The organism is Sinorhizobium meliloti (assembly GCF_017876815.1).
Classification (GTDB): Bacteria; Pseudomonadota; Alphaproteobacteria; order Rhizobiales; family Rhizobiaceae; genus Sinorhizobium; species Sinorhizobium meliloti.
Window position 1 is genome coordinate 2,338,607 of record NZ_JAGIOS010000001.1, and the last position, 55,668, is coordinate 2,394,274.

59 protein-coding genes and 1 pseudogene (2 of these 60 only partly in view) are annotated in these 55,668 nt (G+C 62.6%); 33 read left to right on the plus strand and 27 right to left on the minus strand.

Annotated features, from left to right (window positions below; genetic code table 11):
* On the minus strand, positions 1–284 hold the 5' end (the start) of the coding sequence (locus JOH52_RS11020; RefSeq protein ID WP_010969941.1) for an NAD(P)-dependent oxidoreductase. 1,078 nt of this gene lie to the left of the window's left edge; 284 of the gene's 1,362 nt are visible here — the first part of the coding sequence; it begins with the start codon at positions 282–284; its stop codon lies beyond the left edge, outside the window.
* 199 nt (positions 285–483) lie between these two features.
* On the opposite strand from JOH52_RS11020, the gene JOH52_RS11025 reads away from it, so the two are divergent.
* From JOH52_RS11025 to JOH52_RS11065, 9 genes and pseudogenes are all read left to right on the plus strand, one after another.
* On the plus strand, positions 484–1,437 hold the full coding sequence (locus JOH52_RS11025; protein WP_003525579.1) for a sugar-binding transcriptional regulator: 954 nt from the start codon (positions 484–486) through the stop codon (positions 1,435–1,437).
* Between the two features lie 193 nt (positions 1,438–1,630).
* Entirely contained in the window at positions 1,631–2,941 is a 1,311-nt protein-coding gene (locus JOH52_RS11030; protein WP_003525578.1) for an ABC transporter substrate-binding protein, read from the plus strand.
* Positions 2,942–3,130: 189 nt separating this feature from the next.
* Positions 3,131–4,003, plus strand: coding sequence for a carbohydrate ABC transporter permease (locus tag JOH52_RS11035; RefSeq protein ID WP_003525576.1), 873 nt, complete (start codon positions 3,131–3,133; stop codon positions 4,001–4,003).
* A 5-nt stretch (positions 4,004–4,008) separates the two neighbouring features.
* Positions 4,009–4,839 carry a carbohydrate ABC transporter permease gene (locus tag JOH52_RS11040; RefSeq protein WP_010969939.1) on the plus strand — a complete coding sequence of 277 codons (831 nt, stop codon included), beginning with the start codon at positions 4,009–4,011 and terminating at the stop codon, positions 4,837–4,839.
* A gap of 30 nt (positions 4,840–4,869) precedes the next feature.
* A pseudogene (locus JOH52_RS11045) lies at positions 4,870–5,870 on the plus strand (ABC transporter ATP-binding protein).
* Complete coding sequence (locus JOH52_RS11050) at positions 5,867–6,640, plus strand: L-iditol 2-dehydrogenase (RefSeq protein ID WP_003525570.1); 774 nt, start codon at positions 5,867–5,869, stop codon at positions 6,638–6,640. The pseudogene JOH52_RS11045 and the gene JOH52_RS11050 overlap by 4 nt, the downstream one beginning before the upstream one ends.
* 26 nt (positions 6,641–6,666) lie before the next feature.
* On the plus strand, positions 6,667–8,151 hold the full coding sequence (locus tag JOH52_RS11055; protein ID WP_010969938.1) for a mannitol dehydrogenase family protein: 1,485 nt from the start codon (positions 6,667–6,669) through the stop codon (positions 8,149–8,151).
* Positions 8,148–8,822, plus strand: coding sequence for an HAD family hydrolase (locus tag JOH52_RS11060; RefSeq protein WP_003525568.1), 675 nt, complete (start codon positions 8,148–8,150; stop codon positions 8,820–8,822). Before JOH52_RS11055 ends, JOH52_RS11060 begins: the two co-directional genes overlap by 4 nt.
* An 83-nt stretch (positions 8,823–8,905) precedes the next feature.
* Positions 8,906–10,489 (plus strand): FGGY-family carbohydrate kinase, encoded by a 1,584-nt coding sequence (locus tag JOH52_RS11065; RefSeq protein WP_010969937.1) that lies wholly within the window; start codon positions 8,906–8,908, stop codon positions 10,487–10,489.
* Positions 10,490–10,871: 382 nt separating this feature from the next.
* On the opposite strand, the gene rsiB1 is transcribed toward JOH52_RS11065, so the two are convergent.
* A complete protein-coding gene (rsiB1, locus tag JOH52_RS11070; RefSeq protein WP_003525566.1) occupies positions 10,872–11,666 on the minus strand; it encodes a PhyR-type response regulator RsiB1 in 795 nt (264 codons plus the stop codon).
* A gap of 160 nt (positions 11,667–11,826) precedes the next feature.
* Here rsiB1 and rsiA1 point away from each other — a divergent pair, with 160 nt between their 5' ends.
* The 3 genes from rsiA1 (at position 11,827) to JOH52_RS11085 (ending at position 14,355) form a co-directional block, all read left to right on the plus strand.
* Positions 11,827–11,994 (plus strand): anti-sigma factor RsiA1, encoded by a 168-nt coding sequence (gene rsiA1, locus JOH52_RS11075; protein ID WP_003525565.1) that lies wholly within the window; start codon positions 11,827–11,829, stop codon positions 11,992–11,994.
* Positions 11,995–12,001: 7 nt separating this feature from the next.
* The gene (locus JOH52_RS11080; protein WP_003525557.1) at positions 12,002–12,556 is read left to right on the plus strand and encodes an RNA polymerase sigma factor; all 555 of its coding nucleotides are present in this window, start codon (positions 12,002–12,004) and stop codon (positions 12,554–12,556) included.
* 293 nt (positions 12,557–12,849) lie between these two features.
* Entirely contained in the window at positions 12,850–14,355 is a 1,506-nt protein-coding gene (locus JOH52_RS11085; protein ID WP_010969936.1) for a sensor histidine kinase, read from the plus strand.
* 165 nt (positions 14,356–14,520) lie between these two features.
* On the opposite strand, the gene JOH52_RS11090 is transcribed toward JOH52_RS11085, so the two are convergent.
* The 7 genes from JOH52_RS11090 to hemP all read right to left on the minus strand — a co-directional run bounded on the left by JOH52_RS11090 (position 14,521) and on the right by hemP (position 19,733).
* Positions 14,521–14,952, minus strand: a complete 432-nt coding sequence (locus JOH52_RS11090; RefSeq protein ID WP_003536372.1) for a hypothetical protein — start codon at positions 14,950–14,952, stop codon at positions 14,521–14,523.
* A gap of 47 nt (positions 14,953–14,999) precedes the next feature.
* On the minus strand, positions 15,000–15,362 hold the full coding sequence (locus tag JOH52_RS11095) for an ElaB/YgaM/YqjD family protein (protein WP_003536371.1): 363 nt from the start codon (positions 15,360–15,362) through the stop codon (positions 15,000–15,002).
* Between the two features lie 206 nt (positions 15,363–15,568).
* A complete protein-coding gene (locus tag JOH52_RS11100) occupies positions 15,569–16,357 on the minus strand; it encodes a heme ABC transporter ATP-binding protein (RefSeq protein WP_010969935.1) in 789 nt (262 codons plus the stop codon).
* Between the two features lie 8 nt (positions 16,358–16,365).
* Positions 16,366–17,484, minus strand: coding sequence for a FecCD family ABC transporter permease (locus JOH52_RS11105; RefSeq protein ID WP_013844765.1), 1,119 nt, complete (start codon positions 17,482–17,484; stop codon positions 16,366–16,368).
* Positions 17,471–18,421, minus strand: a complete 951-nt coding sequence (locus JOH52_RS11110) for a heme/hemin ABC transporter substrate-binding protein (protein WP_010969934.1) — start codon at positions 18,419–18,421, stop codon at positions 17,471–17,473. Before JOH52_RS11110 ends, JOH52_RS11105 begins: the two co-directional genes overlap by 14 nt.
* A gap of 57 nt (positions 18,422–18,478) precedes the next feature.
* Positions 18,479–19,540 (minus strand): hemin-degrading factor, encoded by a 1,062-nt coding sequence (locus tag JOH52_RS11115; protein ID WP_013844763.1) that lies wholly within the window; start codon positions 19,538–19,540, stop codon positions 18,479–18,481.
* 10 nt (positions 19,541–19,550) lie between these two features.
* Entirely contained in the window at positions 19,551–19,733 is a 183-nt protein-coding gene (hemP, locus tag JOH52_RS11120; protein ID WP_014529843.1) for a hemin uptake protein HemP, read from the minus strand.
* 187 nt (positions 19,734–19,920) lie between these two features.
* On the opposite strand from hemP, the gene JOH52_RS11125 reads away from it, so the two are divergent.
* From JOH52_RS11125 to hmuQ, 5 genes are all read left to right on the plus strand, one after another.
* Positions 19,921–20,355, plus strand: a complete 435-nt coding sequence (locus JOH52_RS11125) for a hypothetical protein (protein WP_010969931.1) — start codon at positions 19,921–19,923, stop codon at positions 20,353–20,355.
* 40 nt (positions 20,356–20,395) lie between these two features.
* A complete protein-coding gene (locus JOH52_RS11130) occupies positions 20,396–21,322 on the plus strand; it encodes an energy transducer TonB family protein (RefSeq protein WP_014529842.1) in 927 nt (308 codons plus the stop codon).
* Between the two features lie 207 nt (positions 21,323–21,529).
* Entirely contained in the window at positions 21,530–21,943 is a 414-nt protein-coding gene (locus JOH52_RS11135; protein WP_003536357.1) for a DUF2325 domain-containing protein, read from the plus strand.
* 52 nt (positions 21,944–21,995) lie between these two features.
* Positions 21,996–22,262: a hypothetical protein gene (locus JOH52_RS11140; RefSeq protein ID WP_010969929.1), complete on the plus strand. Its 267-nt coding sequence runs from the start codon at positions 21,996–21,998 to the stop codon at positions 22,260–22,262.
* A gap of 12 nt (positions 22,263–22,274) precedes the next feature.
* Positions 22,275–22,589 (plus strand): heme-degrading protein HmuQ, encoded by a 315-nt coding sequence (gene hmuQ, locus JOH52_RS11145; protein WP_003536354.1) that lies wholly within the window; start codon positions 22,275–22,277, stop codon positions 22,587–22,589.
* Positions 22,590–22,871: 282 nt separating this feature from the next.
* On the opposite strand, the gene istB is transcribed toward hmuQ, so the two are convergent.
* From istB to JOH52_RS11180, 7 genes are all read right to left on the minus strand, one after another.
* Complete coding sequence (istB, locus tag JOH52_RS11150; protein ID WP_014529841.1) at positions 22,872–23,609, minus strand: IS21-like element helper ATPase IstB; 738 nt, start codon at positions 23,607–23,609, stop codon at positions 22,872–22,874.
* 12 nt (positions 23,610–23,621) lie between these two features.
* Positions 23,622–25,151 carry an IS21 family transposase gene (gene istA, locus JOH52_RS11155; protein WP_209566046.1) on the minus strand — a complete coding sequence of 510 codons (1,530 nt, stop codon included), beginning with the start codon at positions 25,149–25,151 and terminating at the stop codon, positions 23,622–23,624.
* A 115-nt stretch (positions 25,152–25,266) separates the two neighbouring features.
* Positions 25,267–25,521 (minus strand): type II toxin-antitoxin system Phd/YefM family antitoxin, encoded by a 255-nt coding sequence (locus JOH52_RS11160; protein WP_014529839.1) that lies wholly within the window; start codon positions 25,519–25,521, stop codon positions 25,267–25,269.
* Between the two features lie 122 nt (positions 25,522–25,643).
* Positions 25,644–26,018: a DUF423 domain-containing protein gene (locus JOH52_RS11165; RefSeq protein WP_010969927.1), complete on the minus strand. Its 375-nt coding sequence runs from the start codon at positions 26,016–26,018 to the stop codon at positions 25,644–25,646.
* A 5-nt stretch (positions 26,019–26,023) separates the two neighbouring features.
* Positions 26,024–26,416, minus strand: coding sequence for a globin domain-containing protein (locus tag JOH52_RS11170; protein ID WP_003536349.1), 393 nt, complete (start codon positions 26,414–26,416; stop codon positions 26,024–26,026).
* 127 nt (positions 26,417–26,543) lie between these two features.
* A complete protein-coding gene (locus JOH52_RS11175) occupies positions 26,544–26,948 on the minus strand; it encodes a type II toxin-antitoxin system VapC family toxin (protein WP_010969926.1) in 405 nt (134 codons plus the stop codon).
* Complete coding sequence (locus JOH52_RS11180) at positions 26,945–27,217, minus strand: AbrB/MazE/SpoVT family DNA-binding domain-containing protein (protein WP_003536345.1); 273 nt, start codon at positions 27,215–27,217, stop codon at positions 26,945–26,947. Before JOH52_RS11180 ends, JOH52_RS11175 begins: the two co-directional genes overlap by 4 nt.
* Positions 27,218–27,353: 136 nt before the next feature.
* Here JOH52_RS11180 and JOH52_RS11185 point away from each other — a divergent pair, with 136 nt between their 5' ends.
* From JOH52_RS11185 to JOH52_RS11220, 8 genes are all read left to right on the plus strand, one after another.
* Complete coding sequence (locus JOH52_RS11185) at positions 27,354–27,914, plus strand: TetR/AcrR family transcriptional regulator (RefSeq protein ID WP_010969925.1); 561 nt, start codon at positions 27,354–27,356, stop codon at positions 27,912–27,914.
* 47 nt (positions 27,915–27,961) lie between these two features.
* Positions 27,962–28,303, plus strand: coding sequence for a DMT family transporter (locus JOH52_RS11190; RefSeq protein WP_003536339.1), 342 nt, complete (start codon positions 27,962–27,964; stop codon positions 28,301–28,303).
* Between the two features lie 179 nt (positions 28,304–28,482).
* On the plus strand, positions 28,483–29,538 hold the full coding sequence (locus tag JOH52_RS11195) for a dipeptidase (protein ID WP_014529838.1): 1,056 nt from the start codon (positions 28,483–28,485) through the stop codon (positions 29,536–29,538).
* A gap of 47 nt (positions 29,539–29,585) precedes the next feature.
* The gene (locus JOH52_RS11200; RefSeq protein WP_003536336.1) at positions 29,586–31,226 is read left to right on the plus strand and encodes an ABC transporter substrate-binding protein; all 1,641 of its coding nucleotides are present in this window, start codon (positions 29,586–29,588) and stop codon (positions 31,224–31,226) included.
* Positions 31,227–31,249: 23 nt separating this feature from the next.
* Positions 31,250–32,311: an ABC transporter permease gene (locus JOH52_RS11205; RefSeq protein WP_014529837.1), complete on the plus strand. Its 1,062-nt coding sequence runs from the start codon at positions 31,250–31,252 to the stop codon at positions 32,309–32,311.
* The gene (locus JOH52_RS11210; protein ID WP_010969922.1) at positions 32,308–33,240 is read left to right on the plus strand and encodes an ABC transporter permease; all 933 of its coding nucleotides are present in this window, start codon (positions 32,308–32,310) and stop codon (positions 33,238–33,240) included. The genes JOH52_RS11205 and JOH52_RS11210 overlap by 4 nt, the downstream gene beginning before the upstream one ends.
* Positions 33,237–34,070: an ABC transporter ATP-binding protein gene (locus JOH52_RS11215; RefSeq protein WP_010969921.1), complete on the plus strand. Its 834-nt coding sequence runs from the start codon at positions 33,237–33,239 to the stop codon at positions 34,068–34,070. Before JOH52_RS11210 ends, JOH52_RS11215 begins: the two co-directional genes overlap by 4 nt.
* Positions 34,067–34,834 (plus strand): ABC transporter ATP-binding protein, encoded by a 768-nt coding sequence (locus JOH52_RS11220; RefSeq protein ID WP_003536332.1) that lies wholly within the window; start codon positions 34,067–34,069, stop codon positions 34,832–34,834. Before JOH52_RS11215 ends, JOH52_RS11220 begins: the two co-directional genes overlap by 4 nt.
* Before the next feature lie 325 nt (positions 34,835–35,159).
* Here JOH52_RS11220 and JOH52_RS11225 read toward each other — a convergent pair whose 3' ends face one another.
* The gene (locus JOH52_RS11225; RefSeq protein ID WP_010969920.1) at positions 35,160–36,077 is read right to left on the minus strand and encodes a sugar kinase; all 918 of its coding nucleotides are present in this window, start codon (positions 36,075–36,077) and stop codon (positions 35,160–35,162) included.
* 134 nt (positions 36,078–36,211) lie between these two features.
* Between JOH52_RS11225 and bglA the strand changes: the two genes are divergently transcribed.
* Positions 36,212–37,855 (plus strand): beta-galactosidase BglA, encoded by a 1,644-nt coding sequence (gene bglA / locus JOH52_RS11230; protein WP_013844761.1) that lies wholly within the window; start codon positions 36,212–36,214, stop codon positions 37,853–37,855.
* A 62-nt stretch (positions 37,856–37,917) separates the two neighbouring features.
* Here bglA and JOH52_RS11235 read toward each other — a convergent pair.
* The 5 genes from JOH52_RS11235 to JOH52_RS11255 all read right to left on the minus strand — a co-directional run bounded on the left by JOH52_RS11235 (position 37,918) and on the right by JOH52_RS11255 (position 43,320).
* A protein-coding gene (locus JOH52_RS11235) for an IS630-like element ISRm2011-2 family transposase (RefSeq protein ID WP_011970797.1) occupies positions 37,918–38,864 on the minus strand; the annotation gives its coding sequence in 2 pieces (ribosomal slippage) (positions 37,918–38,525 and positions 38,525–38,864; 948 coding nt in all).
* Between the two features lie 229 nt (positions 38,865–39,093).
* Positions 39,094–40,791, minus strand: coding sequence for an adenine deaminase (gene ade, locus JOH52_RS11240; protein ID WP_013844760.1), 1,698 nt, complete (start codon positions 40,789–40,791; stop codon positions 39,094–39,096).
* A gap of 87 nt (positions 40,792–40,878) precedes the next feature.
* Positions 40,879–42,207: an omega-aminotransferase AptA gene (gene aptA / locus JOH52_RS11245; protein WP_010969917.1), complete on the minus strand. Its 1,329-nt coding sequence runs from the start codon at positions 42,205–42,207 to the stop codon at positions 40,879–40,881.
* A gap of 89 nt (positions 42,208–42,296) precedes the next feature.
* Entirely contained in the window at positions 42,297–42,830 is a 534-nt protein-coding gene (locus JOH52_RS11250; protein WP_010969916.1) for an ATP-binding protein, read from the minus strand.
* Positions 42,831–42,975: 145 nt separating this feature from the next.
* Positions 42,976–43,320 (minus strand): ArsR/SmtB family transcription factor, encoded by a 345-nt coding sequence (locus JOH52_RS11255; protein WP_013844758.1) that lies wholly within the window; start codon positions 43,318–43,320, stop codon positions 42,976–42,978.
* A gap of 152 nt (positions 43,321–43,472) precedes the next feature.
* Between JOH52_RS11255 and JOH52_RS11260 the strand changes: the two genes are divergently transcribed.
* Positions 43,473–44,419, plus strand: a protein-coding gene (locus JOH52_RS11260) for an IS630-like element ISRm2011-2 family transposase (protein ID WP_011970797.1) whose coding sequence is annotated in 2 segments (ribosomal slippage) — positions 43,473–43,812 and positions 43,812–44,419 — 948 coding nt in all. Because the reading frame shifts where the segments join, the coding sequence is not laid out codon by codon here.
* Positions 44,420–44,493: 74 nt separating this feature from the next.
* On the opposite strand, the gene JOH52_RS11265 is transcribed toward JOH52_RS11260, so the two are convergent.
* The 4 genes from JOH52_RS11265 to JOH52_RS11280 form a co-directional block, all read right to left on the minus strand.
* Entirely contained in the window at positions 44,494–45,237 is a 744-nt protein-coding gene (locus tag JOH52_RS11265; protein WP_013844757.1) for a HugZ family pyridoxamine 5'-phosphate oxidase, read from the minus strand.
* Positions 45,238–45,270: 33 nt separating this feature from the next.
* Positions 45,271–46,320, minus strand: coding sequence for a choline ABC transporter ATP-binding protein (gene choV, locus JOH52_RS11270; protein ID WP_010969913.1), 1,050 nt, complete (start codon positions 46,318–46,320; stop codon positions 45,271–45,273).
* Complete coding sequence (gene choW / locus JOH52_RS11275; protein WP_013844756.1) at positions 46,317–47,162, minus strand: choline ABC transporter permease subunit; 846 nt, start codon at positions 47,160–47,162, stop codon at positions 46,317–46,319. Before choW ends, choV begins: the two co-directional genes overlap by 4 nt.
* Positions 47,163–47,318: 156 nt before the next feature.
* Positions 47,319–48,275 carry a choline ABC transporter substrate-binding protein gene (locus JOH52_RS11280; RefSeq protein WP_010969911.1) on the minus strand — a complete coding sequence of 319 codons (957 nt, stop codon included), beginning with the start codon at positions 48,273–48,275 and terminating at the stop codon, positions 47,319–47,321.
* A 286-nt stretch (positions 48,276–48,561) separates the two neighbouring features.
* Between JOH52_RS11280 and JOH52_RS11285 the strand changes: the two genes are divergently transcribed.
* The 5 genes from JOH52_RS11285 (at position 48,562) to JOH52_RS11305 (ending at position 54,045) form a co-directional block, all read left to right on the plus strand.
* On the plus strand, positions 48,562–49,149 hold the full coding sequence (locus JOH52_RS11285) for a thymidine kinase (protein WP_010969910.1): 588 nt from the start codon (positions 48,562–48,564) through the stop codon (positions 49,147–49,149).
* Between the two features lie 160 nt (positions 49,150–49,309).
* A complete protein-coding gene (locus JOH52_RS11290) occupies positions 49,310–50,398 on the plus strand; it encodes a hypothetical protein (protein ID WP_003535848.1) in 1,089 nt (362 codons plus the stop codon).
* A 61-nt stretch (positions 50,399–50,459) separates the two neighbouring features.
* Entirely contained in the window at positions 50,460–51,608 is a 1,149-nt protein-coding gene (locus JOH52_RS11295; protein ID WP_014529834.1) for a hypothetical protein, read from the plus strand.
* 3 nt (positions 51,609–51,611) lie between these two features.
* Positions 51,612–53,528: an AAA family ATPase gene (locus JOH52_RS11300; protein WP_010969907.1), complete on the plus strand. Its 1,917-nt coding sequence runs from the start codon at positions 51,612–51,614 to the stop codon at positions 53,526–53,528.
* Between the two features lie 112 nt (positions 53,529–53,640).
* On the plus strand, positions 53,641–54,045 hold the full coding sequence (locus tag JOH52_RS11305; protein WP_010969906.1) for an endonuclease domain-containing protein: 405 nt from the start codon (positions 53,641–53,643) through the stop codon (positions 54,043–54,045).
* 177 nt (positions 54,046–54,222) lie between these two features.
* Here the strand turns inward: JOH52_RS11305 and JOH52_RS11310 are convergent, their stop codons facing one another.
* Positions 54,223–55,386: an IS4-like element ISRm16 family transposase gene (locus JOH52_RS11310; RefSeq protein WP_003537933.1), complete on the minus strand. Its 1,164-nt coding sequence runs from the start codon at positions 55,384–55,386 to the stop codon at positions 54,223–54,225.
* Positions 55,387–55,569: 183 nt separating this feature from the next.
* On the opposite strand from JOH52_RS11310, the gene JOH52_RS11315 reads away from it, so the two are divergent.
* A protein-coding gene (locus tag JOH52_RS11315; RefSeq protein WP_010969905.1) for a DUF6638 family protein crosses the window boundary here: on the plus strand, positions 55,570–55,668 show its start. It continues 1,191 nt past the right edge of the window; the window shows 99 of its 1,290 coding nt (coding positions 1–99); its start codon is at positions 55,570–55,572; its stop codon lies beyond the right edge, outside the window.

Below are 55,668 nucleotides of genomic sequence, written 5' to 3' on the forward strand. Positions count from 1 at the left end.
TCGGTGGGACAGACGCGGGCGCACATGCCGCCCAGTATGTTCTGGTCGAAGATCGTCTTCGCCGAGCCGATCGGATTGCCCGTCGCGATCTGGCGAATGAAGAGCGGGATGTCGATGGAGGTCGGACAGGCGGTCATGCAGGGCGCGTCATGACAGAAATAACAGCGGTCGGCGGCGACCAGCGCCTCGTGCCTGTCGAGCGACGGATGAAGGTCGGAGAAATTGGCTTCGTACTCGGCAAGCGGCAGCCGCCCGCCGAGAATCCCAGATTGCGTCGTTCCCATTTTTGGCTCCCAATGTTTTCTCAGGATGAGGGAACGGTAACATGCTTTATTTTTTTATCAAACGGTAAAATTTCCTTCCAAACCGGCGTAAAAGCCTGGAAAACCGGACCTTGCCCGCGGCAAGGTGCGGCGCACATCTCCCCCCGTTTGACAGCGCATGGAAAATAGTGGCAGCAAATCAAGGGGAAGGGAGCAGTCGATGGCACGCAAGGCGGAAAGCAGCAACAGGCTGGACGACGCAGCCCGCGCAGGCTGGCTCTATTATGTCGCCGGCCGTACGCAGGACGAGATTGCGTCGGTGATGGGAATTTCCCGGCAATCGGCACAACGCCTCGTGTCGCTTGCCATGGCCGAGCGGCTGATCAAGGTGCGCCTGGACCATCCGATCGCCGCCTGCCTCGAAATGGCGGCGCGTCTCAAGGAGAAATACGATCTCAAGCATGTCGACGTCGTCCCGAGCGATCCAGGTTCCGACTCGACCACCGTGGGCATCGCCGAGGCCGGGGCGGCGGAAATCGAGCGCTGGCTGAAATCGGCCGAGCCCGTGGTGCTGGCGATCGGCACGGGCCGGACGCTGAAGGCGACCATCGACCAGCTGCCATCGATGGAATGCCCGCAGCACCGTATCGTTTCGCTCACCGGCAATATCCGGCTCGACGGGTCGGCCGCCTATTACAACGTCATCTTCAGCATGGCGGACACGATCAAGGCGCGGCATTTTCCCATGCCCTTGCCGGTTCTCGTCTCCTCGCCGGAAGAGCGGGAAGTCCTGCACAAGCAGAGCCTGGTGCAGATCGCCCTGGAACTCGGCGCCGAGGCGGACGCTGCCTTCGTGGGCGTCGGCGAACTTGGGCCCGACGCGCCGCTTTGCGAAGACGGGTTCCTGGCGCGCGATGAAATGGCACGGCTGATGGCGGCGGGCGCTGCCGGCGAAATCTGCGGTTGGATGTTCGACCACGAAGGCGTGCTCCTGCCCGACAGCATCAATGAGCGCGTCGCCTCGGTTCCGCTGCCGCCGCGTGACCGCGCGTCGGTTATCGGCATCGCCAAGGGCAGGCGCAAACACGAGGCGCTGCGCGCCGCACTCAAGGGCAGGATCATCAACGGTCTCGTCACCGATGAGGCTACGGCCGACTATCTGCTCCGGGTCTAGATCGCGCAGCCGGTCGCGGGACCGCGGCATCGACGCGCTTCTCCCGAAATCCCCGTAAAAAATGCGAAGCTAAAACATCTTCTTAGCCGCTCCCGCGCATCGCGGCGACAAATGCGGATTGACATTTCAGCTCAATCGGTGAGTAATTGCTCACGAGCAAGGCAAATGCTCAATTTCTTCTGGGAGGAAGTCGATGAATTTGAGAACTTTCCTGCTGGGCACGTGCTCGGCAGTTGCTCTGGCGGGTCTGGCCCAAGCGGAGACCCTGACCATTGCCACCGTGAACAACGGCGACATGATCCGGATGCAGAAGCTGACGGACGATTTCACGTCGAAAAATCCGGACATCCAGCTTGAGTGGGTCACTCTCGAGGAAAACGTGCTACGCCAGCGCGTCACGACCGACATCGCGACCAAGGGCGGTCAGTACGACATCATGACGATCGGCACCTATGAGGTGCCGATCTGGGCGAAGCAGGGCTGGCTCCTGCCGCTCGACGACCTCGGTCCCGAATACGACGTCGACGACCTTCTGCCGGCGATCCGCAGCGGCCTGACCATCGACGGCAAGCTCTATGCAGCACCGTTCTACGGCGAGAGCTCGATGGTCATGTACCGCAAGGACCTGTTCGAGAAGGCCGGGCTTACCATGCCCGATGCGCCGACCTGGGATTTCATCGCCGATGCGGCCCGCAAGATCACCGACAAGGGCAACGAGATCTACGGTATCTGCCTGCGCGGCAAGGCCGGCTGGGGCGAGAACATGGCTTTCCTGACGGCCACCGCAAACGCCTTCGGCGCCCGCTGGTTCGACGAGAACTGGAAGCCGCAGTTCGATCAGCCGGAATGGAAGAACGCACTCGACTTCTACGTCAAGCTGATGAATGACGCAGGCCCGCCCGGCGCCTCGTCCAACGGCTTCAACGAGAACCTGTCGCTGTTCCAGACCGGCAAGTGCGGCATGTGGATCGACGCGACCGTCGCCGCCTCCTTCGTGACCAATCCGAAGGAGTCGACCGTCGCCGACAAGGTCGGTTTCGCGCTCGCTCCAGACACCGGCCTCGGCAAGCGCGGCAACTGGCTCTGGGCCTGGAACCTCGCCATTCCGGCAGGATCGCAGAAGGCCGAGTCGGCGCAGAAGTTCATCGCCTGGGCGACGGGCAAGGATTATCTGAAGCTCGTTGCCGAGAAGGAAGGCTGGGCGAACGTTCCTCCCGGTACCCGCACCTCGCTCTATGAGAATCCGGAGTACCAGAAGGCGGCGCCCTTCGCGAAGATGACCCTGGACTCGATCAATGCCGCCGACCCCAAGAACCCGGCGGTGAAGCCGGTGCCCTATGTCGGCGTCCAGTTCGTGGCGATCCCGGAATTCCAGGGCCTCGGCACGGCGGTCGGGCAGGTGTTCTCGGCGGCCCTGGCCGGTCAGATGAGCGTGGATCAGGCGCTTGCCAGCGCGCAGCAGCTGTCGACCCGCGAAATGACCAAGGCCGGCTACATCAAGTGAGCTCCCAAGGAGCCGGAGCGTCTGCTGGAAACAGTGAACGCTCCGGCTACCTCCAGAGCGGGACGGGGAAAGGGGCAAACCCGCCTTCGATCCGCGTTCCGCTCTGACTTTTCCAATTCATGGCGCGCGTTCGGATGGCGATACGCTTGCCGTTTTGAAGAACCGCGTCGACTTCACACGGGGGACGCCATGGCGACCTTGCACACCCGCTCCGCCGCGCGACTGATGATCGCGCCCTCGGTGCTCCTGCTCCTGGCCTGGATGATCGTGCCGCTGGCCATGACGATCTATTTCTCGCTGCTGCGCTACAACCTGCTGATGCCGGGAATGGAGGAGTTCGCGGGGCTTACGAATTACACCTATTTCCTCACCGACCCGGCCTTCTTCCAGGCGATATTCAACACGCTCGCCATCGTTCTCGGCGTGCTCTTCATCACCGTGGTCGGCGGCATCGGGCTGGCGCTTCTTCTCGACCAGCCGATGTTCGGGCAGGGGATCGTGCGCATCCTGGTGATCGCGCCCTTCCTCATCATGCCGACTGTGGCGGCGCTGGTGTGGAAGAACATGTTCATGAATCCCGTGAACGGGCTTTTCGCCTGGCTTGCCAAGCTTCTCGGATTGCAGCCCTTCGATTTTCTTGCCAATGCGCCGCTTCTCTCGATCATTCTGATCGTCGCCTGGCAATGGCTGCCTTTCGCCACGCTCATCCTGCTGACGGCGCTGCAGTCGCTCGACGAGGAGCAGAAGGAAGCCGCACAGATGGACGGCGCAGGCGCGGTAAGCCGCTTCATCTATCTCGTCCTGCCGCATCTCTCACGGGCGATCACGGTGGTCATCCTGATCCAGACGATCTTCCTGCTGTCGGTCTTCGCCGAGATCCTCGTCACCACCAATGGCGGTCCGGGTACGCAGAGCACGAATCTCACATTCCTCGTCTACGCCCAAGCCCTTCTGCAGTTCGATGTGGGCGGCGCCTCGGCGGGCGGAATCATCGCGGTCATCCTCGCCAACATCGTCGCATTCTTCCTGATGCGCATGATCGGCAAGACGCTGGAGGCTTGAGACCCATGGCACGCAACGTCTCTACCGGGCGCAAGCTCATCACGACCGTGGTGGCCTGGACGATCGGAATCCTGATCTTCTTTCCGATCCTCTGGACCTTCCTGACGAGCTTCAAGACGGAAGCCCAGGCGATCGCCTCTCCGCCGGTCTTCCTCTTCTTCGACTGGACCACCGAGAACTATTCCGAGGTGCAGAGCCGGTCGGATTACCTGAAGCACTTCATGAATTCGGTGGTCGTTTCCTTCGGCTCGACCCTGCTCGGCCTGTTGATCGCGATCCCGTCGGCCTGGGCGATGGCGTTCTCGCCGACGAAGCGCACCAAGGATGTGCTGATGTGGATGCTCTCCACCAAGATGATGCCGCCGGTCGGCGTGCTGGTGCCGATGTATCTGATATTCCGCAACTGGGGACTGCTCGACACGCGCACAGGGCTCGTGATCGTACTGACGCTGATCAACCTGCCGATCATCATCTGGATGCTCTACACCTATTTCAAGGAAATCCCCGGCGAGATCCTCGAAGCGGCGCGCATGGACGGCGCCTCGCTCACCAAGGAGATCATCTATGTGCTGACGCCGATGGCGATCCCCGGCATCGCCTCGACGCTGCTGCTCAACATCATCCTTGCCTGGAACGAAGCGTTCTGGACCTTGAATCTGAGCGCCGCGAAAGCCGCGCCGCTCACCGCGTTCATCGCCTCATATTCGAGCCCGGAGGGTCTCTTCTACGCCAAGCTGTCTGCGGCCTCCACGATGGCGATCGCACCCATCCTCATTCTCGGCTGGTTCTCGCAAAAACAGCTCGTGCGCGGCCTCACTTTCGGCGCAGTCAAATAAGGCCGACGCGGTTCAAATAAGGGTAAGACCATGGGAAGCATCACTCTCAAGAACGTATCGAAGGTCTTCGGCGCCCACGCCGTCATCCCCTCGATAGACCTCGATATCACCGACGGCGAGTTTGTCGTCTTCGTCGGCCCCTCGGGCTGCGGCAAGTCCACGCTTCTGAGGCTGATCGCCGGACTGGAGGACGTCAGCGATGGCGAGATCGTCATCGACGGCCGGAACGCCACCGAGCTGCCGCCGGCAAGGCGCGGGCTTTCGATGGTGTTCCAGTCCTACGCGCTCTATCCGCATATGAGCGTGCGCTCCAACATCGCCTTTCCGCTGAAGATGGCGGGTGAGGACAAGGCCTCGATCGACAAGAAGGTCGAGGACGCGGCGCGCGTCCTGAACCTCACCGACTATCTCGACCGCAAGCCCCGCCAGCTTTCCGGCGGCCAGCGCCAGCGCGTCGCGATCGGCCGGGCGATCGTTCGCCAGCCGGAAGCCTTCCTTTTCGACGAGCCGCTGTCTAACCTCGACGCCGCGCTGCGGGTCAACATGCGACTGGAGATCAGCCAGCTTCACCAGCAACTGAAGACGACGATGGTCTACGTGACGCACGACCAGGTGGAGGCCATGACCATGGCCGACAAGATCGTCGTGCTCAACCGCGGCGCATCGAGCAGGTGGGCTCGCCCCTCGACCTCTACCGCAGGCCGGACAATCTCTTCGTCGCCGGTTTCATCGGGTCGCCGAAGATGAATTTCGTCACCGGTGCGCCGGCCGCGGCCCATCAGGCCCACACGATCGGCATCCGCCCGGAGCATATTGCCCTTTCGAAGGATCAGGGCACATGGCGGGGCACGGTGGGAGTGGCCGAGCATCTCGGCTCGGACACCTTCCTGCACGTGAACGCCGACGGCATCGGTACTTTGACGGCGCGCGTCGGCGGCGACTTCGCGGTGACCCATGGCGATCAGGTCTACCTGACGCCCGATGCTGAGCGCCTCCACAGGTTCGATGAAAAGGGACTGGCAATTCGATGAAACGTCTTGAAGGAAAGAGCGCGCTGATCACCGGATCGGCGCGGGGTATCGGCCGCGCTTTTGCCGAAGCCTACGTCCGCGAGGGCGCCACGGTCGCCATCGCCGACATCGATATCGAGCGGGCGAGACAGGCGGCGGCGGAGATCGGGCCTGCGGCCTATGCGGTCCAAATGGATGTGACCCGGCAGGACTCCATCGACGCCGCGATCGCCGCGACTGTCGAACATGCCGGCGGGCTAGACATCCTCGTCAACAATGCCGCGCTCTTCGACCTCGCGCCGATCGTCGAGATCACCCGCGAGAGCTACGAAAAACTGTTCGCGATCAATGTCGCCGGCACGCTCTTCACGTTGCAGGCGGCCGCCAGGCAGATGATCGCGCAGGGCAGGGGCGGCAAGATCATCAACATGGCGAGCCAGGCGGGCAGGCGCGGGGAAGCTCTGGTGGCGATCTATTGCGCCACGAAGGCTGCAGTCATCAGCCTCACCCAGTCGGCCGGTCTCGATCTCATCAAGCACCGCATCAACGTCAACGCCATCGCTCCCGGCGTCGTCGACGGTGAGCACTGGGACGGCGTCGACGCGCTTTTCGCCAGATACGAGAACCGTCCGCGCGGCGAGAAGAAGCGTTTGGTGGGCGAGGCCGTTCCCTTCGGGCGCATGGGTACCGCAGAGGACCTGACCGGCATGGCGATCTTCCTCGCCTCGGCGGAAAGCGACTACATCGTCTCGCAGACCTATAACGTCGATGGCGGCAACTGGATGAGCTGAGGCTCGTTCGCGAAAGGATTGAAAGGATGGCGACCAAATTCTCCCTTGCCACGCTCGACGCGGTCAAAGCCACGGCCGGCGTCCCGAACTACGGCCGGCATGACCTTCGGGCCGGCATCGTGCACTTCGGCGTCGGCAATTTCCACCGCGCGCATCAGGCGGTCTATCTCGATGACCTTTTCAACCTGGGACGCGATCGCGATTGGGCGATCATCGGCGCGGGTGTCCTGCCATCGGACAAGGTCATGCGCGACAAGCTCGAAGCGCAGGATTTCCTGACGACGGTGGTCGAGCAGGACAACAACCGCACGGGCGCGCATGTCACCGGCGCCATGATCGCCTACCTCGAGCCCGGCGACACGCCCGCGATCGTGGCGCAGCTCGCGAGCCCGCTCATCCGCATCGTCTCCCTGACGATCACCGAAGGCGGCTATTTCATCGATCCGGCATCCGGCGTCTTCGACCCGGCGCATCCGGCGATCGTCGAGGATGCGCGCGATCCGGCGGCTCCAAAAACCGTCTTCGGCCTCATCCTGGCAGGGCTCGCCGAACGCCGCGCCAAGGGTATTCCGCCGTTCACGATCATGTCCTGCGACAATATTCCTGGAAACGGGGAGGTCACCCACGCTGCCGTTTCCGGTCTGGCGCGCCTTTCCGATCCAGGCTTTGCGGACTGGATCGATGCCAATGTCGCCTTTCCGAACGGCATGGTCGATCGCATCACGCCGGCGACCGGTGCCCGCGAGATCGGCATCGTCGCCTCGCAATACGGAATCGACGATGCCTGGCCGGTCTTTTGCGAGGAATTCAAGCAATGGGTGCTGGAAGACCGCTTCCCGCAAGGCCGCCCGGCGCTGGAAGAGGTGGGCGTTCAGTTCGTGCCCGACGTGGCGCCGTACGAGCACATGAAGATCCGTATCCTCAACGGCGGCCATGCGGCGATCGCCTATCCGGCGGCACTGCTCGACATCCATTTCGTTCATGAGGCGATGGAGGAGCCGTTGATCCGCGCCTTCCTGTCAAAGCTGGAGCACGACGAGATCATCCCGGTGATACCGCCCGTTCCGGACACGGATCTGAAGGATTATTACAAGCTCATCGAGACGCGTTTCTCCAATCCGAAGATCGGCGACACGGTCGCGCGGCTGGCGCAGGACGGCTCCAACCGACAGCCGAAATTCATCCTGCCGTCGACGGCCGACCGCCTGCGCCGCGGCGAAGACGTCGTCGGGTTGTCGCTCGTTTCGGCGCTGTGGTGCCGCTATTTCGCCGGCAAGTCGGACAGCGGCAAGGAGATCGTTTTCAACGACGCCAACGCCGACCGGCTGCATGCCGCCGCGGTTGCAGCGAAGGACGATCCAATGGCGTTCCTTGCGCTTTCCGACATCTTCGGCGATGTCGCGCAATCCGATCTCTTCCGCCGCCGTTTCGCTCACGCGTTGAAAGTGCTTTGGGAAAAGGGTACGCGTGCCACGCTCCAGCTTTATCTGGACGGAAACCTCGGGGAATGACGATGGTGGGGCACGCCTCCAGGCTGGTGATTTTCGATTGTGACGGCGTATTGGTGGACAGCGAACCGATTTCGCTCGGGGTCCTCGTCGACGCGCTCGCGGCTGCCGGCGTTTCGATGACGGCGGAGGAGGCGAGCGAGCGCTTCCTCGGCCGCAGCTTGAAGACCATGTCGACGATCCTGCACGAAGAACACGGACTTGCGACCGACGAGGTATTTCTCGAAGGCATGCGGACCCGGCTCTATGCACGGTTTCGCGAGGAACTGAGGCCGATCGCCCGCATACGCGAGGCGGTGGAAGGCCTGGGCACCGCCCATTGCGTGGCTTCGTCGAGCCAGCCGGAGCGCATCCGCCTCTCGCTGACCGTGACGGGGCTCATCGATCTCTTCGAGCCGAACATCTTCAGCGCCAGCATGGTGGCGCGCGGCAAGCCGGCGCCCGACCTTTTCCTGCATGCAAGCGCGGAGATGGGCTATCACCCGTCCGATTGCATCGTCATCGAGGACAGCCCGGCCGGCATCGAGGCGGCAAAGTCCGCCGGCATGCGCGTCTTCGCCTTCGCGGGGGGCAGCCACGCACGAAACGACCGCCACCGGCGGACGCTCGCCAGCCTCGAACCCGACGTGCTGTTTGACGACATGGGCGAATTGATACAGTTTGTCCGGCAATAGGGAGAGCAGGACGGGGCGGTTTTGCGGCCGCGTCGTCCCGCTCGGCGAAAATCCATCATTTTTCGGGACGGGGGCATCCATTGATGCGCAATTATGTCGTGGCGGTCGATATCGGAACCGGCAGCGCCCGCGCCGGCGTCTTCGATCGGCGAGGTAAGCTCCTGGCGCGGGCCGATCGGACGATTGCAATGAACCGTCCGGAGGAAAACCACGCCGAGCACGATTCAGAGGACATCTGGGCTGCGGTCTGCGGTGCCGTCAGATCGGCGCGCGAGAAGGCCGCTGTGCCGGCCGAGAGCATCGCGGCGATCGGCTTCGACGCCACCTGTTCGCTCGTCGTGCGCGATCGCGACGGCGCGCCGCTTTCGGTCAACCGTCAGGGGGAGGCACGCTGGGACACCATCGTCTGGCTAGACCACCGGGCGTTGGCGGAAGCCGATTTCTGTACGGCGACCAAGCATCCCGTTCTCGATCATTCCGGACGGGTGATGTCGCCCGAAATGGAAATGCCGAAGCTGATGTGGCTGAAGCGCAACCTTCCGCAGCAATGGGAACGGGCGGGGTATTTCTTCGACCTCGCGGACTACATGTCCTGGCGGTCGACCGGAAGTACGGCCCGCTCGCGCTGTACGCTGACGGCAAAATGGAACTATCTCGCCCACGAGAGACGCGGCTGGCAGCAGGATTACCTGGAGCAGATCGGTCTTGAGGACCTCCTCGAACGTGGTGGATTGCCCGAAGAGACGCTGCCGGTGGAGCGCGCCGTCGGTCGCCTGAGCGCGAGCGCGGCGGAGGAGCTCGGGCTCGACACCGGATGCCAGGTCGCGCCGGGGCTGATCGATGCCTATGCCGGGGCGCTCGGCGTGCTCGGCGGCTTCGCGGACGCGCCGGCGAAGCTGGAGCGCCAGCTGGCACTGATCGGCGGAACTTCGAGCTGCATCGTCGCCTTTTCCAAGGACATGAAGCCGGGTTTCGGCATGTGGGGGCCCTATTTCGAGGCGGTCTTGCCCGGGCTCTGGCTCATCGAAGGCGGTCAGTCGGCGACCGGAGCGCTGCTCGATCATATCGTGCGGCTGCACGGAGGCGGACTACCGCCGACGACCGAAACGCATGCGAAGATCATCGAGCGCGTGCAGGAAATGCGCGCGGTTCATGGCGCCGACTTTGCCCAGCGCCTTCACGTGCTCCCGGATTTCCACGGCAACCGGTCGCCGCTTGCCGATCCGCATGCACTCGGCGTCATCAGCGGGCTGCCGCTCGACTCCTCCTTCGATGCGCTGTGCCGGCTCTATTGGCGGACCTGCGTCGCGATCGCGCTCGGGATTCGCCACATCCTCGAGATGATGAAAGAAGCGGGCTACGAACTCGACACGCTGCACGTGACCGGCGGGCATGTGCGCAACCCCCTGCTGATGGAGCTTTATTGCGACGTCACCGGCTGCCGGGTCGTCGCACCCCAGGCGCCCGACGCCGTTCTCCTCGGCACGGCAATGACGGCGGCCGTCGCCGGCGAGCTCTATCCGGACCTTGCCAGCGCCGGACCGGCGATGTCGTCGGCTGGAACGGAACGGCTCCCCGACCCGGCGCTGCGCCGCATCTACGACCGGGATTATCGGCGCTTCCTCGCGCTCTATCGCCATCGCGAAGAACTGGAGGCGATGGAGTGAACTGAGATGCGGGAAGGTGCAGATTTTCATCTGCAGATCTTGACGATTATCCGCGGAACCTTTTTTCGCCTCGTGCATTATGGCGATAACCGGACGGTGACGCACATCGCCCCCAATGTGACGTCGGAGGCATACCGCCGGTTGCCAACTCACATCCCCCCTCAGTGAGTTGCCAAAGCTCAGCCAGTGCCCTTCCCTCGGCACTGGCTGTTTTGCTTCGGGGTATGATCGCCGAGCGTGTTTGGGTTGTTGACGGTGGTTACCATCGAACCTCATTCCTGTGACAAGCACAGGGATGAGGGTGAAAGCGACAGGTGCAGGGTATAGGGGAAGCTTGCGAGGCGATCCAGGGCCGATCGGCTCTGGATCGCGCGCTTCGAATTCAGGCGGCTGCCTTTGTCGTCTCGTTGAAGAACAGCGCCTGGCTGATCAGGGCCTTCACCATTTCCGGATTGAAAGGCTTGGTGACGAGGAACGTGGGCTCGGGACGTTCACCTGTCAGGAGACGCTCCGGGAAGGCGGTGATGAAAATCACCGGAACGGCGGCCGTCTTCAGGATTTCGTTGACGGCATCGATTCCCGAGCTGCCGTCCGCGAGCTGAATGTCTGCGAGCACCATGTTCGGCTTCGTCGTCTCGTAGAGGGCGATCGCTTCGTCCTTGGTGCGTGCGATCCCGGTCACGCTGTGGCCGAGGCTTTCGACCATTTGCTCGATGTCGATCGCGATCAGCGGCTCGTCCTCGATGATCATGATCTCGGTTGCAACCTGACGGGAAATTTCCTGGGATGCGCGGTCGAGAAGTGCGGCCAGCTTGGCGGCGTCTACATCGAGTACTTCGGCGGCTTCCTGTGGCGTGAACGCTTCGACCGATACGAGCAGGAACGCCTGGCGTGCGAGCGGCGAGACCGCCGCGAGGTTGACGGATGCGCGCTGTTCCCAGGCAAAGGGCGATACCGGCTCCGGCACGAGGACGGAAGACGAGCCGAACATGGATGTGAAGAGACGGAACAACGCTACCCTGTCGCTGCTTGCTTCCGGAAAGATCGACGTGTCCGCGATAAGTGCCTCGAGCACGGCCGCGACATAGGCATCTCCAGAGGTCTGCGACCCGGTCAGGGCACGTGAATAGCGGCGCAGATAAGGAAGAAATGGAGCAATACGGGTGGACAATGTCATTCAGGGACTCCCTCGATCCATGGCGAAATATCGTTGCGGAAACGTTTCTCCGAAAAAATGGTTCCGCTTCGGAACATTTCATTTTTCCGAGGCGTTATGGTGCAGGCGAACTTTCAAGGGCGAAATTGCAACAATGAGATATACGACAGGGGCAGGGCGGATGATCGGTAAAAGTCCGTCCTCCGACGATCCGAATGCGCAGATTGCGGTGAAGCTGAAGGCCCTCTACCAGTCGGTGCAGGAGGAAGCGATACCGGCACGCTTTCTCGATCTACTGGAAAAGCTGGAAGCTGCGGAACAGCAATCGGCTCTGCAGGGCAAGGAGTAAGCGCCGGATGTCATCCGAAAACCAAGAGTTCAAGCGTGAGATGCTTGCCGCGCTGCCGAGCCTGCGCGCCTTTGCGATGTCGCTGATCGGGCGGCACGACCGGGCGGACGATCTCGTGCAGGACACGATCATGAAGGCCTGGGCCAAGCAGGATCATTTCGAGATCGGTACCAACATGAAGGCCTGGCTTTTCACGATCCTGCGCAACGAGCTTTACAGTCAGATGCGCAAGCGTGGGCGCGAGGTGCAGGACAGCGACGGCCACTTGACGGAAACGCTTGCACATCACCCGGAACAATACGGCTCGCTCGATCTGCAGGATTTCCGCCGGGCGCTCGAACAGTTGCCGCCCGATCAACGCGAAGCGATCATCCTTGTGGGGGCCTCGGGCTTCTCCTACGAGGAGGCCGCCACGATCTGCGGTTGTGCGCTCGGAACGATCAAGAGCCGCGTCAACAGGGCGCGTCAGCGGCTGCAGGAAATTCTACAGGTCAGGGGAGAAAACGACTACGGGCCTGACGAGACCTCCGCACCCATCACCTCGCGTGCCTTCGTTTCGTGATTCGATCCTGCAGCGCGGTCGTATCGGACGCGCAAGGGCCGCGGTAGCACCTCGATTTGTTGCATGTCCTTGAATCGGTAACGATTCAAGGACATATGCAGTAGAGCGGTGCCGGATAGCGGTGGCTCGGGAGCGGAAGCGGGCATTCCGAGGGCTGCGTTCGATCGACGGAGCGCGGTCGCCATATTGCTCCAATTTGCTGTATGTTTTCATCCTTGGATCGGCTCCGGTCGAAGGAAACATTCAGCGGAGCCGAATTTCAGGTGCCTGCGCGAGTTTGGAGTTCAGGCCGGATGCGTGAAAAGACAGAGGCGATGCTTCCAGCGGTAGCGCAGGTGCTCGACGCGCCGGAGCGGCTCGGTGTCCTTCAGGCTGCCGTGCCGGACATGTCGGTCCCCGACGAGGATTTCGACGGGCTGGCGCGGCTTGCCGCGAGCCTTTTCGACGCGCCTATCGCTCTCGTCAGCCTGGTCGATCGCGAATGGCAATGGTTCAAGGCATGCATCGGAACGACGGAAACGCGGTCGCACGTTCGCGAGTCCTTCTGCGTTCATACGATTGCGGCAGGCGATGGCGGCCCCTTCCTCGTGCTTGATGCCTCCCGCCATCCGGCGTTCCGCCACCGCCGGGCGGTCGGCAGTCCGCCATTCGTGCGCTTTTATGCGGGCGCGCCGATTGTTCTGGACGGTCAGGCGATAGGAACCGTCGCGGTTCTCGATGTCGAGCCCCGGTCCGAGGTCTCGGCCAAACGGCAAAGCGAGCTGCAGCGCATCGCAGGTGTCGCCGCCTCGCTGTTCAAGCTGAAGGACGAGGCGCGCCGCCGTGCGCTCAAGGAGGCCGCGCTTTCCCGCGAGGAGCAGCGGCTCGCCATGGCGCTCGACGCGGCCAATGTCGGCAGCTGGCTCTGGGACATTCGCGCGGGTACGGTCTCCGGCAATGGCGCGATGATGCGCATGTTCGGCCTTCCGCCGGAGCGCACCGTCGGCGCCAAGGCGATCTTCTCCGCCATTCATCCCGAGGATCGCATCCCGACCTTCTCGAAGCTCCGTCAGGCGATGGCTGCCAACGAGGAATATGACGGCATGTTTCGCATCGGCACGAACGGGCGATGGCTTCTCGGCCGCGGCCGCGTGCACGACCGGGACAGCAAGGGCGCGCCCCTGAGCTTTCTCGGCATGACGATCGACGTCTCGGACCAGCAGGCGTCGGTAAACCGTACGCGGCTGTTGCTGAAGGAGCTCAACCACCGGGTCAAGAACACGCTTGCAATGCTCCAGTCGCTCGCCCGCCAGACGCTCCGGCAAACGAGTGACCCGGCCGAGTTCATGACCGCCTTTGCCGGCCGGCTTCAGGCGATTTCCGAGGCGCACGGGCTCCTTTCCGACTACGAATGGGGCACGATCCACCTTTCGGAACTAATTTCGAAACAGTTGCTGCCCTATGTCAGCGACTATTCCCAACAGGTCGAGCTGCACAAGGACGAGATCCTGCTGGGTCCCGACCAGGCCGTCGGGCTTGGACTGGTGCTGCACGAATTGGCGACGAACGCCGTAAAATACGGCGCGCTCTCGGTGCCGACGGGGAAGATCGTGCTGACCGCGCGCCGCGTGGTCGAGGACGGCGAGTCCGTGCTGCATCTGACCTGGACCGAAGTGGGCGGACCGCCCATTCGCGAGCCGCGTCGCCGCGGTTTCGGCTCGATCCTGATCGAGCGCAGCCTGGACAAGATCATCGGGAGCTCGGTGAAAGTCGAATATCTGCCTGCGGGGGTCACGGCGTTGATCCGGCTGCCGCTTTGATGATTTGCCCCTCATCCGCCTGCCGGCACCTTCTCCCCGCAAGCGGGGCGAAGGGGACTCGCGGCACGGTTCGCCCCTCGGTTATCAAGGAGGATGGTGAGCCCGAGGCTTGTCCCTTCTCCCCGCTTGCGGGGAGAAGGTCGCGGCAGCGGGATGAGGGGCCACCTATCGATCGTCGCTGCGCTTGCGGCCCCGGCTCAGTCCGAGCAGCGCGGCAACGGCAATCCCGGTCGCCGCGCCCAGCAGCGGCTGCTTGCGCAGGATGCTTGTCACTGCGACGAGCGCAAGATTCGTCCGCATCGCCGAACGGCGCCGGCGTTCGTCGGCAAGCCGGCGGTCGCGGGCGTTCAGCCCGGCCATGACGCCGATGACGACCAGGGCGGTCACCACCAGGGCGGCGGTTACCGTCAGCGCTGCGGCGACCGGCGAATAGCGCGCCGAGAGAAGCAGGGCGATTGCGATCAGGGCGAAGACGTAGGCGCTGCCGAGAAGCACGGCGATGATGGCCCAGAGGACCGCATTGCGCTTATAGCGCGACGCCGCAGCGGCGGCGTCGAATGCAAGCAGGGCCGACAGGACAGTCCCGAGTGTCCCCATAAGGTAGCTCCCCTTCATACTCGGTCAACGCGACGCCTGACAGGGCCTCATCGGCGCAGCAAAGCGGCTGCGATGAGGCCGATTACGGCTGCGGTGCCGAGCGTCGCAAGAGGATGCTCGCGTATCGTCCGACGGACCTCCCTTTCCGTATCCGCATAGCGGCCGCGCAAGTCGGAAAGCATCTGCTCGCCGCTCTCCATCAGGGCGTGCAGGTCGGTTTCGGCCTGGTCACGGGCGCCGCGCGCCTTGGCCTTTGCGTCACGCGAAGCCGCAGCGCCGCGGTCGGCAATCAGCGCCATGAGCTGCGCGATGTCTTCGCGTATTTCGTTCAGCTGATCCTCTACCGACGGGTCGATCGCGCTGCCGTTGCGCTTGCGGCTGCCCGAGCCTGAGAACATGCCTGTCGCCATTGTCTTCTCCCTCGCTGCTGTGCCGGCGCGAAACGGCCGGCATGTGATCGGTTCATGCGAATTGGCCGGCGAAGGCACACTCCCCGGCTCTTTTGTGCGCCCGATAGGACACGCGGCGGCGCGATGTACACGCCGGCATTGTAGATCAACGCATGAGGGAGGAATTTGTTTCGGTAAATCCTGACGTTGCCGCGGTGAGCCCAGCTTTACATCGTGGCGGACTGCGGCAATACGAACGGGATATCGTGTGCCGGAGCGACGCTCACCCGCATTCGGCAGCCGAAGACCGCTTCCATGGTCTCGTCGGTCAGCACGTCTTTCGGTGCTCCACGCGCCCGGATGCGGCCGGCTTTCATCATCACGATCTGATCGGCAAACATCGATGTAAGGTTGAGATCGTGCATGACCGCGACGACACCGCCGCCGTCGGCGCAGAATTGGCGCGCAAGCCGCATGATCGTGAGCTGGTGGCGGATGTCGAGGCTCGATACCGGCTCATCGAGCAGGAGATAGCGTGGTTCACCGGCCGCGACCGGGGCCGAGATCTGGCAGAGGACGCGCGCGAGCTGGACCCGCTGCTGTTCGCCGCCCGATAGCTCCTGGTAGAAGCGCCCCGAAAATCCGGCAAGATCGACGGCTTCGAGCGCCTGGTCGGCAATCCGGCCGTGGGCGGAAGCCTCGCCGCCGTTGGCCATGAGGCCGAGGCGCACGATCTCCCGAACGGTGAACGGAAAGGAAATGACGGTCGACTGCGGCAGCACGCCGCGCTTGAGCGCAAGCTCCCACGGTTTCAGGCTTGCGATGTCGCGACCGTTGATGGTGACCTTGCCGGCCGAAGGCGTGAGCTCGCCCGAGATCGCTTTCAAGGTCGTGGTCTTTCCCGATCCGTTCGGGCCGACGATTGCAGTCATTGCACCGGGGGCGGCATCGAGGGAGATGCCGTGCAGCACCTGTCTTCCGGCGAGGCGGACGGAAATATCGGATGCTCTGATCATGGCCGCAATCAAAGTCCCATGTTCGACCGGCCCCTGAGCAGCACCCAGAGAAAGAAGGGCGCACCCACGAAGGCGGTGATGATGCCGATCGGCAGTTCGGCCGGCGACACGATCGTGCGGGCGAGCATGTCGGCGAAGATCAGCAGCGTGCCGCCAAGCAGGGCTGAGGCCGGCAGCAGGTAGCGATGATCCGGGCCGATGACCAGCCGCAGGAGATGCGGAACGACGATGCCGACGAAGCCGATGCCGCCGCTGACGGCCACCGACGCGCCGGTGGCGCCGGCGACGCTGAAGACGGCAATGTTTTTCAACCGCTGGACCGGGACGCCCATGTGATAGGCAGCGGCTTCGCCGAGCGTGATGGCGTTGAGCCCGCGCGCCAGGAAAGGGACGACTGCAAGAGACACCAGGATGATCGGTCCGGCGGCGGCGATCTTGGTCCAGTTGGCGCCGGCGAGCGATCCGAGGCCCCAGAAAGTGAGATCGCGCAGTTGCTTGTCGTCCGCGATGAAGACGAGTACGCCCGTCACTGCACCGGCAAGGGCGCCCAGCGCAATGCCCGCCAGCAGCATCGTCGCGACCGACGTCTGGCCGCCGCGGGTCGCGATCCGGTAGAGCAGCAGCGTGGTGGCAAGGCCGCCGAGGAAGGCGCCGAAGGGGAGGGCATAGAAGCCGAAAACTGCGAAGAGCGGGCCAAAGGCAACGTCACCGAGCACGATCAAAAGCACCGCGCCGAGGCTTGCGCCGGAGGAAACGCCAACGAGGCCGGGATCGGCCAGCGGGTTGCGGAAGAGGCCCTGCATCACCACGCCGGAAACGGCAAGCGACGCGCCGACGAGCATTCCGAGCACGGCGCGCGGCAGGCGAATATCGAGGATGATGATGCGGTCGCGTGCGCTCATGGCCTGATCGGTCTCGCCGGAGAGCCAGCGAAAGATACTGGAAAGCGATGCATCCGCCGCGCCGGTCGTTATCGACGTCATGAACGTCGCCGCCGCAAGCACCGCCAGCACTGCGATCAGGCAACGCGCCAGGCCCGCCCGGTCTCCGCTGCGCCAGTCGCGGACGATCCGGGCGGCAAGTGCCGGCCTGCGCATCGCGCCTTCCATGGCCTCACTGCGAGGCATTGGTCTTCTTTCCGTAGATTGCGGCGTTCAGTTCGCGGATGGCACCTGCCGTGCGGGGGCCGAAGCCGAGCAGATGCAGCCCATCCATGCGGATCAGTGCCTTGTTCTTCGCAGCCGGGGTCAGGCTGAGCGCCGGAAGGGCGAAGAGTTCGTCGGGGCCTGCAGCGTGGCTCCCGCCGCGATTCATCATCAGGACTACATCGGGCTTGGCCTCGATGATCGCCTCCTCAGTCAGCGCCTTGTAGCCGGGCAGGGTGCCGACGGCGTTGACCCCGCCGGCAAGCTCGATGATACCGGCGGCGGCGGTGCCGGTACCGGAGGCGAGAACCCTGCCGCCCTGGGTGCTCAGAATGAAGAGGACACGCTTGCGCTCGCCTTGCGGGCGAGCGGCACTGTCGGCCATGGCGGCGGCGAGATCCTTCTCCACGGATTGCGCGAGCGTTTCGGCCTTTTCCTTCACGCCGAGGAAAGCGCCGACCGCGCGGATCTTATTGACGATGCCGTCCTTGTCATAGGTCTCGGGGACGCTGGTGAAGGGAATGTTCGCCTCTTTGAGCACAGCGAGCGCTTCCGGCGGGCCGCTGCCCTCGACGGCGACGATTGCCGTCGGATTGACTGCGAGGACGCCTTCGGGCGCCAATTGCCGCATGTAGCCGACATCAGGCAGCTTGGTTGCCGCCTCCGGGTAAATGCTGGTGGAATCGCGCCCGACGAGGCGGTTCTCCTCGCCGAGCGCATAGATGATTTCAGTAATCGCGCCGCCCACCGAGACGACGCGGGAGGTGTCCGGCTGCTCGAGCACCTCGGCCATCGCCGGGCGCAGGAAAGGCGGGGCTCCCGGCGCAAACGAGGGCAGCACGAAGGGCGCCGACAGCGCGAAGGCCGCGAGGGCCATTTCCCAACGCCGAAGACGGCGGATAGCGAAGCCGTTCATCATCACTTCCTTTGAATCTATGCGTGTCGTCCCAAACCGCCGCCCGGTTGGGCGGCACCATCAGGCCGCGACGACGGCTTCCAGACGGGGCAGCTCCTCGACCAGGCTGCGCCATTCGGCCCTCTCCGAGGAACCTTCCTTCCGCTTCCCGAAAAACTGGATGATCATCTCGCCCTTGGCGTCGAGCCCTTCGAGGGAGGTCACGTGTCCGTCCGCGGTCGGCTTGCGCACGGCCCAGAGCTCGGCGATGTGGTCGGTGCGCAGATGCAGATGGAAGGTTTCGTCCATCACGTTCAGCCACGGCCCCATCGTGCCGATCTTGACGACCGGACCGGAATGAATCTGGATGACGCCGCCATTGCCGACGAAGCACATGATCGGCAGCGCCGTCTCTGCAGCACTGCGCATCATCATCTCGATGCAGGCCGTGTCGAGCCGCCAGGCGAAGTCGTCGCCGATCGCGTGCAGGGCCCGGCGCCGTCCGATATTGAGCTTGCGCAACATGCCGGGGAACTGATGCGTGTCCGTGAGCTTCGACCAGCGGTCGCGCAGCTCTGCCGTATCGACTGCGGCATCGACCGCATCGTCGGTTGCGGGCGCGCCGGCATCGGCGATGAAGTCCTGCGACTGGTCGTCCAGGCGAAGATCTTCGACCATCTTATCATAGGCGGCGAGGTTCGACTGGGGACGCAGATGAACCTTGTGGACGGCATGACCCCACTTGTCGAAGAACTGCAGGCTGCGGCGAACCTCCCCTTTCGCATCCGTCTTGGTCACGGCGAAACCATGTGCCCAGGCGCCCGGAAAGATGCGCAGGTCGATTTCGGAGCCAAGCACCAGAGCCGCGGCGTGTCCTTGCTTGATGTTCTCGTAGACGCCGACCTTTTCGTGGACGGCGCTTTCGTTGCGGGTAAGCGCAAGGACTTCGCCCAACTCCTCGACGCGCTCGAGGAAGCGGCCGGCGCTGCTTTCGATCCGGACCGCGGTGAGGCCGCATTCGGCAGCGACGAGCGCTGCCTCCGAAATGCCGAGCTTCGCGGCGATGTCGCGTTCGCGCAGTTTCGGATTCTCGGCGCGATAGGCCCGGATTTCGGACGGGGTGGGGCGAATGCTCTCAGTCATCGTCATCTCGCTACTTGTTCAGAATCAGCTTGCCCTGGCGGGTGATCTTCATCCGGTAAATCGCCCCGTCGTGGGAAATGAGAATCTCGTTGTGGCCGCGGAAAAGGTCGTGGCTCTCGACGATCGGTTGCGGCCGGTTCAGCGGCGCCACGGTTTGCGGGGATCGTGGATTATCGGTGTCGTTCGGTGTCACGGTCTTGCCAATTCGCGAGTTGGAGACGAGACGAGCGCGTCATCCATTGGTCCCGCCCATTCCATTTAGTATCTTGACTTCATTACTCATATTTCTTTAAGGACGCAATACCGGAATGTTGCGGTCAACTTAAAAGCAACGCGTGCGGGGACCCAATGGACCGACGCGGACAGCGAGTGGTGTCAGGATGACTTATTTTTCCCGTTTTGCCTTTGCGGCCTGCGTAGCTCTCGTCACGGCAGGGGCAGCCCGAGCGCAGGATGCCGCCGCGCCGGCCGGCCTTTCGATCGAGCTCAACGAGATCGCGCCGTCGGAAAAAGGATGCAAGTTGACCTTCGTCGCCGGTAACGCGCTTGCTCACTCGCTTTCGAAGGTTTCGTTCGAATTCGTGCTCTTCGATCAGAAAGGCCTGGTCGAGCGCATGGCCGTGCTCGATTTCAGGGATCTCCCCGCGGGCAAGACGAAAGTCAGGCAGTTCGATCTGCCGGGTACGAAATGCGAGGCGGTGAAGAGCCTGCTGATCAACGATGCACCGACCTGCGTCGGCGAAGGCGTCGACAAGAGCGCCTGCATGACCGACCTGAAGACCGGCTCGAAATCGGCCGTGGAACTCAAGGGCTGAGGTTCGCGTCCTCGAAATTGCCGGCGGAAGGCAAGACAGAATGAAACACATGGCGAAATGGGCGGCGGCGATCGGCCTTTCCCTGCTGGCGCATGCCGGCGGGGCGACGTTGCTTGCGCCCGAAGAGGAAAAGGAGCTGGCGCTCATCGCCGGCGGCTCCACCGTGGAAGTGTCGCTGCTCGGCAATGCTTTCGAAGATACCGTCCAGGCGGGGGACCCATCCGAAGTGGTGGAGCCGGCGGAAGAGACGCCCGAGGAACTGAAGCCGACCGAAAGCGAACCGACGGAAGAGGTGGTCGAAGCCGTGGAGCCGGTGCCGACCGAGCCTGTCTCCCAGGAGCCGTCCGAGATGACGCCGACGGAAGCGGACGTCATCCTTCCCGCGGAAGAAATGCCGGCGAGCCAGGTCGAAGAATCAGACGTGATCGCAAGCATCGCTCCGGTCGAGACCGTCATTCCGCAGGAGAGACCGGACCCTGAGGAAGTCCTGAAGCCCGAAGTCGAGAAGGTTGAGCCGAAGAAGGAGCCGGCGAAGAAAAAGAAGGTCGTCCGGAAAAAGGCAGGTGAGGGCGGCACTCAGGCGAAATCGCAGAAAAAGGGCAAGGCCGACGGCGCAGAGACTGCCACGGCGGCTGCCGCCACGGGAGAAAGCCGGGGCGCCTCGCGGGAAATCGGCAATGCCGCGGTGTCGAACTATCCCGGCAAGGTCAGAAGAAAGCTGACCCGCGCTATTCGCTACCCGGCCGAGGCCAGACGGCAAGGCCTGCGTGGAGTTGCCCATGTCAGCTTTACCGTAACGTCCGGTGGTGGGGTGGCAAGGGTCGGCATAACGAAGAGCGCCGGTTCGCCCGTCCTTGATCAAGCCGCGTTGGAAACCGTGCGCCGGGCAGCACCCTTCCCAGCCATTCCCGCCGGGGCGGGGCGCGACAGATGGGAATTCAACATTCCGGTGGCCTTCACCCGGTGAAATCAGGCTGCGGAATCTGCTTCCGCGAGCAAGGAATATGCCGCGGGAGACAGACGCGAAAAATATGATTAAATCACTCATGTTTGTACTTTACTCTCTCTATCAAGTTTTATAGGTTGCCTCCGTCACGCAACCGATCGGTGTGTGCCAAATCTGATTGGCGATGGACCGCAATGCCGGCGTCGCGGAGCAAGACGGAGACGACGGATGGGTGGCAAGCGGCACCAGAATTCAGGCAAGGGCGGCAAGGGCAGGGCGAAAGACGCGGCGAGCGCGCCGCAACCGAATGCCGGCAAGGTAACGCTCGAGGGCCGCAGCTTCCTCTATGTCGGCGGCCGCGACTGCCAGGTCGCGCATCTTCGCCAGATCGCCAGTTCCTACGGTGCGGAACTCATCCACCATGACGGCGGTTTACGAGAGGCGGTATCGCGCATCGATCGTGTCCTGCCCTCGGTCGACTGCGTCTTCTGCCCGATCGACTGCATCAGCCACGATGCGTGTCTTCGCGTGAAGACGGGCTGCAAGAAGTGGGGCAAGGCCTTCGTGCCGCTGCGCAACGGCTCGAAGTCGAGCCTCGAGCGGGCGCTTCAGGATCTGACCGGAAACGGCAGCGAGAATTGAACCTTATACGAGCGGTCAGACGGCATTCCTGCCGGCCGCATGGAGCTTTCAAATGCATGACGAGCGTCCCGATCAGATGACGATGATCGGTCTCCACAAACTCGCTTCTCAATTCGGTGACGGACTGGTCCCCGAGCTCTACGAGCTTCTCACGCGCCGGGCACGGATGCTGGAGGAAAACGACAACGTGACCGAGTTTCCCACCTGGCAAGCGCGCCCGCCGGCGAGGGATCCTCTCGGCCTTGCGCCGCCGAGCGAGGGAGCTATCCTGCCGTTTCCGCGAATGATCGCGCAGCCCGTCTCGCAAAAGAAGGCCTAGGAGAGTTAACGCATGTACTTCGCCATGAACCGTTTCCGTGTCGCAGCCGGTCAGGAGGAGGCCTTCGAGGCGGTCTGGAAGGCGCGCGACTCTTCTCTCTCGGAGATGCCGGGCTTCATCGAATTCCATCTGCTGCGCGGCGACAGCGTGCCGGAGGAAGGCTACACGCCCTTCATTTCGAAATCGGCCTGGGAGAACAGGGACGCCTTCATCGCCTGGACAAAGTCCGACAATTTCCGCGCGGCGCACCGAAGCGCCGGCGAAAACAAGGCAATGTATCTCGGTCCGCCGAAGTTCGAGGGCTTTACCGTCGTCGAGGGTGCCTGATCTCAGGCCTGTTGAGATTCTTCTATCGAAGGACTGCAGTCTCTCCGCTTCCTCATCTCTGTGCTTGTCACAGAGATGAGGAAGCGCCGCGGCTGCGGCGCGGGGAATGTTTTTTCAGTCCAAGGACTTGGTCTGGCTGGATCCCTGTGACGAGCATGCCGATTCCGATGAAGCCGCCCCTTTGTTCCGAGATGATTGCGCCCCCGGTTTCCGGGATGATCTCGCCCCCTGTTTAGTGGGGTCTGCAGGCGATGATTGTTGTCAGTTCATTCAGGCGAGGTGTCAAGCTTTGCGCGGTAGATTTCGGCGCAGACTATCGCCGCTCAATTCGATGCGGTGGGCATTGTGGACCAACCTGTCGAGTATGGCATCGGCGTAGGTTGGGTCGCCAATGACGCCGTGCCATGCGGACACGGGAAGTTGGCTGGTAATGATCGTTGATTTGCGTCCATAGCGATCTTCGAGGATTTCCAGCAGGTCGTGGCGGGCCTGTTCGTTGAGCGGCTCGAGCCCCCAATCATCCAGTATCAGGAGCTGAACATGGCCCAAGGTTCGTTGCAGGCGGGCGTAGCGGCCATCACCACGCGCGAGCGCAAGCTGGGCAAACAGCCTTGGGACACGCTGATAGAGAACTGAGCGATCGTCTCGGCAAGCCTTGTGGCCGAGAGCGCAAGCCAACCAACTCTTTCCGACACCCGAGGGGCCGCAAATGGCCAGATTGTCATGGGCGTTGATCCAGTCGCCACCGAGCAGCTTCATGAAGAGAGCACGGTCGAGGCGGCGGTCGGCGCGATAGTCGACATCTTCTGGGGTGGCCTGGTGGCGAAGCTTGGCAAACCTGAGGCGTGCCGCAAGCTTCCGATCGTAACGGGAGCTCCATTCCCGTTCGAGCAGCAGTCCGAGCCATTCGGCGTGCGAGAGATGTTCGGCTTCGCCGTTGGCAACAAGTTCGCCAAAGGCCTTTGCCATGCCGGCCAGGCCCATGGCATTCAATTTATCCAGTGTTGGATGGGCAAGCATCTTTCGTTCTCCTTAGTGGTAATAGCGAGGTCCGCGGATGTTGGCGTGATGGATCGGTTCATGCGGCGCCGCTCCATTTGAGGCAGCCGTCCGGTCAAGGTGATTGTCGAGGATGGATCGCACCGAGCCATAGGTTCGTGCGCCAATCTCCAACGCACGGCCGCAAGCGGCATTGACCCTGTCGCGGCCGAAGCTCTTGTTGAGGCGGATGATGCCGAGGCAAGCTCGAAAGCCCTGCTCGGGATGAGGCCTGTCGGCAAGAATGCGCTCGCACAACAGCGCAACATCCGGCCCCATCGCAGAGGCTTCGCGTTGAATCCGTTCAATCGTCCAGTCGGCAAAGCGGCGATGCGCAGAGGGCATATGATCGGGGATCGTCGTGTGCTTGCCGTTGCCGCTGGAGCGCCGGTGAGCGGCAATTCGCTCGCCCTTGTGGAAGATCTCGATCGTATTGGCGGTGATACGAGCCTCGACCTGCTCGCGGGCAAAGCGATAGGGAACGGAATAATAGTGCCGCTCGATCTCGACGTGATAATCCAGCCCGGCGCGCCGGATACGCCATTCGGCAAAGACATAACGTTCGACAGGCAGCGGTCGCAAAGCCGGACGATCAAGCTCCTCGAACAATTGGCGGCGCGTGGCGCCGACACGGCGCAGAACGCGCTTATCATTGAGATCATGGAGCAATTGGCCAATCGCCGCATTGACCTCGGCCAAACTATAGAAGATGCGATGGCGCAGCCGGCCCAATAGCCAGCGTTCGACGATACGAACCGCAGCTTCCACTTTCGCCTTGTCCCGCGGGCGTCGCGGCCGCGTCGGCAAGACGGCGCTGCCATAATGGGCCGCCATCCCGCAATACGTCCGGTTGACCTGGGGATCGAAGTGGCAGGCCTTGATGATCGCTACCTTGGCATTGTCGGGAACCAGCAAGGCTGGCGCACCGCCAAAGTACTCCAGCGCCAGGATATGGCATTCAATCCAGTCGGGAAGCGTCTCGCTCCAACGTGCCTGCGCATATGAAAGGCTGGATGCTCCCAGAACCGCCACGAACAGGTGCGCCTGCCGTGTCTTGCCGGACAGCCGATCAACGACAACCGTGACCGTGTCGCCGGCGTAGTCGACGAACAGCTTGTCGCCGGCCGCGTGATCCTGCCGCATCGTCACAGGCAACTTCATCGCCCAGCCGCGGTAGAGGTCACAGAAGCGACTGTAACGATAGCCCTCCGGATAACGGCTGATGTATTCGTCCCAAAGGATCTGCAGCGTCATATGCTTGCGCTTCAGCTCGCGGTGGACCTGCGTCCAGTCCGGCTCAGGGCTCCGACGATGACCCGTCTTCGTCCCGCCTGCCTTGTAAAGCGCCGCTTCCAGGACTGCATCGCTGATGTCGTCACCCAACGGCCACGATAGCTCCGCAATGGCCGCACGCCGAAGCGTCTCGCGCACCGTCGATGGCGCAGCTCCAACCCGAACCGCGATCGACTTGTGGCCAAGTCCTTGTTCGAAGCGATATCTCAATATCTCGCGGACACGCCGCATCTCCAGTCTCTCCGCAGGCATCCCGTTCCTTCCTCGTCACGTCGAAGGAAGAAACTTCACACCAGCAGAACACCCACGCCAGATGCTTTCCGATGGGGGCGGCATCATCTCGGAATCAGGGGGCGGATTGCCTCGGAATTTGCAACGAGCACAGAAATCGGCCCGCTTTCACCGAGCCGCGAAAATCCAACCCTTTGTTTTGCCAACGTTCAAGTGCAGCCGTCAGCCCGATCGTGAACTTGTTTTGCGGAAGGGCAACGACCCGGGCAACAGGGACTGTTCCCTTGGCGATGACGACTTCTTCGCCCGCCTTCGCCGCCTCGATAAGTTTGGACAGGTTCGTTTTGGGGTTACGGATGGTAACCTGCATAGGAACCTCAATCAGCTAACCGGCCTACACATAGAGCATTTTTCGCCCGGGAATCCAGCCTCACTGCCTTCGAAGGCACCTAGCCTTTGAAGCTGCGCAGCTTTCCGAAAATACCCTACGTCTCACGCGTCCTCATCACGCTTCCGAGGCAGGAATGCCCCGATCGCGACGGCAAGCCAGCCGGCCATCATCGTCAGGCCCCCGAGCGGCGCTGACATTGGAAAGAGGCCGTGGCCCGAGAAATGGCGCATGGTAAGGTCTCCGGCGAAGAGTGCCGTGCCTGCCGCCAGCAGCAAGGCAGCGAGGGCGGCGGTGCGGAAGTGCGCGCATCCGGCATGAAGCGCGACCAGCGCCGGTGCGTGGGCGAGGCACATGGCCGATGCGCCGCCGAGAAGACGCGGATCGCCATGCGAAGCGGCGGCGGCACTCGCGACGCCGAAGAGGCCCATGAGGCCGGCGACGAAAAGCATGGTCGAGCGCAGTCCGCTGTTCGGCATCCAAGCTATTCCTTGTTCTGCATATGATGGGCGAGCCGGGTGATCGGCTCCAGAATGATCTCCCTCAGCTTCGGGTGGGAGACGGTTTCTTCGAGTGCGCGGGTGAAGCAGAAAAGCCATTCGTCGCGCTCGGCAGGCCCGATCCCGGCAATGAAGTGCCGGCGGCGCAGCATGGGATGGCCGCGTTTCTGCACATAGATCGGCGGTCCCCCGAGCCAGCCGGTCAGATATTCGTAGAACTTCTCCTCGCTGCCGGTCAGGTCCGGCGGGTGGACCGCGCGGCAGCGCGCAGCCTCCGGCAGGCTGTCCATCAGTTCGTAGAAGCGCTGCGTCAGAGCACGCACGGTGGCATCGCCACCGATCGCCTCGTAAAGCGTCGTCGTTTGCGGTTCCGTCATGGTCACAATCCTCGCCGGGATTGGTACAGCGCTCGACCCGGGCGGGCAATGGCTCGCCATTCCTTCGCTTGCGGCTTTTCGGCGCGGCAGACCTGCACGTTAGGAGGAGGCGTGGAAAACGTGTCGCCTATCGCTCAAGCCAGTTTTCCAGACTAAGGCCACGAACGCGGCTGAACTCACGGATATTGTCCGTCACCAGCGTCAGGTCCAGCGCATATGCATGCGCGGCAATCAACAGATCGTTGGAGCCGATGGTCTGCCCCAGAGACTCCAATTCCGCACGAATGCTGCCATATCGGGTGTCGGCCGGAATATCCAATGGCAGCACCGGGACGATTTCCAGCAAGCTTTCGACCTTGGCGAGCAACTTCGCCGATCCCTTTTTTGCGCAACCATACCGCAACTCGGACGCGACGACGATGCTGGTGTAAATCTCCTTCGGGCCGATCCGTTCGATGCGTTGCGCAGCCGGTCCGAACGGATTGTGAATGACGTCGCTGATGATGTTCGTATCGAGAAGATAGCCGTTCAAAAGATTTTCTCCGGCCGGGCGGGTATATCCTCAACATCCGGGAACCGGTCTTCAGGTCCGAGGGGAGCTTCCTTCTTCCACTCCGCGAGAAGCTCCACGATATCGGCTGGCCTGGCTATCGGTTCGATAATGAGTCTCGTTCCTTCGCGACGGATCAACACACGGTCTCCAGGCAACTCGAACTCCGCAGGAATACGGACTGCCTGGCTGCGGTTATTGCGGAACAGCTTTACTTCTTTAGGTCGCGATGACGGCAACGGGACGGGCATGGCATTCGTCTCCTTTGTATATGCCTAAATGTATATGCCGAACCATGTCAGATCAAGTATGATCTGCCTCGGCGCGACAAACATCGCCCTGAAGAAAGTGACTTGACAAACCGTCCAGACGGTATGTTTATGGGCCATGACAAGCGCCCCCTCCAGGAAGAAGCAACCGCAACGCGTCCGCCGGCAATTGCTGGAGGTTGCGGCACGCCTGTCGCTGGAGCAGGGCGTCGCCGCGGTGACCCTCGACGCCGTATCGCAGGCGGCGGGTGTCAGCAAAGGCGGGCTGCTGCACCATTTCCCCAACAAGCTGGCTCTCCTCGACGCCCTCTTCGATGACCTCGTCGCGCGTTTCGACAGCGCCCTCGACGAAGCGATGGCTGGAGATGACGTCGAGAAGGGACGCTTTACGCGGGCCTATCTCGGCGTCTGTTTCGCGCTCGACGCGGAGGCGGAGGCGCAAGGCTGGCAGATGCTGACCATTGCGCTCCTGGCCGAGCCGCATCTCAAGGAGCGTTGGCGCGAATGGGTGGCGCGCCGGTCCGCGCAATTCGCCGCGACGGACAGTTCGCCAAGTTGCCTGCTCGCCCGCTTCGCCGCCGATGGTGTCTGGCTGTCGGATCTGATGCGCAGCCATGACATCGAAGCACCGACCCGGGCGATCCTGCTTCAGAAGCTCAACGCGCTTTCGCTGGAATAGAGGGCCAGACCGGTGCCGCTTTCCCATACTTCGATCGGAGACGTTCCTTGAATCCCGCCACGCTTTACACCGTTCTGGTGATCGCCATCGTCTTCGAAGTGCTCGGCACTTCCGCCATGCAGGCGGCGCAGCACTTCACGCGGCTGACCCCCACCGTGCTCATGGTTTTGTGTTACGCAGTCGCCTTCTTCTTCCTCTCCTATGCGCTGCGCTACATCCCGGTCGGCATCGCCTATGCGCTCTGGAGCGGCCTCGGGATCGTGCTGATCTCGATCGCCGGCTACGTGGTTTTCGGTCAGAAGCTCGATCTGCCGGCCATTCTCGGGCTGGCGCTCATCATCGCCGGCGTGCTCGTACTCAACCTCTTCTCGAAGTCCACGTTCCATTGAGCGCGTGAAGATCGCGGCCGGCTTCCTGCAAGTTTTCGCTACAGCCTATCCACTGAAATTCCCGGATATTCATTGAAATGCGCGATCCGTTTCAATAGCATCGCGCTTCGTCTCCGTCCGGACGCGAGGTGGCGATGTCCCATCCCGATCCCCTTGATATAACGAAGGAAAATTTGGGAATGCAGGCGGTTTTCGACGGCCATAACGATGTGCTTTTGCGCCTTTGGCAACATGCACGCGGCGGTGCCGACCCAGTGGCGGAGTTTTCGGAGGGGACCGACAAGGGCCATATCGATGCGGCGCGCGCCAAGGCAGGCGGTCTCGCAGGCGGCCTCTGTGCGATTTACGTCCCATCCGGCGATCTGGTGCTCAAGACGCCGGATGAGAATGGCCATTACGCGACGGCCATGGCGGCGCCGCTCGACCACTTGCCTTCGCTCGCGACCGCCATGGAGCTTGCCGACATCGCGTTCAAGCTCGACCGCGCCGGCGCCTGGCGGCTTTGCCGCTCGGTTGAAGAGATACGTGCGGCGATGGCCGACGAGGTGTTTGCCGCCGTCCTGCATATGGAGGGCTGCGAGGCTATCGGGCCCGACCTCGCGGCGCTCGAGACCTTCCATGCCGCCGGACTTCGCTCGCTCGGCCCCGTATGGAGCCGTCACAACGTATTCGGCCATGGCGTTCCCTTCGCCTATCCGATGTCGCCCGATACGGGGCCCGGCCTTACCGAAGCCGGCTTCGAACTCGTGCGCGCCTGCAACCGGCTCGGCATTCTGATCGACCTCGCGCACATCACGGAAAAGGGTTTCTGGGACGTGGCGAGGACGACCGACCAGCCGCTCGTCGCCAGCCACTCCAATGTTCATGCGCTGACGCCAGTCGCCCGCAACCTGACCGACAGGCAGCTCGACGCCATCCGCGAGAGCCGCGGGCTCGTCGGCCTCAACTATGCGACGACGATGCTGCGCCCCGATGGGCAGGAGAACGCGGCGACGCCGCTTTCCGACATGGTCCGCCACGTCGACTATCTGGTCGAGCGTATGGGTATCGACTGCGTGGCGCTCGGATCCGATTTCGACGGCGCAACCATCCCCGAGGAAATCGCCGACGCGGCGGGAAATCAGAAGCTCGTTGCCGCGCTGGAAGACGCCGGATATGGTGACGCCGAACTGGCAAAAATATGCCGGGAGAACTGGCTGAGAGTTCTGGGTCAGGCGTGGCACGAGCCTGCCTGATCATCATGAAGAAAAGCCCGAGAAGGGTTAAAAGAGGGAAGCGCAACATGATGCATAAGCTCAACGGACGTTTTCGAGTTCTTGCCGCCTCGGCGGCACTCGCCATGGCGATGGGTGCGGCCCAGCCGGCCTTCGCGGAAACGCCGAAGGATACGCTGGTCGAGGGCTTCGCGTTCGACGACATCATCACCATGGATCCGGGCGAAGCTTTCGAGCTCTCGACCGCCGAGATGACCAGCAATACCTACAGCCTGCTCGTCCGGCTCGATCTCAACGACACGTCCAAGGTCGTCGGCGATCTCGCCGAAAGCTGGACGGTCTCCGATGACGGCCTGACCTATACGTTCAAGCTCAAATCCGGCATGAAATTCGCCTCCGGCAATCCGATCACCGCCGAGGACGTCGCCTATTCGTTCGAACGCGCCGTCAAGCTCGACAAGAGCCCGGCCTTCATTCTCACGCAGTTCGGCCTCACCGGCGACAATGTCACGGAAAAGGCGAAGGCCGCCGACGCGGAGACCTTCGTCTTCACGGTCGACCAGCCCTATGCGCCGAGCTTCGTGTTGAACTGTCTGACGGCGACGGTTGCTTCGGTCGTGGACAAGAAGCTCGTGCTCGAGCACGTGAAATCCGTGACGCCGAGCGACGAGTACAAATACGACAACGATTTCGGCAATGAATGGCTGAAGACCGGTTATGCCGGGTCTGGCCCGTTCAAGCTGCGCGAATGGCGCGCAAACGAGGTCGTGGTGCTGGAGCGGAACGAAAACTTCTACGGCGAACCGGCGAAACTCGCCCGCGTCATCTACCGCCACATGAAGGAGAGCTCGGGCCAGCGGCTCGCGCTCGAAGCCGGCGACATCGATGTGGCGCGAAACCTCGAACCCGGCGATTACGAGGCTGTCGGCAAGAATGCCGATCTGGCGACGGCGAGCGCTCCGAAGGGGACGGTCTACTATATCAGTCTCAATCAGAAGAACGAGACGCTGGCAAAACCCGAGGTACAGCAGGCGTTCAAGTATCTGGTCGACTATGACGCGATCGGCGCGACGCTGATCAAGGGCATCGGCGAGATCCACCAGAGCTTCCTGCCGAAGGGCGTGCTCGGTGCTCTCAACGAGAACCCCTACACCTTCGACGTCGCCAAGGCGAAGGAACTGCTGGCGAAGGCCGGCTATCCCGACGGCTTCACGGTCACGATGGACGTGCGCAACACCCAGCCGGTGACCGGCGTTGCCGAATCCTTCCAGCAGACGCTGGCGCAGGCGGGCGTGAAGCTCGAAATCATTCCGGGTGACGGCAAGCAGACGCTGACCAAGTACCGCGCGCGCAACCACGATATGTATATCGGCCAGTGGGGCATGGATTATTTCGATCCGCACTCGAATGCCGATACATTCACCAACAATCCGGACAATTCCGACGAAGGCACGAACAAGACGCTTGCATGGCGCAACGCCTGGGACGTTCCGGAACTCAGCAAGAAGACCAAGGACGCGCTCCTCGAACGCGACAGCGCCAAGCGCGCCGATATCTACAAGGAGCTGCAGAAGACGGTTCTGGAGAATAGTCCGTTCGTCTTCATCTTCCAGCAGACGGAGGTCGCCGGGCTTCGCGGCAACCTCCAGGGCTTCAAGCTCGGACCGAGCTTCGACACCAACTACGTCTGGAACGTATCCAAGGAATAGTCGAAAGGACCGTTCCCTTGAGCATGAGCGGAATTGAACCCATGAGCGGGCGCCGGCGCGCCCGTTCCCGGAAGGCGTTTGTCGCGGTACTGCAGTTTCTCGTCGTCGTGGCAACCACCTATCTCGGCCTTCTCGCCGTCACCTTCTTCATCGGCCGCGTCATCCCGATCGATCCGGTGCTTGCCGTTCTCGGCGATCGGGCGCCGAATCACGTCGTGGAACGCACGCGCGAGGCGATGGGGCTCAACCTGCCGCTTTACCAGCAGTTCTTCATCTACTGCCGGCAAGCATTCACCGGCGACTTCGGGACTTCGGTGCTGACCACCAATCCGGTCATGGCGGATATCCGCCGCGTCTTTCCGGCGACCATGGAACTCGCGACGCTCGGAACGCTGATCGGTGCATTCATCGGCGTGCCGCTCGGCGTTCTCGCCGCCGTCAAGCGCGGCAGCATCGCCGACCAGGTGGTTCGCGTGATCGGCCTCGTCGGCTATTCCGTGCCGATCTTCTGGCTGGCACTGCTCGCGCTGCTCGTCTTCTATGCGCGGCTGCAATGGGTCGCCTATCCCGGCCGCATCGATATCGTCTACGAATACAGCTTCACGCCGGTTACCGGTTTCTACCTCCTGGACTCGGCCTGGCAGGGTCAATGGGATGTCTTCCGCGACGTCTTCCGGCACATCATCCTGCCGGCTTCGCTGCTCGGCTATTTCTCGCTCGCCTATATCAGCCGCATGACCCGCAGCTTCATGCTGAACGAGCTGCAGCAGGAATATATCGTTGCGGCGCGCGCCAAGGGGCTTTCTGAGGCGCGGATCATATGGACGCACGCGCTGCGCAATGCGGCGGTGCCGCTGGTGACGGTGATCGCGCTCTCCTATGCCGGCCTGCTCGAAGGGTCGGTCCTGACGGAGACCGTATTCGCCTGGCCGGGGCTCGGCCTCTACATCACCAATTCGCTGCAGAATGCCGACATGAATGCCGTTCTCGGCGGCACGATCATCATCGGATCGGTCTTCATCGCCATCAATCTCCTGTCCGATCTTCTCTACCGGACGCTTGACCCGAGGACGGGTGCCCGATGAGCCTTGCCACCGAAACACGCCCGATGACGCGCCGCGAGTGGCTGCTTTCAGATCGTCCGCAGTCGCGGACCCAGGCTCGGCTCGGCCGCGCCTATATGACCTGGCGGCGTTTCTCCGCCAACCGGCTTGCGGTGCTCGGCCTTTGCATTCTGCTGGCGCTCGTATTCGTTGCGATCTTTGCCGATGCGCTCGCGCCTCACTCTCCGGTCATCGGAAACCTTGCCGGGGCGCGGCTTCTGCCGCCCGGCAGCGAAGGCTACCTGCTCGGCACGGACGACCAGGGCCGCGACATCCTGTCCCGGCTGATACACGGTTCGCGGCTGACGCTCCTCGTCGTCCTTCTCGTCGCAATCATCGCGGCACCCGTCGGCCTGATCGTCGGCGCCGTCGCCGGCTATGCCGGCGGATGGGTCGACGCGGTCCTCATGCGCATCACCGACATCTTCCTCGCCTTTCCGAAGCTCGTGCTGGCGCTCGCCTTCGTCGCGGCGCTTGGCCCGGGGATCGAAAATGCGGTGATCGCAATCGCCATCACCTCCTGGCCGCCCTATGCGCGCATCGCCCGCGCCGAAACGCTGACGGTGCGCAATTCCGATTACATCGCCGCGGTGCGGTTGATGGGCGCGTCGCCGCTGCGCATCGTCTTCCGCCATGTCATGCCCATGTGCATGTCGTCGCTGATCGTCCGCGTTACGCTCGACATGGCCGGCATCATCCTGACTGCGGCTGGCCTCGGCTTCCTCGGTCTCGGCGCCCAGCCGCCGCTGCCGGAATGGGGCGCCATGATCGCCTCCGGCCGGCGCTTCATCCTCGACCAGTGGTGGGTGGCGACCATGCCCGGCATCGCCATTCTGATCGTCAGCCTCGGCTTCAACCTGCTCGGCGACGGGCTGCGCGATGCGCTCGATCCGCGGGAGAGCGGCCAATGAGCCCGCTTCTGACCGTCGAGGACCTCCGGGTCCGGTTCCCGACGCGCACCGGTGTAGTGGAGGCGGTGCGCGGCGTTTCCTTTACTCTCGGGCGCGAGCGCCTCGGCATCGTCGGCGAAAGCGGCTCCGGCAAGTCGCAGACGGGCCGCGCCATCATGGGGCTGACGCCGCCGCATGCGGAGGTGACGGCGAAACGGCTTGCCTTCGAAGGAATCGACCTTCTTTCGGCCTCCCCGAAACTCCGGCGGGACCTGCGCGGCAAGCGCATCGCCATGATCCTGCAGGATCCGAAATATTCGCTGAACCCGGTGATGAGCATCGGACGGCAGATCGTCGAGACCTTGCGGCGGCACGAGAAGGTCGGCCGCGCGGAAGCGCGGGAGCGGGCGCTCGACATGCTCGCGGCCGTGCAGATCCGCGATGCTTCCCGCGTCTTCGACCTCTATCCGCACGAGGTCTCGGGCGGGATGGGGCAGCGGGCGATGATCGCGATGATGCTGGTTGCCGGGCCGGAACTCCTGATCGCGGACGAGCCGACCTCGGCGCTCGACGTGACGGTTCAGCTCGAAGTCCTCGCGATCCTCGACAAACTGGTGGCGGAACGCGGCATGGGGCTGATCTTCGTGTCGCACGACCTGCGCCTCGTCTCGTCTTTCTGCGACCGCGTTCTGGTGATGTATGCGGGCAGGATCGTCGAGGAGATCGCCGCGTCGGAACTCGGCAATGCCAAGCATCCCTATACACGAGGGCTCCTGAACTGCATGCCGGTGATCGGGGCGGATCGCCATCCATTGCCGGTTCTCGACCGCAAACCGGAGTGGGCGCTATGACCGAGGCCGTATCCGTCGAAAATCTGAGCGTCGTCTTCGACGAGTTCAAGGCGCTCGATGCCGTCAGCGTGGATGTCGCAAAGGGCGAGTCCTTCGGCCTGGTCGGCGAATCCGGCTCGGGCAAGTCCACCCTTTTGCGCGCCGTCGCCGGGCTCACCGCCGCAAGCGAGGGGACGATCCGCGTTTCGGGCCGCGAGGTTCGTGGCACGCGTCGCGACAAGGCCTTTTATCGGGCGGTGCAGATGGTGTTCCAGGATCCTTACGGTTCGCTGCATCCGCGCCAGACGGTCGACCGGCAACTGATGGAGCCTCTGGCGATCCACGGCATCGGAGACGGCGAGCGCCGCATCCTGAAGGCCCTGGACGAGGTGGGCCTCGGTTCCAGCTTCCGCTTCCGCTATCCGCACCAGCTCTCCGGCGGCCAGCGCCAGCGCATCGCGATCGCACGTGCGCTTATCCTGGAGCCCTCGATCCTGCTCCTCGACGAGCCGACCTCCGCGCTCGACGCGTCCGTGCAGGCGGAAGTGCTGAACCTTCTCGAAGAGGTGCGGCGCGACCGCGGCCTGACCTTCATCATGGTGAGCCACGACCTCGGCGTCGTCACGCACATGTGCGAGCGGCTGGCCGTGATGCAGAACGGCCGCGTGGTGGAGCGGCTGAGTTCGGCTGACCTGGTGGCCGGCCGCATTGCCGAGGAATATACGCGCAATCTCATGGTCGCGAGCAAGGGGTTCAGGCGGGAAGCGGTGGCACAAAGCGCGTAGGGAATGGACCCTCTGTTCAACCGGGTTGATACTCGACATTTTAGACCGGGATGATGGTCGACAGATTCTGGGTAGCCGCGGTCTGAACCCCCCGTTGCCCCTCACCCTAACCCTCTCCCCGCGCGCGGGGAGAGGGGACACGGTTGCGCGTCTGCGTCAGCCTCGACGAACAAAAGCGAACTCGTCCCCTCGCCCCGCTTGCGGGGAGAGGGTTAGGGTGAGGGGCAGACCGAGGGGCAGGGCCTTACTTCGGGACAATCTGCCCTGCGGGGGAGATGCGCGGCAGGGCAGAGGGGATATTGCTGATACCCACCCGGATCCCGCTCTAACCCCGCGGCAGCTTGTCCCGTCCGATCAGCGCGCCATGATGGCCGATCACGGCGGCCGCAATACGGGCGGCGAAGGCGGCGGCATCAGCCGGACTGTCGCCGCTGGCAAGACGGGCGAGGAAGGAGCCGTTGAAGCTGTCGCCGGCGCTGGTCGTGTCGACGACGGCGGAAACCTGCGAGGCGGGAACGTGAACGCGTTCCTTGCCGGCAAAGCAGAGCGTGACGCCGTTTTTACCATCCTTGACCGCAACGTTTTCGGCGCCGAGCGCCCGATAGCGCTCGATGGTCGCTTCCACGGATGCATCGCCGAAATGCGTGGCCTCGTCGTCGAAGCTCGGCATCACCATCGTTGCCGCCCGGCCACCGGCTTCGATCGTCGCGCGCATCCGAGCGGCGTCGTCCCAAAGGCGCGGCCGGATGTTCGGGTCGAAGACGACCTGCCGTCCGCCCGCCTTTGCCCGCCGAAGCTCCGCAAGCAATGTTTCTGCCGCGTCCGGCGACAGGATCGCCAGGGTGATTCCCGAGAAGAACACCACATTGGCCGCCTCGATCGCCGCCCGGAGCCGATCGGGATCGTCGGCGAGCAGTTTGGCAGCGGAGGTCGAGCGCCAATAGGAGAAGCTGCGCTCGCCGTCCTTGAGGTGGATCATATAGAGGCCGGGCGTCCGGCCTTCGATCCTGCGGATGTGCGCCGTGCCGACGCCGGTGCTCTCGATGAAGGCCAGCAGCTCGTCCGAAACGGTGTCGGTCCCGACGGCCGTGAAATAATCGACCGTCCAGTCCGCCGGCAGGAAGAGCCGGGCGTAGTAGGCGGTATTGAAGGTGTCACCGGCATAGCCCTTGCGCAGCATGTCACGCTCCGCCTGCATGAGCTCCACCATGCATTCGCCGATCGAAAGCAGTTTCCCCGTCATTCAGTCCTCCCTTTCCGCTGATCCGAATTAAGCGCATGTCACTGCGCGAGCAAGCGAATGTTGACGGCGGCGTTTACTCGAAGAAGCGGTGAAGATAAATCTGGCATTGCTAAATCAATCATGGAGAATTGCGCATGCCGGCGGCATCGGGATCTGACGAAAACTGGTGGCGCGGAGCGGTGATCTATCAGGTCTATCCGCGATCCTTCCAGGACACGGACGGCGACGGAATGGGCGACCTTCGCGGCGTCACCCGCCGGCTTCCCCATATCGCCTCGCTCGGGGTCGATGCCATCTGGCTTTCGCCCTTCTTCACCTCGCCCCAGGCGGATATGGGCTATGACGTTTCGGATTATTGCGACGTCGATCCCATGTTCGGCACGCTCGCCGATTTCGACGAGATGCTGGCGGAAGCCCATCGGCTGGGGCTCAAGGTGATCATCGACCAAGTGATCTCGCATACATCCGACCGGCATCCCTGGTTCGTCGAAAGCCGCTCGAGCAGGACCAATGCCAAGGCGGATTGGTATGTGTGGGCCGACCCGAAGCCGGACGGAACGGCGCCGAACAACTGGCTTTCGATCTTCGGCGGTCCGGGCTGGGAATGGGACGGGGTGCGCCGGCAGTACTACCTGCACAATTTCCTCTCCTCGCAGCCGGACCTCAACTTCCACAACCCGGAGGTTCAGGAGGCGGTGCTCGCGACGGTCCGCTTCTGGCTCGACCGCGGCGTCGACGGTTTCAGGCTCGATACGGCGAATTTCTATTTCCACGACCGGCTTCTGCGGGACAACCCGCCGCTGGTGCCGGATCCGGACGCGACGAGCCGCGATGCGCCGGAGGTCAATCCGTACGGAATGCAGGACCACCTATATGACAAGACGCAGCCGGAAAACCTCGATTTCCTGCGCCGGTTTCGGGCGGTGCTCGATGAATATGGCGGCCGCGCGACAGTGGGGGAGGTCGGGGACGGGTCACGCTCGCTGCAGACGGTTGCCGCCTATACGAGCGGCGGCGACAAGCTGCATATGTGCTATACCTTCGACCTGCTCGGACCGGAATTCACCGCGCGCCACTTCCGCCGCTGCGTCGAGAATTTCCAGTCGACGGTGACGGACGGCTGGGTCTGCTGGGCCTTTTCCAATCACGACGTGATGCGTCATGTCAGCCGCTTCGCGCTGCGCGAGGCCGACCGGGAGCGCGTGGCGAAGCTTGCGATTTCGCTGCTTGCCAGCCTGCGGGGCACCATCTGCCTTTATCAGGGAGAGGAGCTCGGCCTGCCGGAGGCGGAGCTTGCCTTCGAAGAATTGCGCGACCCATACGGCATCCGCTTCTGGCCGGCCTTCGCCGGACGTGACGGGTGCCGGACGCCGATGGTCTGGGAAAGAGAACTGTCGAATGCCGGCTTTTCCGCCGGAACCCCCTGGCTGCCGGTTCGCGATGGGCACCGGATGCTGGCGGTGGACGCGCAGGAGGGCGTGGAAGGGGCGGTGCTCGAGCACTATCGCCAGACCCTTGGGTTCCGTCGGGCGCAGTCCGCGCTGGTCGACGGAGACATGGTCTTCCTGGGCACCAACCAGGACCTTCTGGTCTTCACGCGGGAAAAGGACGATGAGCGGCTGCTGTTCGTCTTCAATCTGACCCAGGAGCCGCAGACGTTTCACCTCCCGACGACGCTCGTCGCCGAGCCGCATCCGATGCCCGGTTTTGCACCGGTTTTCGCTGACAATGCGATAAAGCTCGCCGCGCTCGACGTTTTCTGCGGGAGGTTGCGTTAGAGCACTTCCAGGAAAAGTGTGTAACGGTTTTCCGTCGGGAAGTGCGTTAGAGCGGTATGTATTTAAGCCCGTTCATATCCCGCCTCTTTGAAGTAGGCTGCGCATTCCTGTGGGGTGACGGCTTGGAGAATGTGGCGCAGTTCGTCATGGATTGCGTCGCGTGATCTGGCCTGTGCCTCACGCAACCAGTGCTTGATTTTGGCGAAGAGCTTTTCGATCGGATTGAGATCGGGGGAATATTTCGGCAGAAAGAACAGGCGGGCGCCGGCCTTACGGATGGCGGCGCGGATCTCCTGACCCTTATGGGAGCCGAGATTGTCCAGGATGACGATGTCGCCGGCTTTGAGTTCCGGCACCAGAACTTGCTGGACATAGATGCGGAAGCGTTCGCCATTGATCGGGCCATCGAGGATAAAGGGAGCGCTGACGCGGTCGGCCCTGAGTGCGGCGACAAAGGTCATGGTGTTCCAATGGCCGAAGGGGGCGTAGCCCACCAGTCGTTCGCCGCGAGGCGCCCAGCCCCGCAGCGGCGCCATGTTCGTCTTCGTCCAGGTCTCATCGATGAAAACGAGGCGGGCGGGATCAATTCCGGGGCAGTGCTTCAGCCATCGTGCCCGGTGGCGGGCGACGTCGGGCCGCTCCCGTTCGCTGGCGACCAGCGTCTTTTTTTATAACTCAACCCCTCTTCGTGCACGAAGGTCCAGACGGCGCGATAATCCACCTTCAGGCCGCGCTCGCTCAACTCGGCGACAAGTCCGTGCAGCGTGAAGTCGCGCTCGCGGCAGCGGCAAAGCAGCCAAGCCCGGTGCGGACCGGAAAGCTTGCGGGGCTTGTGCCCACCCATCTGGCCGGGTGCGGCGCTGCCCGTCTCGCGAAACCGCCGCACCCAATCGATCGCGGTGCTGATGCCGATGCCGAAGCGCTTGGCCGCTGCCCGGCACGATAGGCCCTCGCCCGTCACCGCATCGACAACGCGTTCCCGAAGATCATTCGAAAAAGGTCTCGCCATAAAGGCCGGCCTCCTTCACCGGCCTGAATGGTGAATCTGATTTGCGCAGAAAAAGGAATCCCCTTTCCGATTCCGCCTAAATGCATCCCGCTCTAGATCAAACGGTTAGAGCATTTCAGTTTTTCCATGAAACAGTGAAGTGCTCTAGTGGAGTTGAGGTGCCGCTGCGACAGTGAATGCGGCACCCCCTCTGGCCAGAGGGGGCTTTCCGGATGCCGCGCCTCGACCGTCACCCGATCAGCATGAACCTGTCTACATCCACCAGCCCGCGGTCCGAGATCTTCAAATGCGGGATCACCGGCAGCGGCAGAAAGGCGAGTTGCAGGAAGGGCTCTTCCAGCGTGGCGCCCAGGGCGAAGGCGGCCTGGCGCAGATGGTGCAGGGTGTCTCGCACGCGCTCGTAAGGTTCGAGGCTCATCAGGCCGGCGACGGGCAGGGCGATCTCGCCGGTGACCTTGCCGTCATGGACGACGACGAAGCCGCCTTTGATCTCGCCGAGACGATTGACGGCAAGTGCCATGTCGTCGTCATTGACGCCGACGACGCAGATATTATGGCTGTCATGCCCGACGGTGGACGCGATCGCACCCTTCTTCAGGCCGAAGCCCTGGACGAAGCCATTGGCATGATTGCCGTTGACGCCGTGGCGCTCGATCACGGCAACCTTGATGATGTCCCGGTCTAGATCGACGCCGGTCCGGTTGCCTTCGGCGGGCAGGCGATACCGGCGGTGTTCGGTGATGATCTTGCCGGGCAGGACGCCGAGCACCGAAGTCTCGCCTTCGTTGTAGGGGAGGCCGAAGTCCGCGGCCTTGACTTCGCGTGCCTTGACGCTGTCGAGCCCCACCGGTTCGACCGGCTTGCGCCCGGCGAAGAGTGCATCCGTAACGCGCCGCCCGGCGGAAAGGACGAGTTCGGCCTTGCAGTTTTCCAGGCTGTCTACGATGACGAGGTCGGCGCGCCAGCCAGGTGCTACGAGGCCGCGATCGCGCAGGCCGAAGGCGCGCGCGGCGGAAATCGAAGCGGCGCGATAGATGGCGAGCGGCTCGACGCCGGCGCTTATAGCCGTGCGGATCATGTGGTCGAGATGGCCCTGCTCGGCGATATCGAGCGGATTGCGGTCGTCGGTGCAGAGAGCCAGATAGGGCGACAGCCGCTCGGTGAGGATCGGCATGAGGGCCTGCAAGTCCTTGGACACGGAGCCTTCGCGCACGAGGATGTGCATGCCCTTGCGTATCTTTTCGAGCGCTTCCTCCGCGCTCGTGCATTCGTGATCGGTGCGGATCCCCGCCGCGAGATAGCCGTTCAGTTCCTTGCCGCGGAGCAGAGGAGCATGGCCGTCGATATGCCCGTCCTGGAAAGCATCGAGCTTGGCGAGGCAAACCGGATCCTTGTTGACCACACCCGGGAAGTTCATGAATTCGGCAAGGCCGATTACCTTCGGGTGGTGACGGAAGGGCGTGAGGCGCCCGACCGGCAGGTCGGCACCGGACGTCTCCAGGTGGGTCGCCGGCACGCAGGAGGAGAGCTGGACGCGGATGTCCATGACCGTCTCCATCGCCGAATCCAGGAAATACTGGATGCCTTCGGTGCCGAGCACATTGGCGATCTCGTGCGGATCGCAGACAACAGTGGTGATACCGAGCGGCAGCACGCAACGGTCGAACTCGTGCGGGGTAACGAGCGACGATTCGATGTGGAGGTGCGTGTCGATGAAGCCGGGAACGACGATGCGGCCGGTAACGTCGATCTCCTCGCGGCCCTCATAGTCGCCGCAGGTACCGACGATGCGCTCGCCCGAGATGGCGATGTCGGAGGCGACGAGCTCGCCGGTGACGAGATCGAAGAACCGCCCGCCCTTGAGCACGATGTCTGCCGGTTCACGGCCGACGCCCTGATCGATGAGACGCTCCAGCGCTTCGGACATGTGTGCACCTCGCCCTTGATGTTGATTCACGACAATAACCCTCTCCCCGGATCCGGGGAAAGGGCTTCGCAGCTGGTGAGGAACGCGTCAGATGTTGTTCTTCAGCACGTCGCGCAGCTTGTCGAAAAGCTCGTCGATCTGTCGCTTTTCGATGATCAGCGGCGGCGACAATGCAATGATGTCGCCCGTGGTGCGGATCAGGAGGCCTTTCTCATAGGCCTTCAAGAAGGCCGAGAAGGCGCGCTTCGTCGGCTCCCCTGCGATCGGCTCGAGCTCGACCGCGCCGATCAGTCCGATATTGCGGATGTCGATGACATGCGGGCAGTCCTTCAGCGAGTGCAGCGCCTCCTCCCAATAGGGGGCAAGCTCGGCGGCGCGCGTCAGCAGGCCTTCTTCCCTGTAGGTGTCCAGCGTTCCGAGTGCCGCTGCCGAGGCGATCGGATTGCCCGAATAGGTGTAGCCGTGGAAGAACTCGATAAGGTGTTCCGGCCCGGTCATGAAGGCATCGTGGATTTCCGATGTCACGAAGACCGCGCCCATCGGAATGACGCCGTTGGTAAGCCCCTTGGCCGTGGTGATGATGTCGGGCTTCACGTCGAAATATTGAGCGGCGAAGGGCGTGCCGAGACGGCCATAGCCGGTGATCACCTCGTCGAAGATCAACAGGATGCCGTGCTTGGTGCAGATTTCGCGCAGCTTCTGGAGATAGCCCTTCGGCGGGATGAGAACACCGGTCGAGCCGGCGACGGGCTCGACGATGACTGCTGCGACCGTCGAGGCGTCATGCAGGGTGACGATGCGCTCGAGTTCGGCTGCGAGATCGGCGCCGTGCTCGGGCTCGCCGCGGCTAAAGGCGTTCTTGGCCGGCAGGTGCGTGTGTGGAAGGTGGTCGACGCCCGTCAACAGCGTGCCGAACATCTTGCGGTTGGCGACGATGCCGCCGACCGAGATGCCGCCGAAGTTGACGCCGTGATAGCCGCGTTCGCGGCCGATGAGCCGGAAGCGCGAGCCATTGCCCTTGGCGCGGTGGTAGGCGAGAGCGACCTTCAAGGCGGTATCGACCGACTCCGACCCTGAGTTGGTGTAGAGAACGTGGTTCATGCCCTCGGGCGCGATATCGACCAGCCGATTTGCGAGCTCGAAGGCTTTCGGATGGCCGAGCTGGAAGGCCGGCGCGTAGTCGAGTTCGCCCGCCTGTTCGCGAATCGCCTCGGTGATTTTCGGCCGACAGTGGCCTGCATTGACGCACCAGAGCCCCGCGGTCCCATCGAGAACCGTCCGCCCGTCATGGGTGGTGTAATACATGTCCTTGGCGCCGACGAACAGCCGCGGCTCCTTCTTGAACTGCCGGTTCGCCGTGAACGGCATCCAGAAGGCGCTGAGATCGTTGGGCGTGGTGTTCAGGCGGTTGGACATGTGTTTCCTCCTCGTCGAGTCCCGGCAATCCGGATTTGCCAGGCCGGATTCTTTACCCGCTGGTCAAACTATCAGCCCGCCGATGGGCGTCAAGCCAGGCGAAACGATCCGCTTTTCACGGCCTGGATCACGGCACTCAGCGTGTCCTCCCGGGTGTGTCCTTCGGTCGGGAGAACATGCCGTTCAAGGGGGCCGAGCGATGAGAGTTGCTGATGAAGCGCTGCGATGGGCACCGGGTCGGTCAACGTGTCCCCGCCGCGCTGTTGGCAGCGCCGGATGGCTACATCGAGCGGCGGACGCAGAACGACGTAGTGGAGCGGTGCCGTTATTTTCCTGAATGGTTCCAGGAACCACGGTCCGACGATCCCGTCCACAACGACGAAATAGCCGCCACGTGCGTAGGTTGCGGCCACTTTCGTCAGCACATCGACGACGACGGCGTTTTGTTGGTGAGCTTCAGGCAAATAGGGTGGGATCGCCCCGTTCTTGATGAAATGCCAGAAGTCGTCGCAGTGAAGATGGACCTTCGACGATCCGGGCTCTGCGGCGAGCGCCTGCGCTGTCGTGGTCTTTCCGGAGCCGGGTGGCCCGGTGAGGACGAGAATTTCGCTTTCAAGGTTCATGGCGCGATCATGTAGCACGATGCTGCGGGCCAGTCAGCGACAGGACGGAGGAGAAGGCTGCTCACCCGCCAAAAATGAAGCCCCGCGATCGGATCGGCGGGGCTTGAGGAGGCGGTGCTGTTCGGTCGAAGGACGTCTTGGGAGATTACGCCGATTTGCGAACGAGAGGCTTTTCTTCCACGGCATCGGTGTCGTCGCCGTAAATGTCGGATAGTGCGCCCAGAATCTTCAATACGGCGTCGGACGAGCTCGAATAATAGATCGTCTGTGCGTCACGACGGGTGCTGACCAGGTTCTGCGCACGAAGCTTCGAAAGGTGCTGAGAAAGAGCCGATTGGCTCAGCCCGACCTTATGGGCCAGGGCGCCAACCGCCATTTCCTCCTTGACGAGAGAGTCGAGGATGAGCAGGCGTTTCGGATTTGCCATGGCCGAAAGGAAACCGGCTGCTATCTCGGCGTCCTCGTGTTTTTCAGGCGGAAGAGGCTGCATCGTGTGCTCCATGCGAAAATTCATCACACGTAGTTATGATTGATGAAGCACGATAATTAGAGCGGGATGCATTTAGGCGGAATCGGAAAGGGGATTCCTTTTTCTGCGCAAATCAGATTCACCATTCAGGCCGGTGAAGGAGGCCGGCCTTTATGGCGAGACCTTTTTCGAATGATCTTCGGGAACGCGTTGTCGATGCGGTGACGGGCGAGGGCCTATCGTGCCGGGCAGCGGCCAAGCGCTTCGGCATCGGCATCAGCACCGCGATCGATTGGGTGCGGCGGTTTCGCGAGACGGGCAGCGCCGCACCCGGCCAGATGGGTGGGCACAAGCCCCGCAAGCTTTCCGGTCCGCACCGGGCTTGGCTGCTTTGCCGCTGCCGCGAGCGCGACTTCACGCTGCACGGACTTGTCGCCGAGTTGAGCGAGCGCGGCCTGAAGGTGGATTATCGCGCCGTCTGGACCTTCGTGCACGAAGAGGGGTTGAGTTATAAAAAAAGACGCTGGTCGCCAGCGAACGGGAGCGGCCCGACGTCGCCCGCCACCGGGCACGATGGCTGAAGCACTGCCCCGGAATTGATCCCGCCCGCCTCGTTTTCATCGATGAGACCTGGACGAAGACGAACATGGCGCCGCTGCGGGGCTGGGCGCCTCGCGGCGAACGACTGGTGGGCTACGCCCCCTTCGGCCATTGGAACACCATGACCTTTGTCGCCGCACTCAGGGCCGACCGCGTCAGCGCTCCCTTTATCCTCGATGGCCCGATCAATGGCGAACGCTTCCGCATCTATGTCCAGCAAGTTCTGGTGCCGGAACTCAAAGCCGGCGACATCGTCATCCTGGACAATCTCGGCTCCCATAAGGGTCAGGAGATCCGCGCCGCCATCCGTAAGGCCGGCGCCCGCCTGTTCTTTCTGCCGAAATATTCCCCCGATCTCAATCCGATCGAAAAGCTCTTCGCCAAAATCAAGCACTGGTTGCGTGAGGCACAGGCCAGATCACGCGACGCAATCCATGACGAACTGCGCCACATTCTCCAAGCCGTCACCCCACAGGAATGCGCAGCCTACTTCAAAGAGGCGGGATATGAACGGGCTTAAATACATACCGCTCTAGCCGTGATGCATAAAAGGGCAACCACCCCCTGCAAGAAATGGGGGTAGCTAAGATGCGATTAACGGTAAAGTTTTTTTAGAATTGGCCGTAATTCGGCCGCGTCGGCAAGGGGCGTCTCAAACTCCAGGCGGCGCAGACGGTCGCCGTCCGACAGGTCGAGCCCTGCCGAATCGATGCCGACGATCTTCCAGTCGCCTTCGGGTGCGCGGCAATGAGTGGTTGCATAATATCTCACGGCTTCGGCGTGATCGGCGTTCATGTGCTCGATCGCGCCGCCTTCCATCTCCGCGATCGCGGCCGCGGCCGGTGACGCGATGGCGAGATCCTCAGCCGTCAGCACATAGGCGCGGCCGAAGCCGCCGTTGAGGCTTGCCCGCAATGGGTTGAGTCGGAAGAAGCCGAAGTCCGGAAAATCGACATAGAGTTTGGACTTGGGGTGCCGGCGAAGGAATCGTTCGCGAAGACGCAGGTGGAGCGCGCAATCCCGCGGGACGGCCTCCGCCTCGCACTGGACCGTCAGTCGCGGATGGGCGAGCGGGTCGCCTTTGCCCGGCTCGCCGGTCAGCAGCGAAGCACGCCGGTCCGCCGTGAGCGCTTGAGTATGGGTCGAAAGCCGCGACACGAGGATGACCGGCGTTCCGTCGATGTCGATGCCGACGAGTACACGGCTGACGAAGGGGAAACCATCGCTCGCCGGCTCTATCGCGGCAAGCGCGCCGCTTCTCGCCGAACGAAGAAGCACACGGGCAAGCTTGCGTGCTTCCTCGTCCGTCTCGCGCAGCACATTGGGTTTCTCGCTCATGATCGCCTCCTTCCGGCGGGCCGGCGTGCCGCGTCAACCTTTGTTGCGGTGGCGCGTCAACCCTTCGACGATGTTTTGCGCGTCGATGGTCCCGACGACGGAGCCGTTGTCGACCACACCTATGCTGCCCGGCTGGCGCGACATGGCGTCGAGAATATCGACGAGCGGCGTGGTGGGCCTGGCCGTTGCCGAAACGCCGGTACTGGCGGCGGCTCGCCCGACGCCGGTCTGCATCACATCCTTCGCCGTCAGCATGGTGATCGGGTTCATGTGCTGGACGAAATCGGCCACGTACTGATTTGCCGGCTTCTTCACGATCTCCTGCGGCGTCCCGCACTGGATGATCCTTCCGCCTTCCATGATGGCGATGCGGTTGCCGATGCGGAAGGCCTCGTCGAGATCGTGGCTGACGAAGATGATCGTTTTTTTCAGCCGCCGCTGGAATTCGAGCAGTTCGTCCTGGAGGCGCGTGCGGATCAGCGGGTCGAGAGCCGAGAACGGCTCGTCCATCAGCAGGATCGGGGCGCCGGTGGCAAAGGCTCTTGCGAGACCGACCCGCTGCTGCATGCCGCCCGAGAGCTCGTTGACCTTGCGGTCCGCCCATTTGGCCAGGTTGACGAGTTCAAGCTGCTCGCCGACTCGCTTTCTTCGTTCGGCATCGGCAACGCCGGCCAGTTCGAGCCCGAACCCGACATTGTCCGCCACCGTTCGCCACGGCAGAAGCGCAAACTGCTGGAACACCATCGAGACCGTATGCATGCGGAAGTCGCGGAGCGACTTGGCGTTGCAGCGATAGGGGTTCAGCGATCCGTTCGCGGTCTTGACCTCGACCTCGCCGCGCACGACCGGCGCGAGGCCGTTGACGGCCCTGAGCAGCGTCGACTTGCCGGAGCCGGACAGACCCATCAGAACGAGGATCTCGCCTTCATTGATGGTCAACGAAGCGCCGGCCACGCCCAGCACCAGGCCCGTGGCTGCACCGATCTCGTCGCGCGTCTTGCCCTGGTCGACCATCTGCACGGCAAGTTGCGGGTTCTTGCCGAAGATGATGTCGACGTTCTTGAAAACGACGGCGTCGCTCATGCGCCTTCTCCTTCATCGGACGAGCGGAAAAGACGGTCGAGAACGATCGCGAGAATGACGATACAGAGACCGGACTCGAATCCCCTGGCGATGTTTACCGTGTTCAGAGCCCTGAGGACAGGCACGCCGAGTCCGTCGGCACCGACGAGCGCCGCGATCACCACCATCGAGAGCGACAGCATGATGGTCTGGGTCAGGCCCGCCATGATCTGCGGCATGGCGAAGGGCAGTTCGACCTTGCGCAGCACCTGCCAGGGCGTCGCGCCGAAGGATTCGGCGGCCTCGACCAGCGCCGGTGGCGTCGAGATGATGCCGAGCCGCGTCAGCCGGATCGGCGCGGGGATGGCGAAAATGACGGTGGCGATCAGCCCGGGTACCATTCCCAGTCCGAAAAGGATCAGCGCCGGAATGAGGTAGACGAAGGTGGGGATCGTCTGCATCAGGTCCAGGATCGGCCGCATGATCGAGTAGATCCAGGCACGGCGCGCGGCAGCTATGCCGAAGGGCACGCCGACGGCCATGCTGACGAAGGTTGCCGCAAGGACCAGCGCCAGCGTCTCCGTAGTCTCCTGCCAATAGCCCTGATTCACGATCAGGAGCAGCCCGAGACAGGTGAAGGCGGCAATGCCGAGGGAGCGCCGGAACCACCATGCGAGCGCCGTCACGACGGCGATGATGATAAGCGGGTGCGGCGTCTGGAGGATGTAGAGCAGGACCGAAATGATCGCCGAAAGCACATTGGCGAGCTGGTCGAAGAACAGGTTGAAATTCGTCGTCAGCCAGTCGACGAAAGACTTCGCCCAGGCGCCGATCGGGATGGGGTTTTCAGTCAGGAATTCCACGAAACAGGGTCCCTCTTGCCAGGGTCAACACTCAGGTCGGAAGACCGGTGGAAAAAAGGCGGGGTGTTTCCCCGCCTCACTGCATTTCCCATATCGGAGCCGATTTGAGCATGGAACATGCAGCAATTCAAAATGCTACGCGTGATCTGCCGCCGATCAGAGGCCGAGGGCGGCCTTGACCGCGGCCAGTCCGTCGCCGCCATCCTTGGTCGCCACCCCCGAAAGCCAGGGTTCGATGCTCTGCGGATTGTCCTTCAACCACGCGGCCGCAGCTTTCTCCGGGTCTTCACCGTCGTTGAGGATCTTGCCCATGATCTCGTTCTCCATCTGGAGGGAGAACGAGAGATTCTGGAGCAGCTTGCCGACATTCGGGCATTCGGTCGTGTATCCGGCGCGCACATTGGTGTGCACAGTCGCGCCGCCGTAATTCGGGCCGAATACGTCATCGCCGCCGGAAAGATAGGTGAGCTTGAAATTGGCGTTCATCGGATGCGGTTCCCATCCGAGGAAGACGATCGGGTCGCCGGACTTTTCGGCGCGGGCGACCTGGGCCAGCATCCCCTGCTCGGAGGATTCGACGACTTCGAAGCCCTTGAGATCGAAGGTGCCTTTTTCGACCATGTCGATGATCAGGCGGTTGCCGTCATTGCCCGGTTCGATGCCGTAGATCTTGCCGTCGAGCTCGTCCTTGTGGGCAGCGATATCCTTGAAGTCCTTGATGCCGAGCTCCGCGCCCTTGGCATTGGTCGCAAGCGTGTATTTCGCGCCTGCGAGGTTTTCGCGCACCGTCTCGACGGATTTATCCTCGCGGTAGGGGGCGATATCCGCTTCCATGGTCGGCATCCAGTTGCCGAGGAAGACGTCGATGTCCTTGTTCTTCAGCGATGTGTAGGTAACCGGCACCGACAGCACCTTCACGTCCGTCTCGTAGCCGAGCGCCTCGAGGATGGTCGTCGCGGTCGCCGTCGTCGCTGTGATGTCGGTCCAGCCGACGTCGGAGAAGCGGACGGTGCCGCAGCTTTCCGGCTCGGCTGCAAAAGCGCTTCCGGCGGTCAGGGTTGCCATGCAAACGGCTCCCGCCAGCATGAATTTGAGAGAAAGCGTCCTTATCATCGTCGTCGTTCCCCTGCCTTGTGTTCTTTTTTTAGCCAAACACCAATGAAGCGCGAATTCAAGCGCCCTGGCGTTTAAAGAAGTGTATTGCCTCAGTACATTAACGGGATGCACAAAGCGACGCCTGATGTCGCAATGCCCGCGAAATGCCGGCCCGCCGAACCGATCAGCACTTGCGGGCCAAAGCATGTGCGTCCTTGCCGAAAACTGTGAGTCGCTGCGGGATGCTCTGGTCATCGGACGCGTGCCCCGTCATGTAGCGGGCACGATGTCCGGAGATGGGACCATGTCCAAACTTTATTTCAGCTATGCGACGATGAATGCCGGCAAGAGCACGCTGCTCCTGCAGGCCGCCTACAACTATCAGGAGCGCGGCATGCGCGTCGTGATGCTGATAGCAGCCTTCGACGATCGCGCCGGCCAGGGTCGCATCGCGTCTCGCATCGGGCTGGAATCGGAGGCGATCCCCTTCCGCGCAGAGGATGATCTCCATGGGCTGATCGAGCGCCTGAACGGCGACGGCTCCGGTGAAATCGCCTGCGTCTTCGTGGACGAGGCGCAGTTCCTCGGTGAAGATCAGGTCTGGCAGTTGGCGCGTGTGGCGGATCGCCTCGGCATTCCGGTCATGGCCTATGGCCTGAGGACGGACTTCCAGGGCAAGCTCTTCCCCGGCTCCATGGCTCTGCTCGCTATCGCGGATGAGTTGCGCGAAGTCAGGACCATCTGCCATTGCGGGCGCAAGGCAACGATGGTCGTCCGCCTCGACGGCCGCGGCAAGGTCATGCGGGAGGGCGCGCAGGTGGATGTCGGCGGCAACGAGAAATACGTCTCCTATTGCCGTCGCCATTGGGACGACCGGATGCGCGAAGGCTGACGCGCAAGCCGACCGGCGGCGATGCACCGGCCCTGCTGCCCTGCACTCGAAAAAGCGGCCACCGCCCTTGTCGTTCCGTGCTAAACATCCTTTATATAAGTGCAATCAAGGGCTGAAACGGTCCGGCGTGCACTGCTGGCTGGCTTGAGGGGAGAAGGCAATGGCGACGCTGCAGAATTTTGATACGGAGATCGAGAAGACCAGAACCGTCGTCAAGGACATGCGCAGCAAGCTCGAGCAGTCCGGCGTCGTTCTCGAGCAATTCGCCAAGGCGGACACCAAGCTCGGCGACGTCAATTTCGATATCGAGAACGCCCGCATCCAGGACGTCGTCAACCAGCAGAAGGTGATGGAAGCCAACATCGCCGATCTGATCATCGGACTGGAAGACGCGACCAATGTCTTCGGTGCCGAGTTCGAGAGCATGAAGAGCTATACCGGCTACGAGAAGTTCATCGGCATCTTCTCAAGGCAGAAGATGCAGCGCTTGCGCACCGATCGCGTGCGCAACATGTCGCTTGCAGGGAACCTGCAGGAACTGCTTTCGAAATCGGACACCATCGTCGGCATCCTCAAGGACCAGAAGGCGATCCTCGACCAGCGATACAAGACCTCCGAGCAGAGCCTCATCCAGGTGATCGAGCGCCGCAAGGGCACGATGGCGGCGCTGGAACAGACGCAGAAGCGGATCGAAGAGCTCAACCCGCTGCTGCTCGATATCGAGAACAGGATCGCCGCCTCGACAGACCAGAAGACCCGAACCGACCTCGAGGGCGAGCGCTCGCAGCTTGCGACCGAATACAACGAAAAGCAGGCGAAGGAGCAGGAGCTTCTGGCCGAGAGCCAGACGCTCGAGCGCTACACGGCCATGTTCCAGACCTTCGTCGATTCGCTGAACAACCAGATCGCCGCCCAGAACACGCTGATCAACAAGCTGACCATCGACACGGAACAGCGCATCGTTCTCTACAAGGCGCTGGAAGATTCGTTGAAGACGGCTGCGCAGCAGGACGTGGCACACAAGATCAACACGCTCGGCAGCCAGGTGGACACGGCCGCCGAGGAGACCATGGCCGGGATTGGCGCGGCCGCGCAGCGCCACATCGGCGACTTGCTCGAGATGCATGAAAAGAACATGCTTGCGACGCAGGATATCCAGCGGCGCAAGAAACTCGCCGACGACGCCTTCGCGCGCCGCTTCCAGACGGTGATGGACAAGCATAATGCCGCAAATTATGTGAAGCAGTGATCGGCAAGGCGGCAATGACCCGATTTCCGACCGCCTTTCGGCATTTGCCGGGAGAGCTGCCATGAATACCGCCATTTCTCCGGCCGTCAGGCAATATTTCGGCTCCATCCGCGCGGCGCTCGCAGGGCTCGAGCTCTTCCTCGGAGACCGCAATTCGCCGCTTTACCGTGACACAGTCGTCGGCGAGATCATCGTTCCCTATCTTGCCCGGCTGAAAGCCTCGATCGCCTGCTGGGAAAACCGGATCGGTTTCGTCGAACAGTTTCGCATCTCGCGCGCCGAAAGCGGCTTTCCCGTTTTCCAGAACGTGCTGGAACTCGAGAACGACCGGCAGAATGCGGAGAAGCGGCTTGCGAGCATTCCTTCAACCGATGCGCTGCGCGAGGAGATGGTCGATTTCATCCTGAGGCAGAAGGCGTTCCCCGAGGCGCTTCAGGCGCGCATGGCCGAAAGGCTCTATCTGGAGCAGATCGGCAAGGGGGATATCTTTTCGCCGTTTGTGCTGCCGGAGACGATCCGGGTCGCGGTCAATTCGAAGACGATGCGGCCCTTTTACGTCGTTTCCTGGGGCGCGTTCGACGGCAGCCAGACGCTGCCGATGATCTATATGGCGACGATCGAGGATTCCTCGGAAAATCTCGTCGAGATGCTGGTGACCGAGGATGGCAAGCTCAATCCGGACGTCCAGATTCCGCTGCCGGTCGGCGGTCTGCTCAATCCGGAGCTCGCAAGCCGTTTTGACGATTTCGCCTCCAAGAACAGCACCTATTCGCTGACGCCGGTGACGATCGCCACCAATCTCGACAGGGACTTCCCGGAACTGCATCCGAAGCAGCTTCGGCGGATCGTGCTCGGCCCATTCTATTCGGCGGGCATCACCGAGAACAATGCGAGGATCAACGACATTCTCTCCAGGGTGCGCAAGACCGAGAATGCGTGGCTGCTCACCTGGACGGTGCAGGAAGTCTTCTCGAAGGCGGAGCGGCCGGCGACGCGCGGCTTCTGGTCCTCCACCCAGGCGCAGGAGGAGTTTCACATCGACACCGCCGATCTGGAGGCCGCGCGCATGGGGGTCAGCGCTTACGAGAAGCATGCCCTGGTGCCGCATGACGCGTACCAGGCGCTCTATGCCTCCGGCGAGGCCGCCCAGGTCTTCGGCGATTACAAGGTGCATGTCATATCCGGCAACCAGGTGGTGAGCGAGGTCTGAGCCATGGCATTGAACACGGGGCTGACGACGCTGCATGAGGACGAGATCGCCAGACATCAGGCGGTGGCGCAGAGCCTGGTAACCAAGCTTGCCATTGTCGAGCGGGACGATGGCGCCGCCGCCACACCGCTGGCAGGAACGGGGCGCCGTTTCGTCTCGACGGTCTCGACCGGCGGTCAGCGCCGCAGCCGCGAGGTCGAACTCGCACGCACCATCCAGGCGGTTCGCAGCGCCGATCCGCTCCTGTCGCCGGCGCAGCATTCGGTACTCTATCGCACCCGCCGCGGCATCCAGGTGGCGATGGCGGTTGCCGATGTCTTCGCGCGGCAGACGAGCCTTGAACAATTGCAGGCGCGTAACGCCACCGCGCCCCTTACCGGCGAGGATGCGGCTCATTTCAAAGCGCTTCTCTCTGCTTCGGCCTATATCGCCGCCTTCACGCTTGCCGCCTATCTCGGCGCGACGCTGCAGGGAGAGGGCGAGCCGGTGGACGATGCCGCAGAGCCGGATTTCCTTTTCGACACGCCGCAGGATGCGCTGAAAACCATGGTTGCCGGTCTCGACCGCAGCATTGCCGGTGCGCCGGACGAGCTCGCGCTGGTCGCACGGGCCCGGGCCTTTTCCCGCATCGCGATCGAGGGGCTGATTGCGCGCAAGGCGCGTTTCACCGGTCTGCAGAATTTCGAGAGCGTGCACATCCGGCTCGACCAGGACGATTTCACGCTCAACGGTTTCGACGTTGCGCCCGGGCAGAAGCGCAAGCCGCTGGTGATGACCTTCAAGAAGCCCGAGGAGATCATCGGCAACCACATCGCCAAGTACCAGGCGCTGAAGCTCGCCAAGATGCTGATGGCCTACGACTTCGACCGGCAGATGAACCCTTTCGTCGAACTCGGCGGTTTTCTCTTCACCTTCATCGGCGACGGCATGCCGGGCACTGGCAAGACGATCCTGATCCAGATGCTCGCCGGCATGCTGCACGAATATTGCGGCATCGCCGGTTATCCCTTCCATTACGAGAATTTCGGCGTCGACCAGATTTCCTCCTATCAGGGCAAATCGGGCCAGAATTGCAAGGAATTCGTCAACAATGTCGTGAACCCGCGGGCGATCGGCTTCGGCACGATCGACGATGTCGACCAGGTGGCGGCAAAGCGCTCCGACGACCGTGCCTCGGCCGGTCAGCACGAGGTGACGGCGGTGCTGATGGAGAGCTTCGCCGGCGCCTCGACGGTGGTGCGCGGCAACTGCACCTTCGGCATGTTCTCCAACTATCCGGAGAATGTCGACGACGCGCTGCGCCAGCGCGCCGGCGCGCGCTGGCTGGTCGACGGGCCGCAGACGGAGGACGACTATATCGACATCTTCGCGCTGCTCGTCGGCAAGAACCACCAGATCCCGCTCGGCGAGCATGATCTCTATGCCGGTCAGGAGATCAAGCGCGCCGTCTCGCAATCCTATGCCGCGCATGCGCGGCCGCAGGAGGAGGGGCTTGCCGCGGTCTGGGAACGCTATCAGAAGGAGAAGGGCAAGATCGCCACGCTCGCCGATGTCGGCGCCTACCTGCACATGATCAAGGAGGCGGAACCCCGCTTCACCGGGCGCGCGATCAGGAACATCACCGATGCCGTCAAGCTGAGGGCCATGGACGTCGAACTGCCCGACGACTGGTTCAAGGACGCCGGCTCGTTCATGCATAGGCCCTACGACGAGAAGAAGGCGATGATCGAGGAACTGCGAGGCCCGATCACCATCGACATGGTGCTGCAGGAAATCAATCGCTATGCCGATAGCGAGTTCCGCTACACCGACAAATCCGACGATGCGGCCGTCGGCGAGATCATCCGCCGCGAGCGCCAGCGCGAGAGGGCGGTCCGAGAGATCGAGACGATGAAGCGCGAGGGCAGGTGGCAGGGATGAAGGTTGTGTTCGCGGCATTTGCCCTCCACCTCGGGGCTGCCCCTCACCCTAGCCCTCTCCCCGCGCGCGGGGAGAGGGCTAGGGTGAGGGGCAAGAGGGCGGACCAAAAGAGATGAGAGGAGCGAACGAACGCAAGACAGAACGCGCGAGAGGTCTGCGGCAAAGCGACAACGATGCAGAAGCGCTCCTTTGGTCGGAGCTGAGAGACCGGCGTCTAAACGGCTTCAAGTTCGTCCGGCAGGTCGCCGTCGGTCCTTACTTTGCTGATTTCGCCTGCCGTGATGAGAGGCTGGTCGTCGAGGTCGACGGCAGTCAGCATCAGATCGGCAGCGGCGATGCGAGGCGCGACAAGTTCATGGTCATGAATGGATGGAGTGTGCTCCGCTTCTGGAATACGGACATCTTCAATGACCGCGCCGCGGTACTGGAGACGATCGTGGCGGTGCTCGAGAAGCGGTTGGTGCGGGAAGTGAGGAGTGCGGATTTGACGTTCATTCCGGGGGAGAAGAAGAGATGAGTCCGGTGTTGAATTTGGCGTCTCGGTCTGCCCCTCTCTTCAGCCTATTGCCCCTCACCCTAACCCTCTCCCCGCGCGCGGGGAGAGGGGACGCCGTTGTGTTCGATCGCACCCGACAACGCGCCCATGGGATCTCGTCCCCTCTCCCCGCCTGCGGCAGGGCTGTCCGGGGAAAATTCATGCATAGCGGAAGACCATTTGGTTTGGGATGGTCCGGGGTTTTGGTCGGCTTGGATTGACCTGCGGCGGCTTGTGGATTTCGGCGATGCTTTTGCGCTGGAACAGGCACTGGGTGACGAGGTCGGTGAAGCGCAGGATCGGTAGAGGGACGCGGGCGAGGCGGGCGGCGATGCGCAACAGTGCATAGGCGATCATCGCCGCGAAGATCTGCAGGCGGATGGCGTTGTCGTTGTTGCCGAGGAACTTGCGGATCTTGAGGTGCTGTTTGATCCAGCGGAACAGAAGCTCGATCTGCCAGCGATCCTTATAGAGCTGGCCGATCTCGACGGCGGAGCGCTCGAGGTCGTTGGTCAGAAGCGTGATCGTATCGCCGTCCTGGCGCTTGACGATTACCCGGCGCAAGCCGATCGGCAGCTTGGAATCGCCCTTGCTGGCGAGGCTGACCTGGCTGTCTTCGAGGACCAGGAAGCCATCGCCTTGAGGTTGCTCAACGGGGCGTTCAGCGACCAAAGCCAGTCCCATGTTGGTCTTCGGCCGGGTGACGAAACTGGCGCCGGCTTCGGCGATCGCCGTCCACCAGCCGTAATGGCAGTAGCCCTTGTCGAAGACATAGGTTGCGCCCTTTTCGATGGTGATCGTGCGGCCGATCTGGGCGTCGTTGACGTTGGCGTCGGTGATGTCGAGGATGCCTGGACAATCGGCCTTGGGATCATAGACGACATGCAGCTTCATGCCGCGGATGCGGCCGTTCGACTTGGCCCAATCGTACAGCTTACCCAGCGGTATCGGGGTCGAATCGATCAGCCGCAGCATCTTGGTGCCCTCCCGGCGCGTCTGCCGGTCGAGCTGACCGGCCAGAAGCGCGAAGGTCTCGGCGAAGACGGCGACCGGGCGGCGGCGGTTGGCGTCCGACAGCGTCGAGCGCATCAGCCGGCCACTGCCGAGATGGTAATGATGCTGACTGTTGGCGTTGAAGCTCGCCTCCAACCCGCGCAGGCTGGTCGTGGCGCTCAACTGGGCATAGATCAGTGCCACCAGATGATCCCAGCTGGTAAAGCACTTGTCGTAGGCATCCCCGGCATGACGATCCACAATCGCCTGAAAGCTGCGGCGATCAATCGCTTTCAGCAGCTGGGCGAAAATGCTAGGGGTGAACCGCATGCTCCGTCTCCTTTTCTGAGTCTCGACAACCAGAAAATAGACGGAAAAACGCCGTCTGACGGGGCATGCGCCTGCGACATTTCGATTCACCCGGAACTTTCCCCGGACAGCCCTGCGCGTGCGGGGAGAGGGTTAGGGTGAGGGGCAAAAGGTGAGGGGCAGAACGCTGAGGAGCATGGCCGCATGAAGCGCCTTTTGGAAGCGGAGCTCATCTATGGACGGCTGCTTGATATTTCCGAGCCGCATCTCGTCGCGCGCTACAACAAGGCTCTCAATGGCTTC

Bases quoted from the DNA above. Each gene is read 5' to 3' on its own strand.
- JOH52_RS11105 (WP_013844765.1), bottom strand. From the start codon at position 17,484: ATGCCTCGCAGTGAGGCCATGGAAGGCGCGATGCGCAGGCCGGCACTT.
- JOH52_RS11285 (WP_010969910.1), top strand. From the start codon at position 48,562: ATGTCCAAACTTTATTTCAGCTATGCGACGATGAATGCCGGCAAGAGC.
- JOH52_RS11210 (WP_010969922.1), top strand. From the start codon at position 32,308: ATGAGCCTTGCCACCGAAACACGCCCGATGACGCGCCGCGAGTGGCTG.
- rsiA1 (WP_003525565.1), top strand. From the start codon at position 11,827: ATGATCGGTAAAAGTCCGTCCTCCGACGATCCGAATGCGCAGATTGCG.
- JOH52_RS11265 (WP_013844757.1), bottom strand. From the start codon at position 45,237: ATGAGCGAGAAACCCAATGTGCTGCGCGAGACGGACGAGGAAGCACGC.
- JOH52_RS11305 (WP_010969906.1), top strand. From the start codon at position 53,641: ATGAGAGGAGCGAACGAACGCAAGACAGAACGCGCGAGAGGTCTGCGG.
- JOH52_RS11215 (WP_010969921.1), top strand. From the start codon at position 33,237: ATGAGCCCGCTTCTGACCGTCGAGGACCTCCGGGTCCGGTTCCCGACG.
- JOH52_RS11130 (WP_014529842.1), top strand. From the start codon at position 20,396: ATGAAACACATGGCGAAATGGGCGGCGGCGATCGGCCTTTCCCTGCTG.
- JOH52_RS11100 (WP_010969935.1), bottom strand. From the start codon at position 16,357: ATGATCAGAGCATCCGATATTTCCGTCCGCCTCGCCGGAAGACAGGTG.
- JOH52_RS11250 (WP_010969916.1), bottom strand. From the start codon at position 42,830: ATGAACCTTGAAAGCGAAATTCTCGTCCTCACCGGGCCACCCGGCTCC.
- JOH52_RS11225 (WP_010969920.1), bottom strand. From the start codon at position 36,077: ATGACGGGGAAACTGCTTTCGATCGGCGAATGCATGGTGGAGCTCATG.
- JOH52_RS11170 (WP_003536349.1), bottom strand. From the start codon at position 26,416: ATGACGGAACCGCAAACGACGACGCTTTACGAGGCGATCGGTGGCGAT.
- JOH52_RS11090 (WP_003536372.1), bottom strand. From the start codon at position 14,952: ATGGGGACACTCGGGACTGTCCTGTCGGCCCTGCTTGCATTCGACGCC.
- JOH52_RS11295 (WP_014529834.1), top strand. From the start codon at position 50,460: ATGAATACCGCCATTTCTCCGGCCGTCAGGCAATATTTCGGCTCCATC.
- JOH52_RS11200 (WP_003536336.1), top strand. From the start codon at position 29,586: ATGATGCATAAGCTCAACGGACGTTTTCGAGTTCTTGCCGCCTCGGCG.
- JOH52_RS11165 (WP_010969927.1), bottom strand. From the start codon at position 26,018: ATGCCGAACAGCGGACTGCGCTCGACCATGCTTTTCGTCGCCGGCCTC.
- JOH52_RS11080 (WP_003525557.1), top strand. From the start codon at position 12,002: ATGTCATCCGAAAACCAAGAGTTCAAGCGTGAGATGCTTGCCGCGCTG.
- JOH52_RS11205 (WP_014529837.1), top strand. From the start codon at position 31,250: ATGAGCGGAATTGAACCCATGAGCGGGCGCCGGCGCGCCCGTTCCCGG.
- JOH52_RS11030 (WP_003525578.1), top strand. From the start codon at position 1,631: ATGAATTTGAGAACTTTCCTGCTGGGCACGTGCTCGGCAGTTGCTCTG.
- JOH52_RS11290 (WP_003535848.1), top strand. From the start codon at position 49,310: ATGGCGACGCTGCAGAATTTTGATACGGAGATCGAGAAGACCAGAACC.
- choV (WP_010969913.1), bottom strand. From the start codon at position 46,320: ATGAGCGACGCCGTCGTTTTCAAGAACGTCGACATCATCTTCGGCAAG.
- JOH52_RS11180 (WP_003536345.1), bottom strand. From the start codon at position 27,217: ATGCCCGTCCCGTTGCCGTCATCGCGACCTAAAGAAGTAAAGCTGTTC.
- JOH52_RS11125 (WP_010969931.1), top strand. From the start codon at position 19,921: ATGACTTATTTTTCCCGTTTTGCCTTTGCGGCCTGCGTAGCTCTCGTC.
- JOH52_RS11050 (WP_003525570.1), top strand. From the start codon at position 5,867: ATGAAACGTCTTGAAGGAAAGAGCGCGCTGATCACCGGATCGGCGCGG.
- ade (WP_013844760.1), bottom strand. From the start codon at position 40,791: ATGTCCGAAGCGCTGGAGCGTCTCATCGATCAGGGCGTCGGCCGTGAA.
- JOH52_RS11035 (WP_003525576.1), top strand. From the start codon at position 3,131: ATGGCGACCTTGCACACCCGCTCCGCCGCGCGACTGATGATCGCGCCC.
- JOH52_RS11085 (WP_010969936.1), top strand. From the start codon at position 12,850: ATGCGTGAAAAGACAGAGGCGATGCTTCCAGCGGTAGCGCAGGTGCTC.
- aptA (WP_010969917.1), bottom strand. From the start codon at position 42,207: ATGTCCAACCGCCTGAACACCACGCCCAACGATCTCAGCGCCTTCTGG.
- JOH52_RS11310 (WP_003537933.1), bottom strand. From the start codon at position 55,386: ATGCGGTTCACCCCTAGCATTTTCGCCCAGCTGCTGAAAGCGATTGAT.
- JOH52_RS11140 (WP_010969929.1), top strand. From the start codon at position 21,996: ATGCATGACGAGCGTCCCGATCAGATGACGATGATCGGTCTCCACAAA.
- istB (WP_014529841.1), bottom strand. From the start codon at position 23,609: ATGCTTGCCCATCCAACACTGGATAAATTGAATGCCATGGGCCTGGCC.
- JOH52_RS11280 (WP_010969911.1), bottom strand. From the start codon at position 48,275: ATGATAAGGACGCTTTCTCTCAAATTCATGCTGGCGGGAGCCGTTTGC.
- istA (WP_209566046.1), bottom strand. From the start codon at position 25,151: ATGCGGCGTGTCCGCGAGATATTGAGATATCGCTTCGAACAAGGACTT.
- JOH52_RS11095 (WP_003536371.1), bottom strand. From the start codon at position 15,362: ATGGCGACAGGCATGTTCTCAGGCTCGGGCAGCCGCAAGCGCAACGGC.
- JOH52_RS11195 (WP_014529838.1), top strand. From the start codon at position 28,483: ATGCAGGCGGTTTTCGACGGCCATAACGATGTGCTTTTGCGCCTTTGG.
- JOH52_RS11160 (WP_014529839.1), bottom strand. From the start codon at position 25,521: ATGCAGGTTACCATCCGTAACCCCAAAACGAACCTGTCCAAACTTATC.
- JOH52_RS11055 (WP_010969938.1), top strand. From the start codon at position 6,667: ATGGCGACCAAATTCTCCCTTGCCACGCTCGACGCGGTCAAAGCCACG.
- JOH52_RS11135 (WP_003536357.1), top strand. From the start codon at position 21,530: ATGGGTGGCAAGCGGCACCAGAATTCAGGCAAGGGCGGCAAGGGCAGG.
- JOH52_RS11110 (WP_010969934.1), bottom strand. From the start codon at position 18,421: ATGATGAACGGCTTCGCTATCCGCCGTCTTCGGCGTTGGGAAATGGCC.
- bglA (WP_013844761.1), top strand. From the start codon at position 36,212: ATGCCGGCGGCATCGGGATCTGACGAAAACTGGTGGCGCGGAGCGGTG.
- JOH52_RS11060 (WP_003525568.1), top strand. From the start codon at position 8,148: ATGACGATGGTGGGGCACGCCTCCAGGCTGGTGATTTTCGATTGTGAC.
- JOH52_RS11185 (WP_010969925.1), top strand. From the start codon at position 27,354: ATGACAAGCGCCCCCTCCAGGAAGAAGCAACCGCAACGCGTCCGCCGG.
- JOH52_RS11220 (WP_003536332.1), top strand. From the start codon at position 34,067: ATGACCGAGGCCGTATCCGTCGAAAATCTGAGCGTCGTCTTCGACGAG.
- JOH52_RS11040 (WP_010969939.1), top strand. From the start codon at position 4,009: ATGGCACGCAACGTCTCTACCGGGCGCAAGCTCATCACGACCGTGGTG.
- JOH52_RS11255 (WP_013844758.1), bottom strand. From the start codon at position 43,320: ATGCAGCCTCTTCCGCCTGAAAAACACGAGGACGCCGAGATAGCAGCC.
- JOH52_RS11300 (WP_010969907.1), top strand. From the start codon at position 51,612: ATGGCATTGAACACGGGGCTGACGACGCTGCATGAGGACGAGATCGCC.
- JOH52_RS11025 (WP_003525579.1), top strand. From the start codon at position 484: ATGGCACGCAAGGCGGAAAGCAGCAACAGGCTGGACGACGCAGCCCGC.
- JOH52_RS11065 (WP_010969937.1), top strand. From the start codon at position 8,906: ATGCGCAATTATGTCGTGGCGGTCGATATCGGAACCGGCAGCGCCCGC.
- JOH52_RS11115 (WP_013844763.1), bottom strand. From the start codon at position 19,540: ATGACTGAGAGCATTCGCCCCACCCCGTCCGAAATCCGGGCCTATCGC.
- hmuQ (WP_003536354.1), top strand. From the start codon at position 22,275: ATGTACTTCGCCATGAACCGTTTCCGTGTCGCAGCCGGTCAGGAGGAG.
- rsiB1 (WP_003525566.1), bottom strand. From the start codon at position 11,666: ATGACATTGTCCACCCGTATTGCTCCATTTCTTCCTTATCTGCGCCGC.